A 56,409-nucleotide genomic window follows, 5' to 3' on the forward strand; every position below is an offset into this window, starting at 1 on the left:
CTTCCTCATGGATCACGCCGGTCTGCCGCTGAAAACCGTGCTGGAGCAACTTGACCTTCTGGGCGAAGAGGTCGTGCCGGTGCTCCGCCGCGAGTTTGCCAAAAATCGACCGGCCACCGTGCCTTCCGGGCCCACCCACGCCTCATTGTCGGCCGCCGCAGCGGCTGTGCCCATCGGAATGACGGATGCTGCCACGCCGGTTGCCAGCTAGGCCGTCGGCCTGATGGGCGCTTTCTAACAGGTCTGTTAGAGTTGGCGGGGTTGATTGTGAGATCAACCCGTCCAACTCGCCTGTCATACGGGCACGCGAGCCTTCGTCGCCAGCATGGCGAGAAGCAAACTTAAAGGAGAAAACCCCCACATGGAGGGTCCAGAAATCACGTTCGCCGAAACCGTTATCGATAACGGCAAGTACGGCAAGCGCACCATCCGTTTTGAAACCGGGCGTCTCGCCCAGCAGGCGCAGGGTTCTGCCGCCGCCTACATTGACGAAGAGACGATGCTGCTCTCCGCCACGAGCGTCAGCAAGCAGCCGAAGGACAACTTCGACTTCTTCCCGCTCACCATCGACGTTGAAGAGCGCATGTATGCAGCCGGCCGCATCCCGGGCAGCTTCTTCCGCCGCGAAGGTCGTCCCTCGACCGACGCCATCCTCACCTGCCGTCTGATCGACCGGCCGCTGCGCCCGTCGTTCGTCGATGGTCTCCGCAACGAGATCCAGGTTGTCATCACCGTTCTGGCCATCGAGCCCGACGAACTGTACGACGTGCTCGCGATCAATGCGGCCTCCATGTCGACGCAGCTCGCCGGACTGCCGTTCTCCGGACCGATCGGTGGCGTTCGCGTCGCCCTCATCCCGGACGAGAACGGTGGCGGCCAGTGGGTTGCCTTCCCGAAGCACTCGCAGCTTGATGACGCCGTGTTCAGCATGGTCGTCGCCGGCCGTGTCGTCACGGACGCCAACGGTGTGCAGGACGTCGCGATCATGATGATCGAGGCCGAAGCGACCGACGCAGCCTGGAACCTGATCAAGGGCGGCGCCATCGCGCCGAACGAAGCCGTCGTTGCCCAGGGCATCGAGGCTTCCAAGCCCTTCATTAAGCAGCTTGTCTTCGCGCAGCAGCAGGTAGCGGATGCCGCCGCCAAGCCGACCGCCGACTTCGCACTCTTCCCGCCGTACCAGCCGGCCACCTACGACGCGGTCGCCGCGCTGGCCTACGACCAGCTCAAGACGGTCTACACGATCGCCGACAAGGTCGAGCGTCAGAACGCTGACGACGCGCTCAAGGCATCCGTCAAGATCGCCATCGCGGCCAAGGTTGAAGCCGGCGAGCTCGACGCGAGCGCCAACAACCAGGTCAACGCGGCGTACAAGTCGGTCACCAAGCTCGTCGTTCGCTCACGCGTGCTCAACGAGGGCATCCGTATCGACGGTCGTGGACTTGCGGACATCCGTCCGCTCGATGCCGAGGTTGCGGTCATCCCGCGCGTGCATGGTTCGGCCATCTTCCAGCGCGGTGAAACCCAGATCCTGGGCGTGACCACGCTGAACATGCTGAAGCTCGAGCAGTCGATCGACTCGCTGAACCCGGTCACCAAAAAGCGTTATATGCACAACTACAACTTCCCGCCCTACTCGACCGGTGAAACCGGCCGGGTCGGAACGCCGAAGCGTCGCGAGATCGGCCACGGAGCGCTCGCTGAGCGTGCCCTGGTTCCCGTGCTGCCCACGCGTGAGGAGTTCCCGTACGCTATCCGTCAGGTCTCCGAGGCGCTCAGCTCCAACGGTTCCACCTCGATGGGTTCCGTCTGCGCTTCGACCCTGTCGCTGCTGAACGCCGGAGTGCCGCTGCGCGCCCCGGTCGCCGGTATCGCCATGGGCCTGATCAGCGACACCGTTGATGGTCAGACCCGTTACGCGGCGCTGACCGACATCCTCGGTGCCGAAGATGCCCTCGGCGACATGGACTTCAAGGTTGCCGGCACGAGCGAATTCATCACCGCGATCCAGCTGGACACCAAGCTCGACGGTATTCCCGCCTCGGTCCTGGCCGGCGCGCTGAACCAGGCGAAGGATGCCCGCGCCACGATCCTCTCCGTGTTGAACGCGGCGATCGACGCTCCCGACGAGATGGCGCCCACCGCGCCGCGCGTCATCAGCGTGCAGATCCCGGTCGACAAGATCGGCGAGCTGATCGGCCCGAAGGGCAAGACGATCAACTCGATCCAGGACACCACCGGTGCCGACATCTCGATCGAGGAAGACGGCACCGTGTACATCGGAGCCGTCGACGGGCCGTCAGCCGAGGCCGCTCGCGCCCAGGTCAACGCCATCGCGAACCCGACCAACCCCGAGGTTGGCGAGCAGTTCCTCGGAACCGTCGTCAAGATCGCCGCGTTCGGTGCCTTCGTTTCGCTGCTCCCGGGCAAGGATGGTCTGCTGCACATCTCCGAGGTGCGTAAACTTGCTGGTGGCAAGCGCGTCGAGAACGTCGAAGACGTGCTCGGCGTCGGCCAGAAGGTTCTCGTGGAAATCACGAAGATCGATGACCGTGGCAAGCTCTCGCTCGCTCCGGTGCTCGATGAGGCTGCTGACACCGAAGGTCGCGCTGCGGCTTCCGACAGCGCAGACGCTTCGATCGAGGCGTAAGACTAAACCTTGCCCCAATAGATCTCCCGATCACCTCTCGCCAGGTCGGTCGGGTAGACGGAAGGCCCGCACTGCTTGCAGTGCGGGCCTTTTCGCGTTTCTGACGCGAAAGAAGGCCCGCGCACGCCTTGTTGAGGCCCCGCACCGGGTCTACGTTCGTGGCATGACAAATCAACGATTGGCTTCACGGTTTTTGCCTCGCCTCGGCGCTGTCGCCCTGGTCACTGTTGCCCTGCTGGCCGGCGCGGTGAGCGCCCCGGCGCTCGCGCAGACCTCTCCGTCCGTCAAAGCCTCCGCAACCAGCTACGTCGCTCTCGGCGACTCGTTCACCTCGGGTCAGGGTGCCCCGCCCTACGTGCTGGACGGCACCGCGTGCCTGCGTTCCAAGCGCGCCAGCTACCCGATCTTCGCGGACCTGGTCAGTCCGTTCAAACTCGTGTCGAACAAAGCCTGTTCCGGAGCCAGCACAGTGGATGTTCCCGCTCAGCTTCTCGGGGTCAGCCAGAGTACCGCTCTGGTCACGCTGACCGTCGGCGGCATCGATGCCGGCTCCACCATCGTTTTGGCGGCGTGTGCGCCCGACCCGGCCGGCCCGGTCTGCCTCGACGCCATCCAAGACAGCGTGGCTCAGCTGAGCGTTCTGGCCCCCAAGCTCGTGGGCACCTACGGTCTAGTGGCGGCGACGTTGCCGCAGGCGAAGATCGCGGTGCTCAGTTATCCGCGCCAGTTCAAGCCGGGATTCTCCCCGCTGGGCGACGTGCTCAATGGTGCCACTGACGCACTGAACACTGTTATCGCGGGATCCGTGGCGGCGATGGCGACGCCACGCATCCACTTTGTCGATGCCGCGCAGGAATTCGCTGCACACGGCATCGGGTCGCGCGTTCCATACTTCGCATTTGATGCGCTGAACCCGTTCGCGCCGGCCAACTTTCACCCGAACGCGCTTGGCAATAGCCTCGGTTACACTCGTGCCCTCGTGAATGACGGGGTGCTGCGCCTCCGCTAACGGCGATTCAGCGTACGTATTCAGCGTACGTATTCAGCGATACGCATTCAGCGGCAGCCATCTAATTGAAAGAATCATTAGGTAGCGATATACTGAACCTGTGTTGTCTTCTGGTTTGCCCGCCGCCCAATTGAAGTCCGACCTGTTCAAGGCGCTCGGGCATCCGTTGCGGGTGCAGGTTTTGGAACAGCTCGTCGCCGGTGAACGCTCGGTGGGGTCACTCGCCGAAGCACTCGGCTGCGAGCTGTCCAACCTGTCGCAGCAGCTCGGTGTGCTGCGGCGGGCGGGGGTCGTGGTGACCCGGCGCGAGGGCAACTCCATCTTCTATGCGCTGCGCGACCAGGGCGCGGTGGAGCTGCTGGCCGCGGCCAAGCGCATGGTGCTGGCCAGCCTCACCGACTCGCACGCACTGCTGCGCCACCTCGAGCAGGACTAACACCCGCGCGACGCGGCCTACAGGTCGTTGCCGGCGTAGGAGAGGTTGAAGCTCTTATTGGTGAGCGGAAAGTCGGGAACGATCGTTTCCGACAGGGCCTGCGGCACGGCGGGCCAGTTCAGGAACGACGGGTCGACGATCTTGACCCGGGCGAGCGTGCCGTCGGCGGCGAGCTCGACTCGGTGGGTTGCCGTACCCCGCCAGGCCTCGACCAGGGCCAGCCCGGTTCCGGCCGCGGTCGGGTTGACGCTGTACGCGGTCCCCGTGTGCCCCTGCAGTCGTTTCAGCAAGTCGAGCACGATGGCCGTCGACACCTTGACCTCCCGAGCGCGCACGGTGTAGCGAGCGAGCACGTCGCCGCCGTCCTCGGTCACGATGTGAAAGACCTCGCCGAGATTGACGAACGGATGCTCAAGGCGAGCGTCGGTCTCGATTCCGGAGGCGCGGGCGACGTAGCCGAGCGTGCCAAGCGTGGTCGCATGGGCCCGGGACAGGCGGGCCGTGCCGGTGAAGCGGCCGCGCACGATGGCGTGGCCGAGCGTGATCTCGGCCAGTTCGGCCATGGCGGCGGCAATGCGCGCCAGATCGTCGGCGTTCGGCAGGGCGGTGACCCTGGTACCACCGATGGTGAGAGCGCCGCGGAGCAGACGGTGCCCGGTGACCGATTTGTTGATGCGCATGAGCTGCTCACGCAGGCCCTGAGCGTGCGCGTCGATGATGCCGAAGCCGACATCGTTGGCGAGTGAGCCCAGGTCAGTGACGTGGTTGTACAGCCGCTCCAGTTCCAGGAGCAAGGCCCGCAACAGCCGGTCGGGTTCGGAGACCGGGGTGCCGGTGGCCTGCTCGACGGCCATGACGAAGGCGAGGGAGTGGCCGACGGCCGTGTCCCCGCTGATTTGCTCGGCGAGCAGCACGCCCTCAGCCGCGTTCTTGCCCTCGAAGACCTTCTCGACGCCGCGGTGCAGGTACCACTGGCGCGCTTCCATGCGCACGATCGTCTCGCCGACGACCGAGAACCGAAAGTGTCCGGGCTCGATGATCCCGGCGTGAATCGGTCCGACGGCGATCTCATAAACCCCGGGACCTTCGACCGGGACGAACGGGAAGGATTCTACGTCGGGCTCGAACTCGGGTACGACCGAATTGGCCTTGAGCATGGGATACCAGCCGCGCGGCCAGTGGCCGTGGCGCACCAAACGGTGGGGCTGCGGGTGATCCCGCGGCTCGACACCGTACAGATCGCGAATCTCCCGCTCGAAGTTCCCGGCCGAAAACGACAGTTCGGCGAGGCTGGGAATCCAGGCGTCCGTGCGTGGCACGCTCACTGACAGATCAGCGCGCAGGGAAGGGTCTGCTCCGACAAAGGAATACACGATGCGAAACTGGTCGCTGTCTTCGTGGCACGCGATCAGGGCCAGACGACTGCCGGCATCCAACAGGGCACCGGCTGTCGTCGCCAGCCTCGAACGGTCGAGGTGCCGCAGCTCGGCACCGTCGCCGGCGGCCAGGCCGCGTTCGGTGGAGCGGCCGGAAGCCAACTCATCGGCGGCGTGGTCTTCAGGCGTCATATCATTGGCTCGTCGGTCATCGCGCATCACTTGGTGCCTCCCAGAACGGCTGTGGCTTGCAGCAACAGAGTGCCGACCGGCTCGGCCACGAAGGCGATCGTCGCTGTGGTCGCCAGGGCCAGGATGATGGGCAAAATTGGACCGTGGGTGGAATAGTCCGGCGTGAACGCCTGGGGGCTCGGGGGCACGGTGGCCGTGGGAGCGCCGATGGTCATCTGCACGGTCAGCCGGGTGAAGGCGGCGAAGATGACGAGCAGCAGCAGGAGGGCCGCGCCGACGACTCCGCCGAGTCCCACCGACCAGCCGGCCATGATGATGCCGACCTCGGAGAAGAAGATGCTGAACGGGGGAAAGCCAACGATCGCCGCCATGGCCATCAGCCAGGGGATGGCGAGCCCGGGTCGTCGCACCAGCAGAGCCCGCACATCGGCGATCACCGGGGTGCCCTCGATCTTCAGGATGCGTCCGGAGATGACGAACAGGGTCGCCTTGATCAAGCCGTGGCCGAGAATGTAGAGCAACACCGACGGGAGGGCAGCCGGGCCGATGGCGACACCGATCGCCATGAGCCCCATGTGTTCGATGCTGGAGTAGGCGAGCATCCGCTTGTAATCGCGTTGCCGAATGAGCAGGGATGCGGCAACGAGCAGGGACAGCAGCCCGCCGATGCAAAGCATGGTGCGCAGAAACTCCGGACCGATCACGAGGTTGGTGATCGACTGGATGCGCAGGATGGCGTAGAGGGCGACCGAGAGCAGTACGCCGGACATGAGGCCGGAAACGGGCGCCGGGGCCTGGCTGTGGGCATCCGGCAGCCAACTGTGCATCGGGGCCAGGCCGGACTTGGTCGCGAATCCGAGCACGGCGAGGGCGCCGCCGGCGGTGATGAGTGCTGGGTCGAGGCCGAGGTCGGCCTGGCTCAGTAGACGCCAGGACAGGGTGGGGGTGTCGGTGCCGACCGAAGCGGCGTAGATGAGCACGATGCCGAGCAGCGCGATCGCGACACCGACCGAGCCGAGGATGACGTATTTCCAGGCGGCTTCGAGCGACCGCCGGGTGCGGTGGTGGCCGACCAGAAAGGCGGTGGCGATGGTCGTGGCTTCGACGGCCGCCCACATCAGGCCGATGCTGTCGGCGAGCACGGCGAGGGACATAGCGGCCAGGAACAGGGCGATAAGCGCTTCGTAGCCGGCGGCATCCCGGGTGCGGCTCGACGCCGCGCTACTGAGACCACCCCAGGTGGAGACGAGTCCGACCGCTCCGACGACACTGAGCATATAGGCCGAGAGAGCATCGGCGCGCAGCATGCCGCCGCCGGCGGAGGGCACATCGCCGCCCAGCACGGCACCGATCAGGAACAGGCCGGAAACCAGCACGGCGCTCGATGCGGCGACACCGACGAAACGGCGGAGCGAAGACCCGCGCAGCAGCAGGCTGAGACCGGCGAAGACGAGTGGGCCGACGAGGGGCATCCACAGAATAACTGACATCAATCGTGCAACTCTCTGAGCTGATCGACGGCGGTGCCGCCGAACTTGGTGCGCATGCGGCCGGCAAAAACATGCAGAATGAGCACGACCAGCAGCACGTCGAGGGAGACCGCGAACTCGAGCAGAATCGGTACGCCGCCGCTGGTCAAAAACGCGATGGTGGCAATTCCGTTGTCGAGCAGTAGAAAGCCGATCAGCTGCGAGCGGGCGCGACGCCGACTGATCAGCAGCAGGAAGCCGATCAGGACCATGGCCAGCCCGATCGGGGCAGCATGGCCTGTCGTGGTGTCGCCGAGCCCGAAGATCCGGCTGACGACGACGTAGCTGAGAATCGTCAGGAGCGTGACGGCCAGCAGAGCGGCGGTCGGATTGAGCCGGGGTGACTCCTGAATCTGCTTGATCGACGCCTTGGACTGGTGCGCGAGCACCCAGGGCAGTCCGATGCCCTTGACCGAGAGGATGAGCAGCGACACGAGCACGAGTTCGGACTCACCCTCGGCGATGCCGATCACCGCAACGAGCGCGGCGAGGGCGACGCCCTGCAGCGCGAGCAGACGGATGGACGCGAGCAGCGAGTGTCGCCAGACCATGAGCGCGCTGGTCAGCAGCAGGGCTCCGGTACAGAGACCGATCAGTTGCGGAAAGAAGGTTTCAAACACGACGGATGCTCCTCAGGCGACCAGATAGGAGGCGGTGACGGCCAGGAAGGCGAGGGCGAACGAGCCCGCGAGCAGCTCGGGCACCTGGAACAGGCGTACCTTGGCGAGAAAGATCTCGCCGACGCTGAGCAGCACCCCCAGCACCAGCACCTTCACGGCGATCGAGACGACGCCAATCACGAGGCCCAGGGCGCTGAAATCAGTGACGATGCCCCATGGCACGATCAGGTTGCTGACCAGGCCGAGCAGGGCAGCCAGCTTCAGCCAGGAGCCGACTTCGAGCCAGGCGAGGTCACGTCCGCTCGCTTCGAGCGTCATCGCCTCGTGCAGCATGGTCACCTCAAGGTGAGTGCCAGGGTTATCGATGGGCAGTCGGGCGGTCTCGGCCATAATGGCGATCGACAGCGCGACGAGGGCCAGCACGCTGACCGGCGAGATGATCAGCTCGGGGGAGAGCAGCCGGGTTTCAACGATGACCGACAGGGTGCTGGTTCCGGCCGGAATTGAGAACGCGTAGACCGAGAGCAGCAGGGTCGGCTCAACCAGCGCGGCAACCGTCATGTGTCGGCTGGACCCCATGCCGCCGAAGGCGGTACCGCCGTCGAGGCCGACCAGGGCGAGGGCTACGACGCCGATCAGCATGATGGAGACAATGACGAACAGGTCGCTGGGAATCAGCGCGAACGGAATCGTGCCGACCAGCGGCAGCAGCACGCAGAGCAGCAGGCTCGACACGACCAGGGCGACCGGACCGACTCGCAGCATCCAGCTGCTGTCGGTGCCGCGCACCGGGTTCTTCGCGAGGAGCTTGCGCAGGTCGCGCCAGGGCTGCCAGATTCCGGCGCCGGCGCGGCCCTCGATGGTGGCTCGCACCTGCCGGATCACACCCATCAGCAGCGGGGCGAGGAACACGAACAAGACAACCTGCACGAGGGCGATGATGATGGCGCTGACGTCCGTGGCATTCGCGTCGTAATTGTTCATAGGGAGACCACAATCAGCACGATCAGCAGCGCCACAAAGGAATAGGAGAGGTAGCGGTGGATGCTGCCGTTGGCGACGTGCCGCACGACCACGCCGTAGCGCTGGAACAGGTTGAGCACCGGACGGTACAGCCGGGTCTCGATCACATCGGAGACGCTCTGTTCCACCCGCACGCGTTCCACCAGATAGCGGGACTCGGCCACGTGGGTGACCTGCACGTCACGGGAGGGCTTGAGCACGTCGTCGAAGACGCGAACCAGCGGCTCCGCATACGACGTCGCGGTGTACTGCATGCGTGGCCGGGCTCGAGATCCGCCGCCACCCCAGGGCAGGTCGACGGTACGGTGCGGATGCCGGCGGGCCGAGACGATGATCGCGACGATCACCGGGATGGCGACGAGGGCCGACAGGACGACGAGCATGATCGGGTCGAGCACAGCGCCGATGCCCGGCAGCGATACCCCGCCGAGTCCGACGGACCGCACAGCGGCCGTCGGGTCCGAACTGACCGTGGTCGCCACGAGGGCGGCGATCGGTCCCGGCAGCAAGCCGAGAGCGAGTACGGCCAGGGCGCCGAGGGCGAGTGAAATGCGCATCAGCGCCGGCACTTCCCGGGCATCCGCTGCGGCGGTGCTTCGTGGCCGGGCCAGGAAGGCGATGCCGTAGGCCTTGACGAAGGTGAGCAGGGCCAGCCCCGCGGTCAGGGCGATCACGGCGACGGCGAGCGGCATAGCGACGGATGCCGCGACCGAGACGACCGCCCCATCGAGACGACCGCCGTGAATGAGGGACTGCAGCAGCATCCACTCGGCGACGAAACCGCTCGTGATCGGGATGGCGGCCGCGCCGAGGCTGGCGATGCCGAACGCGGCGGCAGTGACGGGCATACGGGCGCCGAGGCCGCCGAGCCGGTCGAGGTTGCGTTCGCCGGTGGCGTGGATAATGGCGCCAGCACCGAGGAACAGCGTGGACTTGAATGCGGCGTGGCTGACGGCGAGCAGCAGGGCGGCGACGAGCGCGGCATCCGCTGCCGCTTGCGCGTCGTAGCCGCGCAGCAGCATGCTCGCGCCGAGGCCGAGAAAGACCAGACCCATGTTCTCGGTGGTCGAGTACGCCAGCAAAACCTTGAGGTCACTTGACACGGAGGCCTGCAGAATGCCGTACAAAGCGGATGCGCCACCGACCAGCATGATCGCAATGCCCCACCAGGCCGGACCGTCGGGCAGCAGACGCACGCAGACCAGCAGGCCGCCGTAGACGCCGATCTTGACCATAGCGCCGCTCATCGCAGCCGAGACGTGGCTCGGGGCTTCGGGCAGTACCCGGGGTACCCAGACGTGCAGCGGAACGAGTTCGGCCTTGCCGCCAAAACCGAGCAGGAACAGTACAAAGGCGACGTTCGCGGCCCAGCCGCCGGGTTCGATCGCCTGCAGGCTGGCGAAGCTGGTGCCGCCCGAAGCTGCGGCGAGCACGGCGAATCCGGCGAGGATGAAGAAGAAGCTCAACTGCGACATGGCTGAGTACCAGATGCCGGCCGAGGCGACCGAGGCGCGGCTGGCGTGATCGGCCAGCAGGAGAACGGTGGAGCCGAGGGTCATGACCTCCCAGGCCAGCAGGAACGACACCGAGTCGGTCGCCGCGGGAACGAGCTGCATGCCCACGAGGAACACCGGCATGGCGACCCAGGCGGTGCGGCTCGCGTCGGGTCCGCTGGTCGAGCTCATCGAGTAGAGCGAGACGAGTATGCCGACGCCCGACACGATGAGCATGAACAGACCGCCGAGACGGTCGGGGGCCAGCAGCAGTGGGTCCATCGGCAGAGCCAGGGGAATGAGCAGGCCGCCGGTCGAGCCGAGCATCGCGGCGAGGCCGGTGACGAAACCGGTCACGGCGATCAGGGTGCAGAGGATGCCGCCGGCCCGCGACCGCAGGGACGGTGCGGCCAGCAGGGCGGTCACCACGGCCAGCGCGCCGAGGCCCAGTTGCAGCAGGATCCCGGCTCCGGTACCCGTTTGCATGAGCAGGCCCGTTCCGGTCTCGGTGTGCAGCAGGAGCCCGGCTCCGCTACCCGTCATCGGCCGGTCATCCGGCGCAGGGCCTGCACGATCTCGGTCGGTTCCGGCGGACTGCCGGGTACCTCGATATCGACGTGCACGAAATCAGAAACGGGCCCCATAATGCCATAGCCGTCGCGGAAGGCGCCACCGTGGATGGCGCAGTCGCCGACCACGATCACAAACCGGGGGGTGGGGGTGGCCTCGATGGTGCGGCGCAACGGCTCGGCCATATTGCGGGTCACGCTGCCGACGATGAGCAGCACGTCGGCATGCCGCGGCGAGGGCACCAGACGGACGCCGTAGCGTTCCACGTCGTAGACCGGGCCGAAGGCTGCAGAAACTTCCAGGGCACAGTCATTGCAGCCGCCGGCGTTGATATAGCGCACCTGTACGCTTCCGCCGAAGACTTCAGCTCCGGGAAACAGGGGCGGGGCGGTCGGCGCCGGTTCGGCGATACGTCCGCCGTGGCGAATGAGGGTGGCCAATCGAAGGAAGCTCATCGGAGCCCCTGGTCTGCATGCATATTCACGAAGCTGGAGCCTTCTGTGGGGAACGCGAAAGTCGAAGGTGCTGGGCAGGCGACGGATTCTGCGGTGCGTCTGGTTGGACGCAAGACTACCAGCGCGAGAAACTTCATTACTTCTTTATATAACTATATGAAGAATTTAGCAAATAGATCGAATCGTGCTTAGGCGTGCCGGTCGAGCAGCGGGGTGAGGCGATACGGGATGACCTCGCCCATCGCGAGCGAGGTTTCGGTGCGCTCGACCCCATCACAGGCGAGGATCGTGCCGTCGATCCGAAACAGATCAGCGGCATCCGTGCAGACCACGCGCACGAGCAGATCGGCCTGCCCGCTCATGCCGTGCGCCTGCACGATTTCGGGAATTTTGGCGAGATCGATCACGATTTGAGCGAGGCGCTTCTGCTGCACATGCACCTCGATGAACGCGGTCAGCGGGTAGCCCAGAGCGGCCGGATTGATGCGGCGGTCAAAGCCGAGAAAGGCGCCCGAATCTTCCAATCGTTTCATGCGGGCCTGCACGGTGTTGCGCGACAGCCCCAGGGTCTCGGCGAGGGCGACGAAGGTGCTGCGCGGGTCGGCCGAGAGGGCTTGCAGGAGCTGTGTGTCGGTCTTGTCAAGGCTGTACATAGTGCAAAACTTTAACACGGTCTGACGAGTCTGAATAGGGCACTTTGCTCACTTTTTTCGTCAGCGGTTGTGCTCCCTGCGGGGTCGACATAGGCTCACGTCAACTTTAGCAATGACGCTCGGAGCGAACCATGATTGATTTCTCCCCTCAGCTGGTGCAACTTCTCTCGCTTGACGGCGAGCGGATGCCCCGGCCCGACTTCGACCCGTGGGTCGACGATCTCAACGGTCCGGCACTGCTGGCCCTGTACCGCGACATGGTCGTAGTGCGCCGCATCGACACCGAGGCGACCGCCCTGCAACGCCAGGGCGAACTCGGACTGTGGCCGCCGCTGCTCGGCCAGGAAGCCGCGCAGGTCGGGTCCGCTCGCGCCCTACGCAGCGACGACTTCATCTTTCCGAGCTACCGGGAGAACGCCGTCGCCTACTGTCGCGGCGTCAACCTGACCGACATCGTCAAGGTCTGGCGCGGCAACGCCCAGTCCGGCTGGGATCCCTACACGGTCAATATGGCCACGCCGAACATCATCATCGGCGCGCAGACCCTGCACGCCACCGGGTGGGCGCTCGGCGCCCAGCGCGACGAAGTCGACTCGGTCGCCATCACCTACTTCGGCGACGGCGCCACCAGCCAGGGCGACGTCAACGAGGCCATGGTTTTCGCCGCAAGCTTTCAGGCCCCGGTGGTTTTCTTCTGCCAGAACAATCAGTGGGCCATCTCCGAACCGGTCGGGCTGCAAGCACACCGCAACATCGCCGATCGGGCACCGGGCTTCGGCATCCCGAGCCTGCGCATCGACGGCAACGACGTGATCGCGGTGATGGCGGCGACCAGGATCGCCCTCGACCGGGCCCGCACCGGCGGCGGCCCCACCTTCATCGAAGCGGTCACCTACCGCATGGGACCGCACACCACAGCGGATGACCCCACCCGCTACCGCGACCCGGCCGAACTCGCCGAATGGAAGACCCGCGATCCGCTGCTGCGGCTGCACCGGCTGCTGGAGCGGCTTGACGTGATCACCCCAGAGGTCGAAGCCGAGACCCAGGCCATCGCCGACCAGGTGGCTGCCGAACTACGCGCCGGCTGCATCGGCCTGGCCGACCCACAACCGCTGAGCGTGTTCGACCACGTGTACACCACCCCTAACGCGACCCTCGAGCGCCAGCGCACCGACTATGCCGGCTACCTCACGAGCTTCGGCACACCTGGAGAAGGACGATGACCATGACCACCCTGATGACCCCCGCCAGCTTGCCCGGCCTTGATGCCCCGAAACCGGTCCCACTGACCGAGACCAAGACCCTCACCATGGGGAAGGCAATCAATGAGGGCCTGCGCCAGGCCATGCTCGACGACCCCAAGGTGGTGCTCCTCGGCGAGGACATCGGGGCCCTCGGCGGTGTCTTTCGGGTCACCAGCGATCTGCTCGCCCAGTTCGGCGCTCGCCGGGTTATTGACACACCCCTGGCCGAATCCGCGATTATCGGCACCGCGGTCGGACTGGCTTACCGCGGCTACCGTCCGGTCTGTGAGATTCAGTTTGACGGTTTCATCTTTCCCGGCTTCGACCAGATCGTCAGCCAGGTCGCCAAGTTCCACTACCGCACTCAGGGGGCCGTGCGCATGCCCATCACCATTCGGGTGCCGTTCGGCGGCGGCATCGGCGCGGCCGAACACCACTCCGAATCACCGGAGGCCTACTTCACCCACACCTCCGGCCTGCGGGTGATCGCCGTCTCCAACGCTCAGGATGCCTACAGCCTCATTCGGCAGGCCATCGCGAGCGACGACCCGGTGCTCTATTTCGAGCCCAAGCGTCGCTACCACGTCAAGGGTGAGGTCGTTCCCGAGCTCGGCGCCCCGATGGAGCAGGCCGTCATCGTCACTCCGGGAACGGATGTCACGCTTCTCACCTATGGCGCGCTGGTGTCGACCGCGAAGGATGCGGCGCTCGCTGCGGCCGACGAGGGCGTGTCGATCGAGGTCATCGACCTGCGGTCGCTGTCCCCGGTGGATTACATGGTGGTGGAGGCATCCGTTCGCAAGACCGGGCGCTTGGTCGTGACCCACGAGGCGGCCCAGTCGGGTGGACTCGGCGGCGAGATCATCGCGACCGTCACTGAACGCTGCTTCAGCTATCTGGAATCCGCCCCGGTGCGGGTGACCGGCTTCGACGTGCCGTATCCGCCGGCCAAGCTCGAAAGTCACCACCTGCCCGACCTAGACCGCATTCTCGACGGCGTCGACCGGGCGATGGGGCGACGATGATCAAGGTCTTCAAGCTGCCCGACCTCGGTGAGGGGCTCACCGAATCAGAGATCGTCGCCTGGCTCGTGGCGCCGGGCGATGCGGTCACGCTCAACCAGCACATCGCCGACGTCGAAACGGCCAAGGCCGTGGTCGAACTGCCGAGCCCGTTCGCCGGTGTGGTGAGCGAGCTGCACCGTCCGGCCGGTGTGGTCGTGCACGTCGGCGAGCCGATCGTCAGCTTCGACGTGGGTGGCGACGCCGATACCCCCGATACCCCCGATACCGGTGTAACGGATGCTGCGGCCCCCGCCCAAGCCGAGAAGCGCGAGGCCAACCTGGTCGGCTACGGACCTGCCGTCGAGAGCGGCGGGCACCCGCAGCGCCGGGCCCGGCCGGGTGACGGCGTGACGGTCTCAGCCGGCGGGCCCGCCGTTGCTGAGGCTGATGGTTCCGCTGGCGGTCAGGCCGCTGGCAACACGGCAGTGCCGGCTGCGTCCGTCGGTCGGGCAGCCCCCGGAACGTCTGCCGTCACCGACCGGGCAGCGGCAGCCCCGGGAACGCCTGCCGTCTCCGACCAGCCTGCCGCAGCATCCGTTGCAGACCGGCCGCGCTCGACCCCGCCGGTGCGCGCCCTGGCCCGCGATCTCGGTATCGACCTCACCACGGTCACCGGGACCGGGCGCGACGGCCTGATCACCAGAGATGACGTGCGCGCCCACATCACCGAGTCGGTGCCAACGACCGGTCTGCCCGTATCGACGCCCGACGGATCCGGGTCAGGAGTGTTCGAGCGTGAGACCCGCGCGCCGATCAAGAGCCTGCGCAAGCTCACGGCCAAGGCCATGGTGCAGAGCGCATTCACGGCACCGCACGTGACCGAATTCCTCACCATCGACGTCACGCCGACCGTGGAACTGCTCGATTCCCTGCGCGCTGACCGGGCCTTTGCCGATGCCGGCATTGGAATCCTGACCGTGGTGGCCAAAGCACTCTGCCTCGCCGTTGGCCGCACGCCCGCGGTGAACACCCGGTGGGATGAATCGGCCGGCGAAATCGTTCAGTTCCACTACGTGAACCTCGGCATCGCCGCGGCCACCCCGCGTGGACTGATGGTGCCGAACATCGTCGACGCCGACCGGCTCGACCTGCGCGGCCTCGCCGCGGCGCTCGCCGAGCTGACGACGGCGGCCCGGGCTGGCACGACCGCCCCGGCGGCACTGTCCGGCGGCACGATCACGATCACGAACATTGGGGTGTTCGGCATCGATGCCGGAACGCCCATTTTGAACCCGGGGGAGGCGGCGATCCTCGCGATGGGCGCCATTCGCTCGCGGCCCTGGGAGTATCGCGGTCAGATTGCGTTGCGCAAGGTGCTCACGCTCAGCCTGTCGTTCGATCACCGTCTGGTCGATGGCGAGCAGGGCTCCCGCTTTCTCGCCGACATCGGCACCATCCTCGCCGACCCCGCTCGGGTTCTGACCATGGTCTAGCCCCCTCACAGCACGGCGGAGGTGCGGTGGCGCTGACAGGCGCCCTGGTCCGTTGATCCAGGTCTTGCACCAGCAGCGTCAACCGCTCTAATTCGCATGGATTTCACGTGCGCCAGGGCGGTTCGGGGCTGGGAGTGTTGGCCCGGTGGCTTTGTCCGGGGCGCCACGTCTGAGACGGGTCCCAGAGCAGGGGGCCGCGTACTTGAGGCCGACCGTCTTTCATGCGAATTTTCCATCCACTGGTATCAATCGTATGGTGATGGAACCAACACAGGAGACACCCGTTGTCGACGTTGGTCGGTCCGCCCGTTCCGGCCGGGAGTACGTGGTGGATTTCGGTCCAGCGGGCGGGGATGGTGCAGCCGGGGATGATGCAGCCTCCGTCGCGGGCGGCGATGGCGGCGCGTTGTTTGGGGGTGAAGCAGCGGACTTTGTCGCCGAGGTAGAGGATGTCGCCGTTGTCGCCGAAGGTGATTTTTTGGGCGCCGCCGGAGCAGATGGTCTCTTTTACCCGGCGCAGGCTGACGGGGGCTTCGACGCCGTGGATCCAGCCGACGCCGCGGCCTGAGTTGAGGTCGGTGGCGTTGACGTGGATCATGACGGTGGGGGCGGCGCCGCCCATGGTCGGGGTTTTGGGGTCGCGCGCGGCAGCTTGGAAGACGTCGCGGAGGATGTCGGCACGTTTCTCGCCCGCGGTGCGGCGGTCCCCATCGAAGCGGGTGTCGCCACTGTACTGTTCAGAGCTGTACTGTTCAGAGCTGTACTGTTCGGCGCTGAGGCGTTTGGTGTTTCCGGCTGACTCATCAATACCTTCTTGTGTGGCGCCGTCGGTGCTGCCGTCAAGGGATTCAGTGGGCACGAACATCGGGGTGCGCGACCGGGCGGACAGGTAGGTGTCGAAGAGGGTGTCCATGATGCCGCGCAGTTCGGGGGTGACGTCGGCCCGCAGCGGGTAGAGCCCGTTGCGCAGCAGCCCGAACGTCAACGTGCTGTTGGCCTCGGTCACGTCGTCGTTCGGGGCGGTGCCGTCGGGGTCGAGGCGGGCCTGCCATTCCATTGCCTGCGCGCGCAGCACGTCGGGGGCGAAGCGGATGCCCGCGCCGGGCAGTCCGGCCGTCTCCGGGGTGATGGCACCAATGGCGGTGGCGACGAGGGCGCGTTCAACTCGGTCGAGGTCGCCCGGCAGGACTTTCCCCTGGAGGGCGGTGAGGGTGCTGGCGATGATCTCGGCTGATTCCACCCCGAGTTCGCCGCTGGTCAGGCCGTCGGCGATGACTGGGTACCGGGCGGGGATGGGCAGGCCGAGTGGGGTGCGTTCCACCGCGGTCTCACCGAGCTTGAGGCGCCGTTTGGCCTCGCGGCCGGAGATGCCGGCGAGCTGAGTGATGAACTCGACCCGGTTGCGGCATCCGTTCTGGTAGGCCAACGAGCCGTTGCCGAGGTCAGTTTCGGCGCGCACACCGATGTCGGTGGTAGCGCGTAGCCTGGCCCCATCGACCTTGCGGCCCAGCCCTTCCAACGCCGCGAGAACGGCAACAGCTTCGGCATCGTCGAGGTGACCAAACCGCACGCCATCGATCACAGAAGCTAGCAACGCACCGGCCTGGGCAATGACCGAAACCCGGGAACCCTCTGGTACGGAGCCGGCTGCGGCGGGCGGGGCAGTGAGGGTCATGGCGTCGATGCCTCCTTCACCCACAATTATAGCCGAAATCAACCCTTAAGGCGAGCAAATCTCAGCAATTTGTTGACGTGAGATCAGAAATTAATTCGCATTCGAGAGCAGTTGAATTGTTACTTCGGCCGTCCTGGAGCAACCGTTGCCCCGTTCTCGCGATCTCAGGCAGACACACAACGCCGTAGTACCCGCCCAGGGCCGTGACGGCCTACTGCCGACCCTCCGTCATGGCTTCGATTGCCGGGTCAGTGCGGGGTAGGCGGATCACCATCAAAGCTTGCGCAATCGGGTTTCAGTCGACGCGGGCAGTTGACCCGGGTGCGGCGGCGGAGGACAGTTGAGGCATGAACGCTCACGGTGCACTCCTCGCCCCCTTCGCGACGAAGAAGCAATTGACGGGCACCGCTTTTGTGCACCTCGACGGATTCCTGCACGCCGCTTTCCGCACCAAGGACTTCGCCTCCGCCCTGGAACTGGTCAACCGGGTCGGCGACGTGGCCGAGTCGATGAACCACCACCCCGACGTGCGCCTCGGCTACGGCAGCGTCTCACTCACCCTGACCTCGCACGATGCCGGGGGAGTCACCGCGCGTGACCTAGAGCTCGCCGTGCGAGTTCAGCAGATCGCCGATACCCTCGGTGCCACTGCCCACGACCAGCAGCCGACCCGCTACGACATCGCGATCGACTGCACCGACGCGGATGCCGTGCGCCCATTCTGGCGGGTCGGCCTCGGCTATAACGAAGTCGCCGGCGACGACGGCATCGAACTCGTCGACCCGCGCGGCCTCGCCCCGAAGGTCTGGTTTCAGCACATGGAAATCGCCCGCACCGCCCGCAACCGCATCCACCTCGACGTCTACGTTCCGAGCGACGATGCCGAAGACCGGGTCGCGGCCGTACTGGAAGTCGGCGGCGTGCTGCTCGCCGACGAACACGCGCCCGACTGGTGGGTACTCGCCGATGTCGAAGGCAACGAGCTCTGCGTCTGCACCGCCGCCTTCTGACGCCGCTTTCCGGCTGGTCTTGAGGTGTGGACTGCGTTCTGGTTCCGTAGGGCGCGACCGCCACGGGTCGCGATTCCGACCGCAGCCCGATCCGTACGTCATTAACGAGGAATACTGCGCTCGGGATCGCTAGGCGCTCGGCAGGCCCAGAGCCGCGAGCGCCATCTCCTCGAGCAGGGCGCGCACGGCGGGCTGCGCCGAGGTGCGGGCGCTGTGTGGTGTTGAGTTCAGGAGCCCGAAGGTCGCATGGGCCCGAATACGGAGCAGGGCTTCGTCACCCGAGGGGTGCACGCGCTTCAGTACCTCCACCCAGAGTTCCACATACTCGCGCTGCAGCAGCCGCACCCGGTGGCGGTCGGCCTCGGCGAGGCTGTCCAGGTCGCGGTCCTGCACCCGGATTACATCGGGGTTGGTCAGGGCGAAGTGCACGTGAAAGCGCACCAGCTCGCGCAGGGCGGCCGCGGCATCCGTTGTTTCGGAAACGACCGCATGGCCGCCGGCCACGAGATCCTGGCTCACGTCGATGAGCAGCGCAGCGAGCACGGCCTGCTTGCCACTGAAGTGCCGGTAGACGGCGGGCCCGCTCACTCCGGCGGCAGCGCCGAGGTCTTCGATCGAGACCCCGTTGAATCCGGACTGGGAGAAGAGCGTGGCCGCGGCGCTGAGCAGGGCCGAACGACGGTCGGCTTTGGCCTGGCGGCGCGGCGTCGTTTCTATCGGGGCGCTCATGCGAACCTTTCAACTAGACATTTCAGTTAATCATGACTAACCTGAATTTCAGTTAGTAACTACTAACTGTAGTTGATGCCGGGTGTTCCGGCCTCGCCAACGGGAAGCCGTCGATGAAGACACTTGCGAGTCAGCTCGACTCCTCTGCTCAAGCCTTTGTCACCAATGACGCCGCCCAGCGGCAGCTCGTGACCGACCTGAAACAGCGCCTCGCCACTGCCGCGCTCGGCGGGCCGGAGAAGTCCCGGCAGCGTCACCTCGCCCGCGGCAAGCTGTTGCCGCGCGAGCGCATCGACCAACTGCTCGACGAGGGCAGCCCGTTTCTCGAGATCGCGCCGCTCGCCGCGACCGGCCTGTACAACGACGACAGCCCCGGCGCTGGCGTCATCGCCGGCATCGGGCTCGTGCACGGCCGCTACGTGCTCGTGATCTCCAACGACGCCACGGTCAAGGGCGGCACCTACTACCCGATGACGGTGAAGAAGCACCTGCGGGCCCAGGAAATCGCCCTCGAGAACCGACTGCCCTGCATCTACCTCGTCGACTCCGGCGGCGCTTTTCTGCCGATGCAAGACGAGGTCTTCCCCGACCGCGACCACTTCGGCCGCATCTTCTACAACCAGGCACGGATGTCCGCGGCCAAGATCCCGCAGATTGCCGCGGTCATGGGATCCTGCACCGCCGGAGGGGCCTACGTTCCGGCGATGAGCGACGAGACCGTGATCGTGCGCAATCAAGGGACCATCTTCCTGGGCGGCCCGCCGCTCGTGAAGGCCGCGATCGGCGAGATCGTCACAGCGGAGGAGCTCGGCGGTGGCGACCTACATGCCCGCGTCTCCGGCGTCACCGACCACCTCGCCGAAAACGACGAGCACGCCCTGCAGATCGTGCGCGACATCGTCTCCACCCTGCCGCGCGTTCAGGCCCCGGCGTGGCAGGTACTGCCCACCATCGACCCGGTCGCCGACGAGAGCGAACTCTACGGAGCCGTCCCGGTCGACGTGCAGGGCCAGTACGACGTGCACGAAGTCATCGCGCGCCTCGTCGATGGCAGCGAATTCCACGAATTCAAACGCGAGTACGCCACCACGCTGGTGACCGGGTTTGCGCACATCCACGGCCACCCGGTGGGCATCGTCGCCAACAACGGCATCCTGTTCGCCGACTCCGCGCTCAAGGGCGCCCACTTCATCGAGCTGTGCGACCAGCGCGGCATACCGCTGCTCTTTCTGCAGAACATCTCCGGGTTCATGGTCGGCAAGGACGCCGAGGCCGGCGGTATCGCCAAGCACGGCGCCAAAATGGTCACCGCCGTCGCCACCACCCGGGTGCCCAAGCTCACCGTCGTCATCGGTGGCTCCTTCGGCGCCGGCAACTATTCCATGTGTGGCCGGGCCTACTCGCCGCGCTTCCTCTGGATGTGGCCGGGCAGCCGCATCTCCGTGATGGGCGGCCCGCAGGCCTCCGCCGTGCTCGCGACCGTGAAGCGGGAGCAGATCGAGGGCGGCGGCGATGAGTGGTCGGCCGAGGCCGAGTCCGCGTTCAAAGCCCCGATCCTGGAAAAATATGAAACCCAGGGCAGCCCGTACTATTCCACCGCCCGGCTCTGGGACGACGGCGTCATCGACCCCGCCGACACCCGCACGGTGCTCGGGCTTGCCCTGGCCGTCTGCGCTACCGCGCCGCTCGGCGAGTCCGCCTTCGGCCTCTTCCGAATGTGAGTGAGCCCATGACCTTTGACACCGTGCTGGTCGCCAATCGCGGGGAGATCGCGTGCCGCATCATCCGCACGCTGCGGGAGCGGGGCATCCGCTCAATCGCCGTCTTTAGCGACGCCGACCGCACCGCGCGACACGTATTCCAAGCGGATGCCGCGGTGCGCCTCGGCGGCGCCGCCCCGGCCGACAGCTACCTCAACTTCGAGGCCGTGCTGGCCGCTGCGGCGCGAACCGGAGCGCAGGCCATCCACCCCGGCTACGGATTTCTCAGCGAGAATCAGGCCTTCGCCCAGGCCTGCGCCGACGCCGGCATCGTCTTCATCGGGCCGAGCGTGCACGCGCTGAACGTGATGGGCGACAAGATCCGCTCGAAGAACCACGTGGCCGGCTACGGAGTGCCGATTATCCCCGGGGTCGCTCAGCCGGGCCTCAGCAACGAGCAGTTGATCCAGGCGGCCGTCGATGTGGGTTATCCGATGCTCATCAAGCCCTCCGCCGGCGGCGGAGGCAAGGGAATGCACGTGGTGGAACGCGCTGAGGACCTGCCCGCCACCCTCGAGACGGCCCGCCGCGTGGCGCTGAGCGCCTTCGGCGACGACACCCTGCTGCTCGAACGGCTCGTGTCGACCCCGCGGCACATCGAGGTGCAGGTGCTCGCCGACAACCACGGCGCCGTCATCCACCTCGGCGAGCGTGAGTGCTCGCTGCAGCGGAGGCATCAAAAGGTCATCGAGGAGGCACCCTCGCCCCTGCTCGACGCGGCCACCCGGGCGCGCATCGGCGAGGCAGCCTGCGCCGCCGCCCGCAGCGTGGGCTACAGCGGCGCCGGAACTGTGGAATTTCTGGTCTCCGCGACCGCGCCCGACGAATTCTTCTTCATGGAGATGAACACCCGCCTACAGGTGGAACACCCGGTCACCGAGCTGGTCACCGGCCTTGACCTGGTCGACTGGCAGCTGCGCATTGCCGCGGGGGAGCCGCTCACGGTCACCCAGAGCGACATATGCCTCACGGGGCATGCGATCGAGGCCCGGGTCTACGCCGAGAATCCCGGGCGCGGCTTTCTGCCGACCGTCGGCACGGTGCTGCAGCTGCACGAGGCGACCGGAGAGGGAGTTCGGGTCGACAGTTCGTTGATGCCGGGCCTGACCATCGCCTCGCACTACGACCCGATGCTCGCCAAGGTGATCGCCTGGGCTCCCACCCGACTGGAGGCGTTGAACCGACTCGACCGGGCGCTCGCCGACACCGTGGTGCTCGGCGTACAGACCAACACCGAGTACCTGCGGCTGCTCTTAGCGGATGCCGACGTGCGCGCCGGCCGCCTCGACACCGGCCTGATCGAACGCAAGCTTCCGGGCCTCACGTTTCAGGGAGCCGACGAGCACGTACTCGCCGCCGTGGCATTGTTCCTGCACGGGCGCGCCTTCACCGGGTCGGAATTGGCCGCGTCTGGTCTGGCCGGGTCTAGTCTGGCCGGCGTAAACGGCGTGTGGACGCGGCCGAGCGGGTGGCGCGCGGGTTCGCCACGACCGGTGCGCTACTCGCTGGGCGTGAGCGCGACCGAATCCATTGACGTGCGGGTGGTGGGGGAGCCGGGGATGGCATCCGTTTCTATCGGTGACGGCCCGGCCGTCGAAGCCGGACTCTTGCGCGTCGGAGACGGCGCGTGCAGCGTCGACTACGGCGGCGAGACCCGGGTGTATGCCATCGAACAGTCCGGGGCCAGCGTGTATATCGGCGCCGACGGCTTCTCGCTCGAACTACGCCACCGCTCCCGGGCCGAGCAGCTCGCGGAACACCTCGCCAGCCGTGACCGGGTGCCTGGTGCGGTCAGCCCAGACGTGCGCTCGCCGATGCCCGGCACCGTCATTGCGGTGCACGCCGCCACCGGTGACACTGTCACAGCGGGGCAGACCATCCTCGTGGTCGAGGCCATGAAGATGGAACACAAACTGGTGGCCGCCACGGCGGGCTGCGTCACCGTGAACCTCAAGACCGGCGACCTCGTGGCCCTCGACCAGATCGTCGCCACCGTCACACCAGAAACCAGCACTACCCCCGGAACCAGCGCAGACAAGGAAGACTCAGAATGAGCTACGAACTCACCCCCGAATACCAGGCGCTCAGCGACACCGTTCGCGATTTCGCCGACACCGTGGTCGCGCCCGCCGCCTACGAATACGACACCAAGCGCAGCCTGCCCTATGGCATCATCGCCCAGATGGGGGAGCTAGGCCTCTTCGGTCTTCCGTTCCCGACGGAGTACGGCGGCCAGGGCAGCGATTACTTCGCGCTCTGCCTCGCCGTCGAACAGCTTGCCCGCGCCGACCAGAGCATCGCTGTCACCCTCGAAGCCGGGGTCGGCCTCGGCATCATGCCGGTGTACCGCAGCGGCACCGAGGCACAGAAAGAGGAGTGGGTTCCGCGCCTCGCGAGTGGCTCGGCGCTCGCCGCCTTCGGCCTCACCGAAGCGGATGCCGGATCGGACGCCGCGGGCACCAAGACCACCGCCGCATTGGACGGCGGCGAATGGATCATCAACGGCACGAAGCAGTTCATCACCAACTCCGGCTCGGACATCACCCGGCTCGTCACGGTGACCGCCGTCACGGGGGAGTCCACCCGCGCGGACGGTTCGATCAAGAAGGAACTCACCGCCATCCTGGTGCCGACGCCGACCCCCGGTTTCACCGCGCTGCCGCCGTACGACAAGGTGGGCTGGCACACGTCGGACACGCATCCGCTCGTGTTCGACAATGTGCGGGTGCCGGAAGCCAACCTGCTCGGGGAGCGCGGCCGTGGTTTCGCGAACTTCGTGCAGACCCTCGACGAGGGTCGCGTCGCTTTCGCCGCACTGTGCACCGGCGCCGCCCAGGGCTGCCTGGAGGAATCGATCCGCTACGCCAACAGCCGCAACGTGTTCGGCCGCTCGATCGGCTCCAACCAGCACATCGCCTTCAAGATCGCCAGGATGCAGGCGCGCGTGCACACCGCGCGCCTCGCCTACTACGACGCGGCGCTGAAAATGATCAACGGCAAGCCGTTCAAGATGGAGGCTTCGATCGCCAAGATGGTCGGCAGCGAAGCGGCCATGGACAACGCCCGCGATGCCACCCAGATCTTCGGCGGATACGGATTCATGAACGAAAACCCGGTCGCCCGGCACTATCGTGATTCCAAGGTGCTCGAGCTCGGCGAGGGCACCACCGAGGTGCAGCTCATGGTCATTTCGCGGGCCCTGGGTTTCGCCGGCTGACCTGACGAAATTGGAGAAGCGGATGCCCGATTCCAGTACGAAGGAACTGCAGCCGGAGGAGCGCCACCCGGTTCAGCAGCGCGGCCTGTACTTCGAGGAGTTCGACCTGAAGGCGCTCTACCAGCATCGCCCCGGCCGCACCGTGACCGAGGCCGACAACGTGCTGTTCACGACGATGACCATGAACACCCAGTCCCTGCACCTCGACGCGGCCTGGTCGGCAACGCAGCCGTTCGGTGAACGTTTGGTCAATTCCATGTTCACCCTCTCGACCATGGTGGGCAGTTCAGTCGCCCAGTTGACCCAGGGCACGATCGTGGCGAACCTGGGTTTTTCGGCCGTGACGTTTCCGCATCCGCTGCACCACGGCGATACCCTTTATTCGGAGACCATCGTGACCGACAAACGGCTGTCGAAGAGCCGGCCGGGGCAGGGCATCATCACGCTCGAACACACCGGACGCAACCAGAACGGCGTCATCGTCGGCACGGCCGTGCGCACCGTGCTGGTCTGGTGTCGGGGGGCAGCAGAATGAGCGGCCCGTTCGATGGGGGCCCATTCGACGGGGGCCCGCTCGATTCCGACCCGTTTGATGAGTATCCGTCCGGCCCCGACCCCTTCGACGAGAGCCCGTCCGGGCTGAGCCCGTTCAACCCGGCGCCGTTCACTCTCGGTCCGGCGCTGCTGTTCTGCCCCGCGGATCGGCCCGAACGCTACGCGAAGGCCGTTGAGCGCGCCGACGCGGTCATTCTCGACCTCGAAGACGCCGTTGCGCCGGCCGCCCGGGCCGATGCGCGTCGGGCGCTGATTGAGCATCCGCTCGACCCGATGCGCACGATCGTGCGCATCAATCCGGCCGACACTGCCGACTTCGCGCTTGACCTGGCCGCGCTGGAGCGCACGGAGTACCGCGATGTGATGCTCGCCAAGACGGTCAGTTTCGGCCAGGTCGAGATGCTCGATGACTTCCGAGTGATCGCGCTCTGCGAGACCGCCGCCGGTGTCATCTCCGCGCCCGAGATTGCCGCGGCACGAAATGTCGTCGCGCTCATGTGGGGTGCCGAAGACCTGGTCGCGTCACTCGGTGGCAGCTCCAGCCGGTTCGCCGACGGCCGCTACCGCGACGTCGCTCGCCAGGCCCGCTCCCAGGTGTTGTTGGCCGCCCGAGCCCACGACAAGGCCGCGATCGACACCGTGCACCTCGACATCACCGACACGGCCGGGCTCAGCGACGAGGCTGCGGATGCCGTCGCGAGCGGCTTCACCGCCACCGCTTGCATCCACCCCAGCCAGGTCGAGGTCATTCGGTCGGCGTACCAGCCGACCACCGCCGAGGTCGACTACGCTCTCGGGCTGCTCGAGGCCGCCGCCAGTGCGCGCGGCGTCTTCCAGCACGAGGGCCGCATGATCGACGGCCCGGTGCTGCGTCACGCCGAGGCCGTGCTGCGCCGAGCCGCCCGCTGAAATCTCCGGGCCCACCTTAGAGTCCTGGGCCCATGATCTAGCATGGGCCCACTTTCCGGGCCCGGGCCCGGGAAGTAGAGACGCGAGGGGCTAGGCGGCTTTGGCGGCCAGAACCTTTTCGATCGCGTCGACGATCTCGGTAGACTCCGGTTCCACCGAGGAGGCGAAGCGGTCCACGATCTCACCGGTCGGTGTCACCAGAAACTTCTCGAAGTTCCACTTGATCAGACCGGGGAACAGGCCCTGCTTGAACTTCGTCAGCTCCGCGTAGAGCGGATGCTGGTGCTTTCCGCGCACATCGACCTTGGCCGTCATCGGGAAAGTCACGCCGTAGGTCATGCCGCAGAACTCGGCGATGTCCTCCTCGGTGCCGGGTTCCTGGCCCATGAACTGGTTGCTGGGCAGGCCGAGTACCACTAACCCGTCGTCGGCGTAGCGCCGGTACAGCGCTTCCAGACCGGCATACTGCGGGGTGAACCCACACTTCGAGGCCACGTTGACGACAAGAACCGTCTTGCCGGCGTAAGCGCCGAAGGTGGTTTCTGTTCCGTCGATGAGGGTGAGGGGGATGTCGTACAGCGCAGAAGAAGTCATTACAGAATTTTATCGACTTTAGTCTCCATGCTGGCTGCACGGTACCTGTATAGCTGCAGGCCATCCTGTAACTGCATGGCGCCTGTGTAGATCGTGCATTTCCCCCAAATGGGTGGCACGCTGCGGTATTCTTAGATCAGCTCAGAAATCATGGCGGTCCATTAGAGGATCCGGGTTTCTGCAGCCCGCGCGGCGCAGCGCATTTTTCCCGCCGACCGGGCCATCACCCCAGTTTCACTCGAACCAGCTCCTCGCAGACACGCCTGTGCGTTTTGCGAGGACTCTCGAACGTGACTGGGTGCTCTGTCTGACTGTCGGCATCCGCTTTCACTCAATTGCACCAGGAGCACCATGAATTCCTACGTATCGAAGTCCACGACACGCACGACCACCGCCAACGAGTACGTCACCCACGACGTTCGCCGAGCGATCACCGCCACCGGCTACGTCAGCGGCACCGCGCGGCACCTTGAGGCCGGCGGATACGTGTCGGCGCAGGCCGCGCCGTGTAGTCGTTAACCCGACCGACCGCCAAGGTCGATGACACGAATCAGGGGACTCCGCCGAGCGCGGGGCCCCTTTTTCGTGCCCGAAACTCCGATCGTGGATGCGTCGGTAGACTAAGGAGGTATCTGGCCGGTATTTTGCTTGCCCGCCAGACACGACACGAAGTACGCGTATGCGCGCTGAGGCCCCCTGAGTATTGCTCGTCGGTCTTTCGCATGCCCGATCTCGGTCCCCACACACCTGGACATGCAGTACCGCAGACAACGAAATGAGATTCATGAATAACCACTACCTCGACCTGAGCACTCCGCCGGCACTGCCGGCCCGCGGCATGCGCATCATCCCGCTCGGAGGCCTCGGCGAGATCGGCCGCAACATGACCGTCTTCGAGCACAAGGGAAAGCTGCTCATCATCGACTGCGGCGTTCTCTTCCCCGAGGACAACCAGCCGGGCATCAACGTGATCCTGCCTGACTTCACGGCCATCCGCGACCGCCTGCAGGACATCGAGGCCATCGTGCTCACCCACGGTCACGAAGACCACATCGGCGCCGTGCCCTACCTGCTCAAGGAGCGCGGCGACATTCCCGTCGTCGGGTCCAAGCTCACCCTGGCCTTCCTCGCTGCGAAGCTGCAGGAGCACCGCCTCAGCCAGAACTTCATTGAGGTGAAGGAGGGCGAGCGTCGCACGATCGGTCAGTTCGACCTCGAATTCATCGCCGTCAACCACTCCATCCCCGATGGGCTGGCCATCGCCATCCGCACCGAGGCCGGCCTCGTGCTCGCCACCGGTGACTTCAAGATGGACCAGTTCCCCCTCGACAAACGCCTCACCGACCTCGGCGCCTTCGCCCGCCTGGCCGAAGAGGGCGTTGACCTGTTCATGACGGACTCGACCAACGCCGAGGTTCCCGGCTTCACCACCGCCGAGAAGGACATCGGACCGGCCATCGACACCGTGTTCCGTACCTCCCCACGCCGCATTATCGTGTCGAGCTTCGCGAGCCACGTGCACCGCATCCAGCAGGTCATCGACGCTGCCGTCAAGCACAACCGCAAGGTGGCCTTCGTCGGCCGCTCCATGGTGCGCAATATGGGAATCGCGAGCGAACTCGGCTACCTCAACGTTCCCAAGGGCTTGATCGTCGACATGAAGGCGCTCGAGCGCATGAAGGACGACAAGGTCGTTCTGATCTGCACCGGTTCGCAGGGCGAGCCGATGGCCGCCCTCTCCCGCATGGCCAACCGTGAACACGTCATCAAGATCGGCGAGGGCGACACCGTGCTGCTGGCGAGCTCGCTGATCCCCGGCAACGAGAACTCCATCTACCGCGTCATCAACGGCCTGATCCGCTGGGGCGCCAACGTCGTGCACAAGGGCAACGCCAAGGTGCACGTCTCCGGCCACGCCAGTGCGGGCGAGCTCGTCTACTGCTACAACATCGTCAAGCCGGTCAACGTCATGCCGATCCACGGTGAATGGCGTCACCTCACGGCCAACGCCGAACTCGCCATCCAGACCGGCGTCCCCTCGGAGAACGTCATCGTCGTCGAAGACGGCGTCGTTGTCGACCTCATCGACGGCCACGCCAAGGTCACCGGCCGCGTTGTCGCCGACTACGTCTTCGTTGACGGCATGACCGTCGGCGGGGCAGCATCCGCTGCGATGGAAGATCGTCGTAAGCTCGCCGAGGACGGCACCATCACCATTCTCGGAATCCTCAACGCCAAGACCGGCACGCTCTCCGAGCCCGTCGAGTTCCTGGCGCGCGGATTCGTGCACGACGACGAGTGGGTCAAGGGCGCCACCAAGGTCATCGATGAGGCCATGAAGGCCGCGAACCGCATCAAGATCGTGGACGGCGCCGAGCTCGAGGATCTGTTCACGCAGTCCGTGAGCCGCTGGATGAACCGCAAGTACCGTCGCAGCCCCGTCATCACCTCCGTGGTCGTCGACGCGTAACCGCTGCATCACCTAGCTGCTACAGCACGAGAAAGGCCGCATCCTCCACGAGGATGCGGCCTTTCTGGTTAGTGAAACACGCTACATAAAGTCGTCGGCCGTCGCGTTCGCGATGTCGATCAGCACAAGCTTCGGGTTCTCCTTGGCAATAGCCTGCAACCGCCACGGCGTGCTGAACAGGGCGAGCAGCGTGCCGTCGGAGCGGGTGAACACCTCCACCTGGCGGGTTCCGGCGAGCACGAGCGCGCTCTCCTTGTCGGTCTTGCGGGCCACCTGGTAGGGCAGCGCTTCCATGCGGATGTCGGCGTGAAAGTCGTGCACCATGCGGTCTTCGACGACCTCGAACTGCATCGGTCCGACGGCGCCGAGCACCGGGGCCTGCTCGCCGCGCACCTCTGAGCGCATCACCTGGATGACGCCCTCATGGTCGAGCTGGTCGATGCCGCGGCGAAACTGCTTGTGCTTGCTGCTGTCTACCGGGCGAATGGCGCGAAAGTGTTCGGGCGAGAACAACGGTAACGGCGGAAACTCCACCCGCTCGTCTTCGAAGATCGAGTCGCCCACCCGCAGCGCCGACGCGTTCACGAGTCCGACGATGTCGCCGGGCCAGGCCCGGTCGGTGACGGTACGTTCCTTGCCGAACAATTGCTGGGCATACTTCGTGGCAAAGGGCCGGCCGGTCGCGGCGTGGGTGACGATCATGCCGCGGCGAAATTCGCCGGAGCAGACGCGCACGAAGGCCACGTGGTCGCGGTGCGCCGAGTTCATGCCGGACTGCACCTTGAACACAAACCCCGAGAACGGCGAGGTGACCTTGCGCGGGTTGCCATCGATATCGATGCGGGCTTCGGCCGGCGGCGCGAACTCGACCAGGGTGTCGAGCAGCTGCTGCACCCCGAAGTTCGCCACGGCCGCGCAGAATAGCACCGGGGTGGTCTGGCCGTCGAGAAACAGCTCGGAGTCGTGATTCTGCGACTCAGCGTCGAGAAGCTCAGATTCTTCGACAGCGGATGCCCAGGCCGGGCCCTCTTCTCTGGCCGCGTCAGCCGCATCCAGCCGCACCGATTCGGCCACGGTCGCGCCACCAGCCGTGCGGGTGTAACGCAGAAAATCACCGGAACGGCGATCGAGCACACCGCGCAGGTCGCCGGCCTCGCCGACCGGCCAATTCAACGGCGTCGGCAGCAGACCGGTACGGGTCTGAATCTCATCCATCAGGGCCAGGGGGGTGTCGCCCGGCCGGTCCCACTTATTGATGACGGTGATGACGGGAAGCCCGCGCTGCTTGCAGACCGCGAACAGCTTCATGGTCTGCGGCTCGAGACCCTTGGCGGCGTCGACGAGCATCACCGCGGCATCCACTGCCGAGAGCACCCGAAAGGTGTCCTCGGAAAAGTCGGCGTGGCCGGGGGTATCGACGAGGTTGATCACGGCGTCGTGGTACTCGAACTGAATCGCGGCGCTCGTGACCGAGATGCCGCGGGCCTTTTCCATCTCCATCCAGTCGGAGACGGTACCGCTGCGGCCGGCCTTGCCGTGCGTGGCGCCGGCGGAAGTGATGGCGCGGGCGTGCAGCAGCAGTGCTTCGGTCAGCGTGGACTTTCCAGCGTCCGGGTGGGAGATCACGGCGAAGGTGCGGCGCCTGCGAGCCTCACGGGGAACCTGAGGGTTGGGCACGGAGACGTCGGTGGTCATGGCTGCTTTCCTGCGGCTGATTCGGGCAGGATACCTCGCCAGAAGATCGAATAGTCGATTCGATAACCGGCGGCCCAGGGCGGATGTGCACCTGCACATTCAGCCCAATTTTCGCGCAACGGCCAGTCTAACAAATCATGCGCGTACCGACTGTCGACCAACGCAGTCTGGCCCCGCCTCGAGGGTCAGCAGCACCAATTCGCCCCGTTCCGACGCACGTTTTGGTAACGGTTTAGCGTGCCGTCGGGAAATGTCGGTGGCCTCGCCTAAAGTCGGGCCAATAGCAAGCTTCACGCATCAAAAATCCGGCAGAAACGACTGGCCCGGCGAACACCCCGCGGGAGGAGAATCACGATGACCAGACAAACGGTCTCATCCTCCCTCGACGCGATGTCGATCGACCGTTCCGGGCTGGCCGAGTTGACCGTTGGTGCGCCTGTGGTCCGGCGCCAGATTCCGGGGACTGAGTTGTTCGTGCATCCGTTAGCTCTGGGCTGCAACGCCTTCGGCTGGACGGCTAACGGTGAAACCTCAACCGCGATTCTCGACGTTCACCGCGATCTGGGCGGAAATTTTCTGGACACGGCCGACAGCTTCGCCGCCGGTCGCAGCGAGGTGATCATCGGTGGGTGGCTGCGCTCGCGTCGAGCGCGCGCCGAGACCATCGTGGCCACCAAGATCGGACACAACCTCGACAACCCCGGGTTGAGCCAGCGCAGCATCGTCGGCGCCGTCGAGGCCAGCCTGGCTCGGCTCGGCACCGACTATCTCGACCTGCTTTACTTTCACTTCGACGACAAGTCCGTCGCCCTCGAAGAGAGCCTGGTTGCCGTTGACACGCTCGTACGCGCAGGCAAGGTGCGCCACCTGGCAGCCTCCAATTTCTCGGCTGAGCGCCTGATGCAGGCCCGGGTGCTCTCGGCATTAGGCCTGCCCAAGTTTGTCGCCGTCGAAACGCCGTACAACCTCGTGCACCGTACCGAACTGGAACCGAGTATCGCGGTTGCGGCCGGTGCACAGAATCTCGGTCTCATGCCGGGCTTCGCTCTGGCCCACGGTTTTCTGGCCGGTGCCTATCGCACCAAAGCGGATGCCGCCGGCACCGCCCGCGGTCAGCTCGCGCGGGTTTATGTCAACCGGCGGTCCCTGCGCGTGCTCGCCGTGGTCGATCGCATCGCCGCCGCCCACAGCGTCCCGCCCGCGACGATCGCATTGGCGTGGCTCCTGGCCCGGCCGGATGTGGTCGCACCGATCGCTGGGGCCGGGCAACCTGACCACGTGGCGTCGCTACTCGCGGCGGCGAGCATCCGTCTCGGCCGTACCGATCTGGCCGACCTGGATCGGGTGTCGACCGTCTGATTGCTAGTTGCTCGACTCGTCGAGGACGCGCTGCACGGCACGAATCAGCGCGGTGTGGGCGCCGATCGGGTCGCCGAGGTTGGCGCCGGCGAAGGCACCGTCCCTGGCCAGAAAGAAGTCGTCCGACGCGTCACCGGGCCGGGCATGACCCATGCCGCGGAACAGGTCTTCGACGCTGCGGCCGTACCAATCGCGGTGAGCGGCGACAGCCTGACGTACCGGGTGCGTCGGGTCGGTGAACTGCGCTGCCGCGTTGATGAACGGGCAACCGTGGAATCCCTCGCGGATCACCTGAGCTGAAATTTCGGCTACTACACCGCGCAGGCGTTGCTCGGGGGTGTCGAAGCGTAGCTCCAGCTCGGCGAGAAGCTCCCGAGCGCGTCGGTCCCGACCCTGCAGGTAGACCACGATGAGGGCGTCCTTGGAACGGTAGTACTTATAGAAGGTGGCTTTGGTGACCTTGGACTCGCTGATGATTCGGTCCACACCCACGGTGTGCACGCCCTCGGTGTAGAACAGACGGTCGGCGGTGGCGAGAATGCGCACCTTGGCGTGTGTCGCCGGCCGAACGGCCTCATCTGTCAGCGTCGTCATTCGGGCTCCTCTGTCGGGGGGGGCCGTTGGGGCCCAGATCAGCGCAAAACCGCGGCTTTGGGCAGGTCAGCACCCAGACTGTAACACACACTAGACAGACCAGTCTGTCGGATCTGACGGCTCGGTGCGATTTGGCCAAACTGGGGGTATCGAACGGTACTGGTGTTCAGCGGAACACTACCGGTACCAGCGTTGTGGCGACTCCTCCTTGCGGGTACGCCAGCGCGAACGGAGCGGTCAAGTAAGGTTGTGGGTGATATGAACGGTGCAGTCGACTTTCCCCTAGACCAGGCCGAACTCTCGTTTCGGGCCGCCGGTGATGCCCTCGTGCGGCGGACCGTTCTGCCGAGCGGGGTGCGTATTCTCAGCGAGCAGGTACCCGGTGCCCGCAGTCTCACCATCGGTTATTGGGTTGCCGTCGGTTCGCGCGATGAGCAGCTGGGCCATTTCGGTTCCACCCACTTTCTCGAGCACCTGCTGTTCAAGGGCACGCCCACCCGGTCAGCGCTCGACATTGCCATCTCCTTTGACGCGGTCGGCGGTGAGCACAACGCCATGACCGCCAAGGAATACACCTGCTACTACGCCAAGGTGCAGGACCGCGACCTCGGCATGGCCATCGACGTGCTCACCGACATGCTGACCTCGTCCAAACTGGATGCCGGTGAGTTCGAAACCGAGCGCGGCGTCATTCTCGAAGAACTCGCCATGGCCGATGATGACCCGGCCGACGTCGCCAGCGAGCGATTCTTTGAAGCCGTGCTGGGGAAGCATCCGCTCGGTCGCCCGATCGGCGGCAGCGCCGACGACATTCGCGGCGCCACCAGGTCGGCCGTCTGGGAGCACTACCAGGCCAACTATCGGCCGCAGGACCTCGTCGTCACCGTCGCCGGCGCTGTTGACCACGACGTGCTCGTCGCCGCCGTCACCCGGGCCCTCGAACTGGCCGGCTGGGACCTCAACGTCGCGCAGACCCCGGTAAGCCGTCGCGGCGGTGTCGCAGCCGATATTCAGCAGGGGCAGGCGCTCACCATCGTCAAACGGCCACTGGAACAGGCCAATCTGTTGCTCGGAATGCCCGGGCTGCTCGCCACCGACGACCGCCGCGTCACCATGAGTGTGCTCACCTCGATTTTCGGTGGCGGCATGTCGAGCCGGCTGTTCCAGGAGGTGCGCGAGAAGCGCGGCCTGGCCTACTCGGTCTACTCCTTCGCTCCCGGTTACTCCGACGCCGGGCTGTTCGGCATGTACGCCGGATGCACACCGGCCAAGGCCGGCCAGGTCGCCGAGCTCATGCTCAGCGAACTGCACCGCCTCGCCGATTCCGGCGTGACCACCGACGAGATGAAGCGGGCGTCGGGGCAGCTGAGCGGAGCATCCGCTCTCGCGCTGGAAGACTCGGACACGCGGATGTCCCGGCTGGGTCGTTCCGAGATCACCCTCGGTGAGTTCGCCGATCTCGATGAGGCCCTGCGCCGCCTTGCGCTCGTCACCGCGGCCGACGTGCAGGAGCTCGCCGCCGAGCTCGTGAGCGGGCCCGTGTCGATCTCCGCCGTTGGCGCGCTTGACGATGACGCCTTCGCGGCGATCCTCCCCGGCTGAGCCGGCCGCAAAGCTTCTGCAGTATCCGCACCCGCGGACTCCTTGAAATTCGAAATGGACAATGATGCCCCAGTACATCTACCTGGTACGCCACGGCGAGCAGCAGGATGCCGAACACGGCCTGCATGACGGTCCACTGTCGCCGCGTGGCAAACGTCAGGCGTTACTGATCGCCGACCGGCTGAGCGGCGTTCCCTTCACCGGCGCGTGGCATTCACCGCTGCAGCGGGCGACCGAAACCGCCGAAATCATGGCCGAACGGTTGCCGTCGGTGCAGAGCGAATCGTCTGCGTTGCTGTTCGACTGCATTCCCTCTGGCCGGGCGGCCGAAACACCCCAGGCCTACGACCCCTTCTTCGGCTCGGTCACAGACGACGAAATCGCTGCCGGACGCGCCCAGATGGAAGACGCGGTCGCCGAATTTCTGCAGCCACGTCGCAGCCAGCGGCACGACCTGCTGATCACCCACAATTTCGTGATCGCCTGGTTTGTGCGTGAGGTGCTCGGAGCTCCCGACTGGCGCTGGGTCGGCATCAACCAGGCCAATTGCGGATTGACCGTGCTGCAGCAGAAACCCGGCCGTCCCTGGACGCTGGTCACCCACAACGACCTCGGCCACCTGCCGGTCGAGCTGCGCACCGGACTGCCCGAACCGCTGATGTTCTAATCGACCGGGCGTTGCTGACAGAGATCAATTGGTAGATTGGTTCCATGACAACACGGGTGGCCATTATCGGCGCAACGGGCAAGATGGGCCGCCTGGTCTCCGACCTGATCGACCGAACTGAGGGCTACGAGGTCGTCGCCCGGCTTGATTCCCGCAGCGAGCTGAGCGAGATGCTCGGCGCCGAGATCGCCGTTGACCTGACCCGTCCCGACGTCAGCCGCACCGTCGTCGACTTCGCCACCGAGCACGGTCTGCGGGTGCTCGTGGGCACTTCGGGCTGGAGCCAGGAGGGCATCGACGCACTCGGCCACCGCCTCGAGGGCCGCGACGATACCGGTGTCATCATCATTCCCAACTTCTCGATCGGATCGGTGCTCGCCACGGCGTTCTCCGCCCTGGCCGCCCGATTCTACGACTCCATCGAGATCGTCGAGGCGCACCAGCCCGGCAAGGTCGATTCGCCGTCGGGCACCGCTGTGCGCACCGCCGAACTGATCGGTCGCGCCCGCGCCGAACTGGGCCCGGTGTCTGCTCCGCACACCGACCAGCGGGCCCGCGGGCAGCAGGTCTCGAGTGTGCCCGTGCACAGCCTGCGCCTGGCCGGACTGCTCGCCCGGCAGGACGTGATTCTGGGCGGGACCGGTGAAACGCTCACGATCAGCCACAACACCCTGTCGCCGAGCGCCTACGAGAGCGGCATCCTGCTGGCCCTCGCCGCGGCACGCACCGCCACCGGGGTGACCGTGGGCCTGGACCAGATCGTCGACCTTGGATTCGGTTCGGACACCGCGGGAGCAAACAAATGAAGGGCAAAATCGCCGTCATCGTCATGGCGGTACTCCTGGTTTTCTACCTACTGCTTGCCGGAGTGCGCGCCATTGCGTTCATCCAGAGTGGGGAACCGGTCGGGATAGCGATCGGCGTGGCGCTGCTCGTCTTGCCGCTGATCGGATTCTGGGCGCTCGCGCGGGAGATCACCTTCGGCATCCGTTCGGAGCGGCTGGTTCGTCAGCTCGACGAACTCGGGGGGTTTCCGTCGAACGAGCTGCCGGTGCGTCCGAGCGGTCGTCCCTATCGGGACGCTGCTGACGCTCAGTTTCCGGCGGCTCAGGCCGAGGTTGAGGCGGAACCCGAGAATTGGCAGTCCTGGCTACGTCTCGGCCTGGCCTACGACGCCTCCGGCGACCGCAAACGTGCGCGCGGCGCGATCCGCACGGCGATCACCCTCGAGCGCACGCGCTAGAGCCAGCGCCGCTACGGCTGGCGCAGCATCCAGGCGATCGCGGTGGCCGGCGTACGCTGAGCGAACTCGAATCCGTCGTCGAGCAGCTTCTGGGCGCTCACCTGCTGGTCGGCGAGCAGCAGTTGGCGGGCGGCATCCTGTAACAGAAAAGTTAGTATCGGTTTCGGTACCGGCAGCCGGAACGGCCGGTGCAGCGCGGCGGCGAGTGTGCTGAGAATGTCGTTGGCCGTCGCGGGGGTCGGCCCGACCAGGTTCACCGGGCCGGACAGGGTCGAGGTCAACAGATGCACGATCGCCGCGGCCTCGTCGTGCAGGCTGATCCAGGCCCAGTGCTGCATTCCGCTGCCGAGCGGCCCGGCCAGGCCTAGTTTGGCCAGCGGTAGCACGGGTTTGAGCGCACCGCCCTTGGCTAAAACCAGACCGGTCCGCAGGGTGACGACGCGGGTCGATTCGGGTGCGAGTTGCGCCTCGGCTTCCCAGCGCGCGACCACCTCGGCGAGAAAATCGGTGCCGACAGCGGATGTCTCGCTCAGTACTTCCCCCGGCCGATTCCCATAGATCCCCACCGCAGAGCCGTTCAGCAGAACGGTCGGCGGGTTCGTTGACCGAAGCAGCGCGTCGGTCAACGTGCGCGTGGCGTGCAGACGGGATTGCAGGATTTCCTGGCGGTACCCGCTTGTCCACGGCAGCCGCGCCAGCGACGCGCCGGACAGGTTGACGACGGCGTCGATGTCGTCGAGCACGCTCGGATCCAAAACCAACGTGGCCGGGTCCCAACGAATCTCGTTGGGACCGAGGGCCTCGCGTCGTACCAGCCGCACCGGGATGTGGCCGGCAGTTTCGACCTGGCGGCTAAGCTCCCTGCCGATGAGACCGGATGCGCCGGCAATCAGAACGCGCATGGCCTGGGCCTAGGCCAGCTCTGCTTCAATGGTGATCGGAATGCCGGCGAGCGCCTTCGAGATCGGGCAGTTCTCCTTGGCATCCTGTGCAAACGTTTCGAACTCGGCCTCGGTCAGACCGGGAATCTTCGCGCTGACCAGCAGGTGGCTGCCGATGACGCCGGTTCCGGCCGCAAAGGTGACGGCGGCGGTGGTCTGGATGCTCTCGGGGGTATGACCAGCCGAGCCGAGGGCGTTGGCGAGGGCCATGGAGAAGCACGCTGCGTGAGCGGCGCCGAGCAATTCCTCCGGGTTGGTGGTGTTCGATACCCCTTCGGCGCGAGCCTTCCAGTTCACCGAGAATTCCGCGGTATGTGAGGAATCGAGCGTGACGGTTCCGGAACCGGTGGGAAGATCGCCGGTCCAGACGGTGGTTGCTTCACTCGTGAGTGTCGTGGGCATGGTGTTACCTCCAGGTGATTGAATTCCACCCTATCCGTCAGACCTGCCCGGCGAACCTGTCCCGTCTGGGAACTTCCTGAGAGCCAGCCCGACACGACCCCGGCCCAGTTTCCCGGCTGGGCCTGGAACACCTTCAGGCGCCTCGAACCCGTGCACCCCGGTTCAGCAAGCCGAATCGTACGAGCAGCAAGTAGATCTGGCAGCCGAGGCAGTAATCGAACACAGCGTTGAGAAAGGCCGCGACGAAGGCTGCCGCCGCGGCGATGCCGACCGCGCCGGGCACTCCGGCCAGCCCGAGAGCCACGCCGACAAGCGTGACCGCGAGGCCGACGCCCTGGGCAAAGGTCGGTGGAGCGGCATCCTCGAGTTCGGCCGGGGGAGCAAGGCGGGGTCGTACGAATTTCTTGAACAGCACGCCATAGGGATGCCGTCCGGCTCCGGCCGCAGCGCCCCACGCGAATAGTCCGGTCAGCGCCGACAGCAGGATCAACGCGGCAACGGATGCCCCGGTCAGCGACAAGAAGATCACGGCGAGCAGTAACACGGCGGTGATCGCCGCACCGAACCTGGGCCCGCGCGGATCGATCCGGGGGCGCGCCCTGGGTGGCGTCGTGATCGGCGAATCAGCGGTTGACATAGGAACTCCGAAGGGTTGTGGACCGACCCGAATCGGGCTCGAAATTGTCCAGGGCAGCGGCGATGGCAGCGCGGTTCGGCGCGCCACCCACTCGTGCGCGCACCCGTCCTGCTCCATCGAGAATCAGGGTCGTCGGTGTTTGCAAAATGGAGTACCGGTTCGCTAAATCCGCGCGATGGGTCAGGTCCACGTCGACGTGCACGACGCCGGGGCGGGAATCCGCCACGGCACCAAGTAGTCGGCGGGTGCCCGGGCAGCGGGCGCACAACTCGGTCGAAAACTGCAACAGGGTCGCCGCGGCGCCGAACGGGGTCGCAGCCGCGACATCCGCTGGCCTGATGATCTGGCCGGAAATCTGGGTGACGCGACCCTGTCTGGCCCGCCAGAACAGGCCGAGCACGGTCGTGCCGGCCAGCAGTGCCAACAGCAGGCCGATAGCTTCGAGGGGATTCATGGTTGCAACGCTACGCGGGCGTACTGTGAATCTCGCACTGTGACGAGAGATTACGCCGGCTCACGGTGTGGCCCGGCCCCTACCTGCGGTGGATGCGACTAACCTGATTCAGTGTCTGATACCGCCGAACAAGAGCCCCGCCCGGAAATCGAATTTAGATCGGAAATGACCGTCGAACTCGTGCGCGCGAGTGCCCACGACTCCGATGTGCTGTTTGCCGCCCGGGTATCGACCCTGGGGGAGCAGACCCTGGAACAGAGTCAGCTCGAGGGGTCCGAGAGCGAGGCCGACGAGAAACGCGACCGCGGCCTAATCAATTACCTCATGCGCGACCGCCACGGCTCGCCGTTCGAACACAACTCGATGACGTTTTACGTGCGCGCGCCCATCTTCGTGTTCCGCGAGTTCATGCGGCACCGCATTGCCTCCTACAACGAAGAATCGGGCCGCTACCGGGAGCTGGGCCCGGTGTTCTACGTACCCTCCAACGAGCGCAACCTCGTACAAGTCGGCAAGGCCGGCGCGTATGACTTTCTGCCCGGAACCGCCGAGCAGACCGCGTTGGTGCAGCAGCAGACCCGTGCCGCCGCGATTCACGCCTACGAGGCCTACCAGCGGATGCTCGTAGCCGGCGTCGCCCGCGAGGTCGCCCGCATCGTGCTGCCGCTGAACATCTATTCCTCGATGTACGTGACACTTAACGCTCGTTCGCTGATGAACTTTCTCAGCCTGCGCACCAAGCGGGAGGGGAGTCAGTTCCCGTCCTTCCCGCAGCGTGAGATCGAGATGTGTGCCGAGCAGATGGAGACGCACTTCGAGAAACTGATGCCGCTGACCCATGCATCCTTCAATCAGAACGGTCGCGTTTCGCCGTAACGAGATTTCGTTGAGAAGTGCCCGGTTCACACGGGCACTTTTTGGGCTCTCGCCGGGCGGAGGGCGTGGAGACGATAGCCTGTAGCTCGTGTCTACCTCTACGAATCCCTTTGGCCAGGTGCTGGTCGCACTGGTCACCCCGTTTACCTTTGATGGCGAAGTGGACTGGGCCGGGGTGGAGAAGCACATCGACGACGTCATCAACGCCGGGGCCGATGGCATCGTCGTCACGGGCACGACCGGTGAGACCAGCACGCTGACCGACCCGGAGAAGATCCGCCTGGTCGAGGTCGGCAAGTCGGTCGCCAACGGCCGCGCCAAGATCATCACCGGCGGTGGCTCAAATGAGACCGCTCACGCAATGCAGCTGGCCCGGCAGAGTGAAAAAGCCGGTGCGGACGGCAATATGATCGTCACGCCGTACTACAACAAGCCGACCCAGGCCGGTATTCTCACCCACTTCCGCATGATCGCGGATGCCACCGATCTTCCGGTCATTCTGTACGACATTCCGGGGCGCACCGGCGTCGCGATCGCCTACGAGACCATCCTGCGCGCGGCCAAGCACCCCAATATTCTGGCTATCAAAGATGCCAAGGGCGACTTCGCCCAGGTCAGTCGGGTGCTCAACCAGACCGACCTGATGTACTTCTCCGGCGACGACCCCAACGTTCTGGCACACCTGTCGATCGGCGCGACCGGCCTGATCGGCGTGACCGGCAATATCACGGCCACCCCGTACCGGCACATGGTCGACGCGGTCAATCGTGGCGACCTCAAGGTCGCGACCGCCGCCCATCAGCAGCTCGAACCACTCGTGCGCGCCGTGATGACACACGTTCCCGGCACCGTGGCGGTGAAGTACATTTTGCACGGCCTCGGGCGCATCGGCAGCCCGCGGGTGCGCCTGCCCCTGGTCGGCCCGGAGGACTCCGAAGCCGCTCAGATCGAGGACGAACTCTCGCTCGTGCAGGACATCCCCGGCGTGGACTTCTCTAACTTCCGTCCGGACCGCAACGCTGCGGCCGGCGGATCGCTCCCCAAGGTCGCCGGCACCACGCGCTAAAGCGTTGATTGTGCTCGCGGCACTCGTTGGCGTTCGCGGCACCCGTCCGTAGGGTCGCCGCGAACTGCAACAGGTGCCGCGCGCCCGGCAAACCCAGCGCGCGATGCACCTTGCCACAAAACGCTAGGCTCAGGCCATCGAGCTTGACCAGGTCCGGTCGGCCGGGTGGGGAGTCTCGTGAATATTGCACGCAAATGGGTTTTTCCCATACTTCGTCTGATCGTGATTGCGGCCATCGCCGTGGCCTTGGTCAAAATTGCCTTCTACCCAGACGCCGCCGCCGACAGCAACCCGGCCGAGCCCACCGGCGTCATCGTCGAGCCCCAAATTCCGGTGGTTCTCGGAACGATCAGCAACGACGTGACCCTGCCCGGCACGGTCAGTGCCGACCCGGCCGTGGCCATCAAAGCGACCGCCGTCGGAACGGTCGACGAGATCTTCATCGCGGCCGGACAAGCCGTGAACAAAGACGACAAGATCTACGACATCCGGGTTGAGACGATCAAAGACGCGGTCGAAACAACGGATGCCGACGGCAACGTGACCATCACCCAGCCGAAACCAGTGGTCACCTTCGCCAAGGTGTTCGCGCCGATTGCCGGCATTCTCAGCTCGCTCACCGTGATTCCCGGTCAGAGCGTGGCCGTCGGCGACGCCACCGGGCAGGTTGCACCGCCCACCTTCTCGGTGAGCGGCGCACTCAGCCCCGAGCAGCAGTATCGGCTGCTGAGCAAGCCGACCGAGGCATCCGTTGCGATCACGCAGGGGCCGGCACCGTTCACCTGTACCGGCCTGACCATCACCATCCCGCTGGCCGGGGAATCGGCCGGTGGCGACGGCTCGGCGGGCGGCCAGGCGGGCACGAGTGGCACGACCGTGACCTGCGCGATTCCGGCCGACGTGACGGTGTTCTCTGGCCTCGCGGCTCAGATCACGATCGCGGCCGGCCTCGCCGAAAACGTGCTGGTCGTACCGACGACCGCTGTCGAAGGCTCGGCCGAGACCGGTGTCGTTTGGTTTGTGTTGGCCGACGGCGGTACCGAGGAACGCCCGGTCACGCTCGGCATGACCGACGGCATCAACGTGCAGGTCGTTGACGGACTCGTCGAGGGCGATGTGATCAATCAATTCGTGCCGGGTGCCCCCGTGGCACCGGGAGCCGACGGCTGCGATACCCAACCCGATGGCAGCCAAGTCTGCTACATGCCGAGCATCTCGAGTTTCGGGACCTCCAAATGACCCTGCTGCACCTCGAGGGCGTGACTCGTACCGTGCAGCTCATCGATGCGCCGCCGCTGACGATTCTCTCCGGTATCGACCTCGACGTCGACGTGGGCGACCGCGTGTCGATCGTCGGCCGTTCGGGTTCGGGCAAAACCACCCTGCTCAACCTGCTCGGGCTGCTCGACAACCCCACGAGCGGCACCATGCTGTTCGAAGACCAACCGGTAAGGTCGCTGTCCTCCGGCGCCAGGGACCGGCTGCGCGGCCGCGAAGTTGGCTTCATCTTTCAACAGTTCAACCTGCTGCAGGGACGCACCGCCCTCGAAAACGTCATGACTCCGCTGCTCTACGCGGAGGGCCGCCAGTTCTGGCAGCGCACCCGAATCGCCACCGAGATGCTCGAACGCGTCGGGCTCGGCGACCGGCTCGGTTCACTGCCCGACAAGTTGAGTGGCGGTGAGCAGCAGCGGGTGGCGATCGCCCGCTCGCTCGTGCGCGGCCCACGGCTGATTCTCGCCGACGAACCCACCGGCGCTCTCGACCTCGAGACCGGCGAAACGGTGATGGACCTGATCGACGAGGTCGCCACCGAATCCGGCGCAGCCCTCGTCACCATCACGCACGATCCCGCCATCGCCGCCCGAGCCAGCCGACACCTGCGCCTCGACCACGGCGTGCTGCAGGCCACCAGCACGGTGCCGGCATGAAGCGCGCCGTCAGCAATCTGGTAGGCGCGGTGATCGAGGCCTGGCAGGAACTGCGCATCCACAAGACCCGCGTCATGCTGTCGTTGATCGGCGTCGCCGTCGCCGTCTGCGCCATCACCACCGTGGTCGGGCTTGGCGCGGTCGCCCAACAGGCGACCGTCGAATCGAGCGAACGCTCGGGTGGGCGCGCCGCGAGCCTCTTTCTGTCGGCATCGATGAACGACGGCACAACTCCGCCGGGAATGCCCGAAATCTGGCGCACAGCGCTTGAACGTTACCAAATCGACTACGCCAGCCGGGTCGTGAACGCCAGCCAGAACGTGCAATTCGCCGACGGAGCCGTACCGGTGCAGACCCTCGGCATCGACCCGCCCTACGGCACCATGCACCGCATCACCCTCGAAGAGGGCGCCTGGTTTACCGAGGACGACCAGGCCAGGCTCGCCCCTGCCGTGCTGGTCAATTCCATCTTTTACAACCGTCTCGGTAGACCAGACCTGCGCACGCACCCGACCGCGACCCTGATCGGTGAACGCACCACGACGGCCGTCGTCACCGGCGTCTACCCCTCACTCTCGTGGGAGACCGAACCGGCCATGTACATGCTCGCCGACGCACTCACCGCCATTACGCCCGTCGTCAGCGACCCGAACCTCCAACAATTCGGACCGCCGTCCTATGAGCTGTGGGTACCCGTTGACGTCTCCGAGCCACTGATCACCGCGCTGCAACGCGACGTACAGGGCGCGCTCGGCGCCGACGCCTTCGTGCAGGTGAACCGGCAGGACTTCGCGGCCTTCCAGGACGGCGACCCCTACCTCTCGCTCAAACTCACCGTCGGCGCGATCGCCGGGCTGGTGCTACTGCTCGGCGCGCTCGGCCTGGTCAATATCGCCCTGGTCACCCTCAAGCAGCGCATCCGGGAGATCGGCATCCGGCGCAGCTTCGGCGCCACGGCCGGGCGGGTGTTCTTCGCCGTGATGATGGAAAGCGTCGTCGCGACCGTCGTCGCCGGAATCGTCGGCGTGATCGGCGCCGTCCTCATCGTCAAGAGTCCTTTTGTCGAGGATTTCATCAGCCAGGGCCAGGTCACCGACTTCCCGCCGTTCCCGGTTGAGGCAGCCATCCTCGGCCTGGTCTGCGCCACCGTCGTCGGCGCCCTCGCCGGGCTGATCCCCGCGCTCGTCGCGGTGCGCGTCAAGGTGATCGACGCCATCCGCTATTAGCAGCAAAACGGATGCCGCGGCGAGGCTTTGGCGGACCAGTCACGCGGGCCGTAGGCGTGGGGCCGAGGGAATGTCACCGGTGCTTGGTAGCGTTATTTCATGGCTACGAGCACTAAGTCGACCGGGCGTGCCCGCACCCCCGCAGCGAAGGGCGCTCCGGCGCGCAAACCCGCAACGCGGGGAGCCGGCGGCACGGCCGCGCAGAAGACCGTCAAATTCACCGCCGTCGAGGTGAAACCAAGCCTCGGAGCCCGCGCCTGGATGGGCCTGGCCCACCTGACCGGCGGCGCAGCGCGTGCCCTCGGCCCCGAAAAACTCTCCAAAGACGAACGCCGTGACGGTCTGCCGTTCTTTCTCGTTCTGCTCGCCATCTCCGGCGCCATCGTCGAATGGTTCCTGATCAATAACGTCGTCGCTCAGCGGCTCGACGCGTACACCTTCGGCGGATTGTTCGGCCGGGTCGCCTTCGCCCTCCCGGTCATCCTTCTACTGTTCTCCGTCTGGCTGTTTCGCAAACCGAGTTCGGTGCACGACAACGGTCGCATCGGCATCGGGCTGAGCCTGCTGCTCGTCACCATCTCCGGGCTCTGCCATATCTTCGGCGTGCAACCCGAGCCGCAAGACGGCATGCCGGCCCTCGCCCTGGCCGGCGGCGTGATCGGCTGGATGATTGCCGCCCCGCTCATTCTCCTGACCACGTCCATCGGCGCGACCATCGTCGTCATCCTGCTGTTGCTGCTGAGCCTGTTCATCATCACCAAGACGCCGCCGAATCGCATCGGTCAGCGCTCCCGCGAGCTCTACGACTGGCTCTTCGGCGCGCAACTGACCGACGACGAAGAACGCGCGGCCGCCAGCAAGGTCGCCAAATCGGGCAAGACCGTTCAGGTCGAACTCGACGGCGTCGACGAAGACGGCCCGGAAGGCGCGCTGCCCTGGTGGCGCCGCAACAACAGCAAGCGGGAGGAAGACCCCGACTTCGGCAGTGCGCTCTCGACCGAAAAACGAGGTGCCGACGCCAAGGCGGCGGACACCGCCGACCCGATGAGCGTGCTGCTCGGCGGCAACCAGTCCCGCGGCGGTTTTGACAGCGCGATCGAACCCGAAGTCACCGACCACACCGCCCCGCCGGAACGCGACCATTACGGCACCGAGGTGCTCGAAGACCTGCGGAAGGCCGAGCTCGCCGTCAAACGGTTCACCGGAGAGGTCGACCTCGGCGCGGGTCCGTCCACCGGCCTGCACTCTGACGACCCGGCCGGCCACACCGAGGTCCTTCCCGGCTTCGATGACGTCTTCCCCGAACTGAGTCAGGCAGTGGATGCCGACGGCGCGACTCTGCCGCCTCTCGCCTCCACAGATCCCCACCCGGCCATTCCGTATCTCGTGCCGGCAGCATCCACTCTCACCGCCGGCCCGCCGGCCAAAGCCCGCTCGGCCGCCAACGACGACGTGGTCAAGTCGATCACCGAAGTACTGCGTCAGTTCCAGGTCGACGCGAAGGTCACCGGGTTTTCGCGTGGCCCCACGGTCACACAGTACGAGATCGAACTCGGCCCGGGTGTCAAGGTCGAGCGGGTGACCGCCTTGAGCAAGAACCTCTCCTACGCGGTCGCCTCGAACGAGGTGCGCATTCTCTCGCCGATTCCCGGCAAGAGCGCCATCGGCATCGAGATTCCCAACACCGACCGTGAAATCGTCACCCTCGGCGACGTGCTGCGCTCGAATACCGCCACCAACGCCACGCACCCGATGACCATCGGCGTCGGTAAAGACGTCGGCGGTGGCTTCGTCATCGCCAACCTCGCGAAAATGCCCCACCTGCTCGTGGCCGGTTCCACCGGTTCGGGAAAGTCGAGCTTCGTCAACTCCATGATCACAAGCCTGCTGATGCGGGCCAAGCCGAGCGACGTGCGCATGGTGCTGATCGACCCGAAACGGGTCGAGCTCGCTGCCTACGCCGGCGTGCCCCACCTGATCACGCCCATCATCACGAACCCGAAGAAAGCGGCCGAAGCGCTGCAATGGGTCGTGAAAGAGATGGACATGCGTTACGACGACCTCGCCAGCTTTGGCTTTCGCCACATCGACGACTTTAACAAGGCCGTCAATAACGAGGAGATCGTGCTGCCGGTCGGCAGTGAACGCAAGCTCAAGCCGTACCCGTACCTGCTGGTCGTCGTCGATGAGCTGGCCGACCTCATGATGGTCGCCCCGCGCGACGTCGAAGACTCGATCGTGCGTATCACCCAGCTCGCCCGCGCTTCCGGTATCCACCTCGTGCTCGCCACGCAGCGTCCAAGCGTCGACGTCGTCACCGGGCTGATCAAGGCCAACGTGCCCTCCCGGCTCGCCTTCGCCGTGACGAGCGTCACCGACTCCCGAGTCATCCTCGACCAGCCGGGCGCCGATAAGCTCATCGGTCAGGGGGACGCGCTGTTCCTGCCAATGGGCGCGTCCAAGGCCGTGCGCGTGCAGGGCGCCTGGGTGACCGAAGACGAGATCGAAAAGGTCGTCAAGCACGTCACCATGCAGGCCAGGCCCGACTATCGGCCCGATGTCTCCATGGTCGCCCCGCGTAAAGAGATCGACTCCGACATCGGCGACGACCTCGAAGTGCTGCTCGCCGCCGCAGAACTCGTCGTCTCCACCCAGTTCGGGTCCACGTCCATGCTGCAGCGCAAACTGCGGGTCGGCTTCGCCAAGGCCGGCCGCCTGATGGACCTGCTCGAGTCCCGCGAAATCGTCGGCCCCTCCGAGGGCTCCAAGGCCCGCGACGTGCTCGTCAACGCCGAACAGTTGCCGAGCGTGCTCGCCCGCCTGCGCGGCTCCGACGACGAACAGCACGCCCTCAAGGCTCAATCCGACGATTCCCGTGCAGCCGCGGCACCCGACCCGCGCTACGCCGACGACCCGGTGGAGAAAATGTCGCAGGGGTATCCTGAGGTCGACGGCACCGAGGACGACGAGGATGCCTGGAAACTAACGGGCAGGGACTGAACCATGGCATCACCGCAAGCATCCGTCGCCCGCCCGAGCAACTGGAACCTGCCCAACCTGATCACGGTCGTACGCATCCTGCTCGCCCCCGTCTTCATTTGGATGCTGTTGGCCGACAACGGCGCCCACGACGCACTGCGCTGGGCCGCCGCCGTGCTGTTCATCATCGCGATCGCCACCGATGGAATCGACGGCATGATCGCCCGCCGCCACAACCTCGTCACCGACCTCGGCAAGATCCTCGACCCGATCGCCGACAAGATCCTCACCGGCGGCGCACTGGTCTGCCTCTCCATCCTCGACGAGTTGCCCTGGTGGGTGACCATCGTCATCCTGGTGCGCGAAATCGGCATCACCGTGTTCCGATTCGTCATGCTACGCGACCGGGTCATCCCGGCCAGCCGCGGCGGCAAGCTCAAAACCATTGCCCAGTCCGTGGCTATCTCGCTAGCGCTACTCCCGTTCCAGCTGGTCTTCGGCGACTGGGTGGACTGGGTCAACACGGCCACCATGACCATTGCTCTCGTACTGACCGTGGCATCCGGGCTCGACTACCTGCTGTCGGCCTGGCGCCTGCGCAAGCACGACGATGCCTGATCCGGCCGACTCGATCGACTTCCCCGACGTCACCCTTCGCGCCCGCACCGCTTCAGGCGATCTGCAAGCGGATGCAACGGCCGATTTGATCGCGCAACTCGCCATTCGGCACCTCACCATTGCGGTCGCCGAGTCACTGACCGGCGGGCTGCTCGTGGCCGAACTCGTACGCATTCCTGGGGCATCCGTTGTGGTGCGCGGGGGAGTCGTCGCCTATGACTCGGACCTCAAACGGAGCCTGCTTCAGGTCGACAGCAGCGTGCTCAACGTTCATGGCCCCGTGCACGCCGACGTCGCCAAGCAGATGGCCGTCGGTGTACGCACACTGCTCGCCGTCAATGATGTGCGCGCCGACGTCGGAGTCTCCACGACGGGCGTGGCCGGACCGGGCCCCGATGGTGGCCACCCGGCCGGAACCGTCTACATCGGGCTCTCCAAAGGCACCGGATCCTGGGCGGTGCCCCTGCAACTCGATGGAGACCGAGCCGAAATTCGCACCGAAACGGTGCGCCAGGCCATCCTTGCTGTGCGTGCGCTGATAGCGCGCGCTGACGCGGAATAGTTCTTCTTACGGGCTGGTTACATCGAAGGAATACACAAGCAAAGTCCAACGTCTTTCGGTTAGTGTCAGCTTGTCAGAGGAATGACGTAGTGTAGGCACCAACTGGAACTCCAATAGTTTGGGCTCGAGTTATTAAGGTATAGAAGGAGGTTCCGATGATTCTTGTTCGTCAGGAAATCGGCGATGTGCTCAGGGACTTCCGCCTGCAAAAGGGGCGTACCCTGCGTCAGGTCGCAAGCAAAGCCAGCGTCGCGCTCGGTTACCTCAGCGAGGTAGAACGTGGACAGAAAGAAGCCTCCTCGGAGATTCTCGCGTCCGTGGCCGATGCACTGGAAACCCCGATTTCGGTCATCATGCGTGAAGTTGGTGACCGTCTCGCCGTCATCGAGGGAATGGATCAGTTCCCCGACACGGTGCCCGACGACCTCGTCACCACGTTCGATTCTGGGCTGATGTCGTTAGACAGCGGCGCGCGCTAGTCGCCCCACCGATTCAAAACAATAAGGCCACCGTCGACACCTTGTGTCGGCGGTGGTTGTCTTTCAGGAGTGTGTGTGTGTTCAGATTCGGGTGGAGGCGGCGCCGTGCGATTGAGTGAATTTCGCACCGCGCTGAAGGAAGAATTCGGCGACGGTTACGGCCGAGTGCTCACCCGTGACCTCGTTCTCACCCCGCTCGGCGGACGCACGGCCGATCAGGCACTCGCAGCCGGCGTCCCGGCCCGTGACGTGTGGCTGGCGCTGTGCGCCGCGGTCGACGTGCCGCGCAGTCGTTGGTACGGCGCCGGCATCCCTGCCCCTCGCCTGTAACAGACTGGACTTCACCTTCGGCCTCTGATTCGACACGCCGTGCACAATATCCGGGAATGCTCGAATACCTGTTCGGCTTTGATAGGCTCCTCACCAGCAGACTTTCTGACAGGTTCTCCACTGGTCGATCGTGCTCCCGGCCAATGTCGGAGGTGCGGCGTACAGTCGAATTTGTCAGAGAAAGTCGGCGATTGCCTTGTCGAAACGGGCATCGGGGTCCTCTCGATGACCGGGCCGACAGCCTATAGGCGCCACCAGGCACGTCCCGAAGCTCCGTTCAAAGCGAGCGACCGTGCAGAACCCAGGAGATGAAGACCATGGCATCACAAGCGAACCGCGAGAAGGCCCTCGAAACCGCCCTCGCGCAAATCGATCGTCAGTTTGGCAAGGGCTCGGTCATGCGCCTCGGCAGCGACGAGCGTGCCCCCGTTGAAACCATTTCGACTGGGTCGATCGCGCTAGACGTCGCGCTCGGCGTTGGCGGACTGCCGCGTGGCCGCATCGTGGAGATCTACGGTCCGGAATCCTCGGGTAAGACCACGCTCACCCTGCACGCCATCGCGAATGCGCAGAAGAACGGTGGCATCGCCGCGTTCATCGACGCGGAGCACGCCCTCGATCCGGAATACGCCAAGAAGCTCGGCGTCGACATCGATGCTCTGCTGGTCTCGCAGCCCGACACGGGCGAGCAAGCCCTCGAAATTGCTGACATGCTCGTGCGAAGTGGGTCCATCGACCTCATCGTTGTCGACTCGGTTGCTGCCCTCGTGCCGCGTGCTGAGATCGAGGGCGAGATGGGTGATTCCCACGTGGGCCTCCAGGCCCGACTCATGTCGCAGGCGCTCCGCAAGCTCACCGGTGGTTTGAGCCAGACCAACACCACCATGATCTTCATTAACCAGCTGCGCGAAAAGATCGGCGTCTTCTTCGGTAGCCCCGAGACCACGTCGGGCGGTAAGGCACTCAAGTTCTACGCGTCGGTGCGCCTCGACATTCGCCGCATTGAAACCCTCAAAGACGGAACCGAAGCCATCGGTAACCGCACCCGGGTCAAGGTCGTCAAGAACAAGATGGCACCGCCCTTCAAGCAGGCTGAGTTCGACATCATCTATGGCATCGGAATCTCGCGCGAGGGCAGCCTGATCGACTTCGGAGTCGACCAGGGCATCGTCAAGAAGTCCGGTGCCTGGTACACCTACGACGGCGACCAGCTCGGCCAGGGTAAAGAGAACTCGCGCAACTTCCTGCTCAAGCACCCCGAGATGGCCAACGAGATCGAGAGCAAGATTCTGATCAAGCTCGGCATCGGCCCGGAGGGCATCGCGGCCAAGGCCGCCGAGAAGGCCGCTGCGGCGATTGTCGCCGAGGCCGAAGCGAAGGCTAAGGCAGAAGCGGATGCCGCGGCGGTACTCGATGGTGGTCCGGTCGCCATCAAGGCACCGGCAGCGCGCAAGAGCGCCTAACCGAGACCACCGCACGACAACGAAAGGCAGGTCACGGGAATGGTTCACTTCGAACCCAAGAATGACGCAGCACCACAAGCAGACGCCGGCTTGGCTCCCGTGACCTACCTGCCCGGTGCGGCCCCGGGAATGAAGCGCCGGTCGCCGTTGCAGGCAGCGGCCGGCGAACCCGACGCTGCTGAGACCGACACTGAGACCGACGCCGTCGAAGTCGACGCCGAGACCGATGCAGACGCCGACGCGCTCGATCAGCGTGAGCGGGCCGAGAAGGTGCTGTTGCACCGGTTGCGTGGCCGTTCCCTGTCCACCGTCGAGGCCCTGCTTGTCTTGAACGGCACCGGGGTAGACTCCGGCGAGGCGAGTGAGATCATCGAGAAGTTCATTCAGCTGCAGTACCTCGATGAGGCCAAGCTCGCCGACCAGATCATTCACAGCCACAACGTGCGCAAGGGTCTCGGTCGCACCGGTGTTGAGGCTGAAATGCGTCGGCGCAAGCTCGATCCGAGCGTCATGATGGACAAGCTCGAAGAGCTTCCCGACGACGAAGCTGAACGCGCCATCGACCTGGCCACCAAACGCATGGGTCAGATGGAACGTTTCGACGACCAGACCATCGACCGCCGACTCACCGGTTTTCTCATGCGCAAGGGCTATAGCTCGGCCGCCGTACGATTGGCGGTCAAAGCCGCAATGGACAGCCGCGGTGGCGGCTCGCGTGTGCGCTTCCGCTAATGCTGCCGCCCGTTATTCCTGACCGCGCGTCGCACACGGCTCGCACACCGAATTGCTCGCGTAAACTATACCCACTATGAGTATCGTCGCCCCCGCACTTGCCCGCCGAACCGTGATCACCCCCTCGGTAGCCGCGATCGACGCCTCGGGGCGTGCGCGCACCTATGAGGTGCGCACCTTCGGCTGTCAGATGAACGTGCACGACTCCGAACGCTTGAGCGGCTCTCTCGAAGCCGCCGGCTACGTCTCGGCGAACGGCGGCGAGGCCGACATCGTCGTGATCAACACCTGCGCCGTGCGAGAGAACGCCGACAATAAGCTCTACGGTAACCTCGGCTACCTCGCCTCGGTCAAGCGCAAGCATGAGGGCATGCAAATTGCCGTCGGCGGGTGCCTCGCGCAAAAGGACAAGAACACCATCCTCGAGAAGGCGCCCTGGGTGGACGTCGTCTTCGGAACGCACAACATGGGCTCTCTTCCGAGCTTGCTCGAGCGGGCCCGCCATAACGGTGAGGCGCAGCTCGAGATTCTCGAGTCGCTCGAAACCTTCCCGTCCACCCTGCCGACCAAACGTGACTCCAGCTACAGCGGCTGGGTCTCCATTTCGGTTGGCTGCAACAACACCTGCACTTTCTGCATCGTGCCTGCCCTGCGCGGCAAAGAAAAAGATCGCCGTCCGGGCGAGATCCTCGCCGAGATTCAGGCCCTCGTCGACGACGGCGCCATCGAGGTCACCCTGCTCGGGCAGAACGTCAACTCCTACGGCGTTGAATTCGGCGACCGCCTCGCATTCGGTAAGCTGCTGCGCGCGGCCGGCAAGATCGACGGGCTGGAGCGCATCCGCTTCACCAGCCCGCATCCAGCCGCGTTCACCGATGATGTCATCGACGCCATGGCGGAGACGCCCTCTGTTATGCCCCAGCTGCACATGCCCCTGCAGTCCGGGTCCGACCGCATCCTCAAGTCAATGCGCCGCTCCTACCGTTCGGCGAAGTTCCTCGGCATCCTCGACCGCGTGCGTGCACAGATGCCACACGCCGCCATCAGCACCGACATCATCGTTGGCTTTCCCGGCGAAACGGAGGAAGACTTTCAAGAGACCCTACGGGTCGTTGAACAGGCTCGCTTTGCCACTGCGTTCACCTTTCAGTACTCGATTCGTCCGGGTACCCCGGCCGCGACGATGGCCGACCAAGTTCCCAAGGCCATCGTGCAAGACCGCTACGAGCGTCTCGCCGCCCTGCAGGAACGTATCTCCCTCGAAGAAAACCAGGCCGTGATCGGTCGCGAGGTTGAACTGCTCGTCGCCAACGGCGGTCGCAAGGACAGCGACACCCACCGCCTGAGTGGGCGCGCCCCCGACAGCCGGCTCGTGCACTTCGACGTGCCGGCCGGTTCGCCACGGCCGCGTCCCGGCGACGTGGTTACGGTCGTTGTCACCCAGGCCGCACCGTTCCACCTGATCGCTGACTCGACCACCGAAGCGCCCCTGCGCATCCGTTCCACCCGTGCCGGCGATGCCTGGGACCGCCTTGAAGCCGAATCCTGCGGCGTTCCGTCACACGGTGGAGCAGCTGGCGGTGCAGGTCCGGTCTCGCTTGGCCTGCCGACCATCGGTCTGCGAGTCGAGAGCGGCTCGAGCACCATCCCCATCTACAACGTGAACGACGACGAGCGTTAGGAACGGTGTCGCCTGAGAAACCGGTGCCAGCCGAACCATTGGGGTCAGCTGCCTCGCCGGTGCTGATCGCGATCGTCGGATCGACCGGCACCGGTAAGTCGGAGTTGTCCCTTGATCTGGCCGAACGGCTGATCGCGCGCGGCCAGCCGGCCGAAATCGTCAACGCCGATGCCATGCAGCTCTATCGCGGCATGGATATCGGCACGGCAAAACTCACTCTCGCGGAACGCCGCGGAATTCCGCACCACCTGCTCGATGTGCTTGAGGTGACCGCCGAGGCCACCGTGAGCAATTACCAAACGGATGCCCGTGCAGCGATCACCGAGATCATCGCGCGTGGCGCGGTGCCGATCCTGGTCGGCGGCTCGGGATTGTATGTCTCCTCGGTCGTGTTCGACTTTCGGTTTCCCGGCACTGATCCGGAGCTGCGCGCCCGGCTCGAAGCGGAGTTGATCGACATTGGACCCGGCCTGATGTACGCCCGGCTGCAGGCCGTCGACCCGCAGGCTGCACAGAGCATCGGCCCGAGCAACGGCCGCCGCTTGGTGCGGGCCCTAGAAATCGTTGAGCTGACCGGTGCCCCACACCTGGCCGCCCTGCCGGACGAGCCAGTCTACTGGCGCCCCAGCGTCTTGCTCGGCCTCCGCACCCCGCGTGAACAACTGACCCCTCGGCTCGACGCCCGAGTAGAGCGGATGTGGGCAGCCGGCATCGTCGACGAAGCACGCGGGCTGCTCGCGGGCGGCATCGAAGACGGCGTGACGGCGAGCCGCGCGATCGGCTACGCCCAGGCCCTCGGCCAGGTGCACGGAACGCTCGGCCAGGCCAAGGCGATCGAGGCAACCCAGCAACTCACCCGCCGCTATGCCCGCCGCCAGGTGAGCTGGTTCAAGCGGTATGCCCACACGCACTGGATCGAATCCGACGCGGCCGACCGGGTCGATGACGCGCTCGCTCACGTCGACCGCGCCGTGACCGCAGAGTACCCAGCGACCGCCCCGTAAACTGGCAGCATGGGCATCACTCTGAACTTCACCAAGGGCCACGGCACGGGGAACGACTTCGTGCTGTTCGCTGATCCAGACGGAAAACTGGAACTGACCCCGGCACAGATTCGTGCCGTGTGCGACCGCAAGTTCGGAGTCGGTGCCGACGGCATTATCCGCGCCGTGCGCAGCCAGAACCTGCCCGACGGTGCTGCCGCCCTCGCCGAAGACGACGCGGCCGAGTGGTTCATGGACTACTGGAATGCCGACGGCACCGTCTCGGAAATGTGCGGAAACGGCATCCGTGTCTACGCCAAATTCCTGATCGAAAACAACCTTGCCGAGCTGTTACCCGGTGACACCCTCATTATCGGCACCCGCGGCGGCGTGCGCGACGTGCAGCGCAACGCCTCCGGTTTTCAGGTCGACCTCGGTCGGTGGAAGCTCGACGGCACCGAGCCGCTCGTGCGCACCAAGAACCTGCCCGTGGCCCGTCCGGGCCTCGGTATCAACGTCGGCAACCCGCACACGGTTGTCGCACTCGCCGACGACGACGAGCTGGATGCCGCTGACCTTACCTTCATTCCGCAGCTCGATCCGGAACCAGTCGGCGGCGTCAACATCGAATTTGTGGTGCCGAACGACCCGCTCGTCGTCAACGGCGTTGGGCGGTTCCGCATGCGCGTGCACGAGCGTGGCAGCGGGGAGACGCTGTCGTGCGGCACCGGAGCGGTCGCGGCGGCCCTGGCTACCCGGCACTGGGCCGGGGAAGCGGCACCGCACCAGTGGCGGGTCGAGGTTCCCGGCGGCGTGCTCGGGGTGCGGATGTTCCCGGCCGAGGACGGCGAGCACGTGTCGCTGTCCGGGCCGGCGGAGCTGGTCTTTGACGGGGTTCTGAACCTGGGCTAGTTCGGTTTCGGGTGGGGCCGTGGCGACAGGGTCACCCGCTCCTCGCTCAAACATTCGGGCCTTTCGGGAGGCCCCCGCGAAAAGCGTGCGGAAACCTCCCGAAAGGCCCGAAAACTCGCAACCCCGCGGGAAACCCCGCCTCCACGGCTGGTTCGGAGTTTGTTGGAGTAACCCGACGCTAGTTGCGGTGCACCTGGAGCACTCGGAAGCCCTTGCTGATGGCCTCGCGGGTGGTCTCAAAGGTGTCGGGGAGTTCGGCAGCGAGCCAACGCTGGAGTGAGTCAGAGCCGAGGTTTCGCTGGATGACGAGCCAGGCATCCGCTTCGGATTCGAGGCGGGGCAGCCAGGTTTGCATGAGGCCGTGCAGCTCGTCCTTGCCGACACGGATGGGCGGATTCGACCAAATGGTGCGAAAGCTGATGTCTGCGGGCACATCGGCGGCGAGCACGGCCTTGACGTTGGTCAGGCCGAGGGTCGCGGCGTTGGTGCGCACGAGATCGAGTGCGCGTTCGTTCACGTCCACGGCCCACACGGTGGCCTCGGGGGAGGCCAGGGCGAGGTGCAGCGCGATCGGACCCCAGCCGCAGCCGAGGTCGAGAAAATGACCGGTCAGGGGCGGCTCGGGGGCGTATTTCAGCAGTACCTCGGTGCCGGTGTCGATGTGGGCGGGGCTGAACACCGAGTTGGCAGTCGTGAGTTCATGATCCTGCCCGTGCAACTGCACTGTGATCTGTCGGGTTTTCAGTACGGTGCCGGGCGCCGGAGAAAAATAGTGGTCGGACGACATAGGAGGAACCTTTCAACTTCGTTGAACTAAGGTTAATGGGATGAATGATCCAACGGCGCCCCGCGGCAACGACGCAGTAGAAAACGAGCCCGTAGAACCGGCACTTGACGCCGATGATGTCGTGGCGCGCGTGTTGGCCAGCGCCGACAGTAAGGCTGCCGGCTATTCCCTGTTCCGCAGCGGATCGGCTCAGGCCCTGCAAGCGCAGGCCTCCGGTGAATATGACGGCAGCGACCACGACGGTGACCAGTCCGAACGTGCCGACCGCAACGCCCTGCGTCGCGTCGGCGGTCTCTCCACCGAGCTTGAAGACGTCACCGAGGTGGAATACCGCCAGCTGCGCCTCGAAAACGTGGTCCTGGTGGGCGTCTACACGCACGGTACCGTCGACGACGCCGAAAACTCTATGCGGGAACTGGCTGCCCTGGCTGAGACCGCCGGCGCAACCGTGCTTGACGGTTTGCTACAGCGTCGGGCCACCCCCGACCCCAGCACCTACCTGGGCAAGGGCAAGGCCCAGGAAGTCGCCGACATAGTCAAGGCGCTCGGCGCCGACACCGTCATCGCCGACACCGAACTCGCTCCCAGCCAGCGGCGTGCCCTCGAAGACGTGGTCAAGGTCAAGGTCATCGACCGCACCGCCGTGATCCTCGACATTTTCAGCCAGCATGCCAAAAGCCGGGAGGGCAAAGCGCAGGTCGAACTGGCTCAGATGGCCTACATGCTGCCGCGCCTGCGTGGCTGGGGTGACTCGATGTCTCGCCAGGCCGGTGGCCAGGTCGGTGGCACCGGGGCCGGAATGGGCTCGCGTGGTCCCGGTGAGACCAAGATCGAACTCGACCGTCGCCGCATTCACACCCGGATGTCCAAGCTGCGCAAGCAGATGGTTGAGATGAAACCCGCCCGCGAGGCCAAACGCGCCAACCGCAAGCGCAACTCCGTTCCCTCGGTCGCAATCGTCGGTTACACGAACGCTGGCAAGTCCAGCTTGCTGAACCGCATCACCAAGGCCGGAGTGCTCGTCGAGAACTCCCTCTTCGCGACCCTCGATGCCACCGTGCGAAAGTCGACGACCGCCGACGGCCGCCTGTACACCCTCACCGACACGGTCGGCTTCGTGCGCAACCTGCCGCACCAACTGGTTGAGGCGTTTCGTTCGACCCTGGAAGAAGTCGCCGATGCCGACGTCATCGTGCACGTGGTGGACGGCTCCCACCCCGACCCGGTCGCGCAACTGGCGACCGTGCGCGATGTTATCTCCGAGGTCGGCGCCCGCGACATACCCGAACTGGTCGTCTTCAATAAGAGCGACCTGATCAGCGACGATGACCGGCTTGTGCTGCGCGGCCTCGAGCCGAAGGCGACATTCGTCTCGGCCCGAACCGGTGAGGGTATCGAAACCGTGCTTACCGCGGTGGCGCTGTTGCTGCCGACACCGCAGATCGAACTCGACCTGCTCATTCCCTACGATCGAGGCGACCTCATCGCCGTGCTGCACGATCAGGGCCGCATCGAGGCGAC

At 65.5% G+C, this 56,409-nt stretch carries 53 protein-coding genes (2 of these 53 only partly in view); 36 read left to right on the forward strand and 17 right to left on the reverse strand.

Translation table 11 applies throughout. From position 1 onward, the window contains the following. From E3T46_RS10070 to E3T46_RS10085, 4 genes are all read left to right on the forward strand, one after another. Positions 1–211, forward strand: the 3' end of a protein-coding gene (locus tag E3T46_RS10070; protein WP_134578455.1) for an LLM class flavin-dependent oxidoreductase. It extends 908 nt beyond the left edge of the window; 211 of the gene's 1,119 nt are visible here — the last part of the coding sequence; the start codon falls outside the window, past its left edge; it ends in the stop codon at positions 209–211. A gap of 150 nt (positions 212–361) precedes the next feature. Further along, the gene (locus E3T46_RS10075; RefSeq protein ID WP_134578456.1) at positions 362–2,650 is read left to right on the forward strand and encodes a polyribonucleotide nucleotidyltransferase; all 2,289 of its coding nucleotides are present in this window, start codon (positions 362–364) and stop codon (positions 2,648–2,650) included. Between the two features lie 163 nt (positions 2,651–2,813). Next, complete coding sequence (locus E3T46_RS10080; protein WP_134444399.1) at positions 2,814–3,659, forward strand: SGNH/GDSL hydrolase family protein; 846 nt, start codon at positions 2,814–2,816, stop codon at positions 3,657–3,659. Between the two features lie 100 nt (positions 3,660–3,759). After that, the gene (locus E3T46_RS10085) at positions 3,760–4,095 is read left to right on the forward strand and encodes a metalloregulator ArsR/SmtB family transcription factor (protein WP_198419179.1); all 336 of its coding nucleotides are present in this window, start codon (positions 3,760–3,762) and stop codon (positions 4,093–4,095) included. A 17-nt stretch (positions 4,096–4,112) separates the two neighbouring features. On the opposite strand, the gene E3T46_RS10090 is transcribed toward E3T46_RS10085, so the two are convergent. The 7 genes from E3T46_RS10090 to E3T46_RS10120 all read right to left on the reverse strand — a co-directional run bounded on the left by E3T46_RS10090 (position 4,113) and on the right by E3T46_RS10120 (position 12,006). After that, positions 4,113–5,663: an NADH-quinone oxidoreductase subunit C gene (locus E3T46_RS10090; protein ID WP_134578458.1), complete on the reverse strand. Its 1,551-nt coding sequence runs from the start codon at positions 5,661–5,663 to the stop codon at positions 4,113–4,115. A gap of 26 nt (positions 5,664–5,689) precedes the next feature. Next, positions 5,690–7,153 carry a proton-conducting transporter membrane subunit gene (locus tag E3T46_RS10095; protein ID WP_134578459.1) on the reverse strand — a complete coding sequence of 488 codons (1,464 nt, stop codon included), beginning with the start codon at positions 7,151–7,153 and terminating at the stop codon, positions 5,690–5,692. After that, positions 7,153–7,812: a hypothetical protein gene (locus E3T46_RS10100; protein WP_092449961.1), complete on the reverse strand. Its 660-nt coding sequence runs from the start codon at positions 7,810–7,812 to the stop codon at positions 7,153–7,155. The genes E3T46_RS10095 and E3T46_RS10100 overlap by 1 nt, the downstream gene beginning before the upstream one ends. 12 nt (positions 7,813–7,824) lie before the next feature. After that, on the reverse strand, positions 7,825–8,796 hold the full coding sequence (locus tag E3T46_RS10105; RefSeq protein ID WP_134578460.1) for an NADH-quinone oxidoreductase subunit H: 972 nt from the start codon (positions 8,794–8,796) through the stop codon (positions 7,825–7,827). Continuing rightward, on the reverse strand, positions 8,793–10,871 hold the full coding sequence (locus tag E3T46_RS10110; RefSeq protein WP_198419181.1) for a proton-conducting transporter membrane subunit: 2,079 nt from the start codon (positions 10,869–10,871) through the stop codon (positions 8,793–8,795). Before E3T46_RS10110 ends, E3T46_RS10105 begins: the two co-directional genes overlap by 4 nt. After that, entirely contained in the window at positions 10,868–11,353 is a 486-nt protein-coding gene (locus E3T46_RS10115) for an oxidoreductase (RefSeq protein ID WP_092449957.1), read from the reverse strand. Before E3T46_RS10115 ends, E3T46_RS10110 begins: the two co-directional genes overlap by 4 nt. Positions 11,354–11,541: 188 nt before the next feature. Continuing rightward, positions 11,542–12,006 (reverse strand): Lrp/AsnC family transcriptional regulator, encoded by a 465-nt coding sequence (locus E3T46_RS10120; protein WP_134578461.1) that lies wholly within the window; start codon positions 12,004–12,006, stop codon positions 11,542–11,544. A 131-nt stretch (positions 12,007–12,137) separates the two neighbouring features. Here E3T46_RS10120 and pdhA point away from each other — a divergent pair, with 131 nt between their 5' ends. The 3 genes from pdhA (at position 12,138) to E3T46_RS10135 (ending at position 15,750) form a co-directional block, all read left to right on the forward strand. Then, on the forward strand, positions 12,138–13,232 hold the full coding sequence (pdhA, locus tag E3T46_RS10125; protein WP_134578462.1) for a pyruvate dehydrogenase (acetyl-transferring) E1 component subunit alpha: 1,095 nt from the start codon (positions 12,138–12,140) through the stop codon (positions 13,230–13,232). 86 nt (positions 13,233–13,318) lie between these two features. After that, positions 13,319–14,278, forward strand: a complete 960-nt coding sequence (locus tag E3T46_RS10130; protein WP_241980616.1) for an alpha-ketoacid dehydrogenase subunit beta — start codon at positions 13,319–13,321, stop codon at positions 14,276–14,278. Then, positions 14,275–15,750, forward strand: a complete 1,476-nt coding sequence (locus E3T46_RS10135; protein WP_134578464.1) for a dihydrolipoamide acetyltransferase family protein — start codon at positions 14,275–14,277, stop codon at positions 15,748–15,750. The genes E3T46_RS10130 and E3T46_RS10135 overlap by 4 nt, the downstream gene beginning before the upstream one ends. 103 nt (positions 15,751–15,853) lie before the next feature. On the opposite strand, the gene E3T46_RS10140 is transcribed toward E3T46_RS10135, so the two are convergent. Next, positions 15,854–17,425: an HNH endonuclease signature motif containing protein gene (locus E3T46_RS10140; protein WP_134578465.1), complete on the reverse strand. Its 1,572-nt coding sequence runs from the start codon at positions 17,423–17,425 to the stop codon at positions 15,854–15,856. Positions 17,426–17,772: 347 nt separating this feature from the next. Between E3T46_RS10140 and E3T46_RS10145 the strand changes: the two genes are divergently transcribed. Beyond that, a complete protein-coding gene (locus E3T46_RS10145) occupies positions 17,773–18,435 on the forward strand; it encodes a VOC family protein (protein WP_134578466.1) in 663 nt (220 codons plus the stop codon). Positions 18,436–18,564: 129 nt separating this feature from the next. Here E3T46_RS10145 and E3T46_RS10150 read toward each other — a convergent pair whose 3' ends face one another. After that, entirely contained in the window at positions 18,565–19,164 is a 600-nt protein-coding gene (locus E3T46_RS10150; RefSeq protein WP_134578467.1) for a TetR/AcrR family transcriptional regulator, read from the reverse strand. 113 nt (positions 19,165–19,277) lie between these two features. Here E3T46_RS10150 and E3T46_RS10155 point away from each other — a divergent pair, with 113 nt between their 5' ends. The 5 genes from E3T46_RS10155 to E3T46_RS10175 are packed head-to-tail and all read left to right on the forward strand — an operon-like array spanning position 19,278 to position 25,605. After that, positions 19,278–20,885 (forward strand): carboxyl transferase domain-containing protein, encoded by a 1,608-nt coding sequence (locus E3T46_RS10155; protein WP_134578468.1) that lies wholly within the window; start codon positions 19,278–19,280, stop codon positions 20,883–20,885. 8 nt (positions 20,886–20,893) lie between these two features. Further along, on the forward strand, positions 20,894–22,978 hold the full coding sequence (locus E3T46_RS10160) for a biotin carboxylase N-terminal domain-containing protein (RefSeq protein WP_134578469.1): 2,085 nt from the start codon (positions 20,894–20,896) through the stop codon (positions 22,976–22,978). Continuing rightward, positions 22,975–24,141 (forward strand): acyl-CoA dehydrogenase family protein, encoded by a 1,167-nt coding sequence (locus E3T46_RS10165; protein ID WP_134578470.1) that lies wholly within the window; start codon positions 22,975–22,977, stop codon positions 24,139–24,141. Before E3T46_RS10160 ends, E3T46_RS10165 begins: the two co-directional genes overlap by 4 nt. A gap of 22 nt (positions 24,142–24,163) precedes the next feature. Then, positions 24,164–24,676 carry a MaoC family dehydratase gene (locus tag E3T46_RS10170; RefSeq protein ID WP_134578471.1) on the forward strand — a complete coding sequence of 171 codons (513 nt, stop codon included), beginning with the start codon at positions 24,164–24,166 and terminating at the stop codon, positions 24,674–24,676. Then, positions 24,673–25,605, forward strand: coding sequence for a CoA ester lyase (locus E3T46_RS10175; protein WP_134578472.1), 933 nt, complete (start codon positions 24,673–24,675; stop codon positions 25,603–25,605). The genes E3T46_RS10170 and E3T46_RS10175 overlap by 4 nt, the downstream gene beginning before the upstream one ends. Before the next feature lie 90 nt (positions 25,606–25,695). On the opposite strand, the gene E3T46_RS10180 is transcribed toward E3T46_RS10175, so the two are convergent. After that, positions 25,696–26,199 (reverse strand): glutathione peroxidase, encoded by a 504-nt coding sequence (locus E3T46_RS10180; protein WP_134578473.1) that lies wholly within the window; start codon positions 26,197–26,199, stop codon positions 25,696–25,698. Positions 26,200–26,550: 351 nt separating this feature from the next. Here E3T46_RS10180 and E3T46_RS17925 point away from each other — a divergent pair, with 351 nt between their 5' ends. Next, the gene (locus E3T46_RS17925) at positions 26,551–26,718 is read left to right on the forward strand and encodes a hypothetical protein (RefSeq protein ID WP_166790237.1); all 168 of its coding nucleotides are present in this window, start codon (positions 26,551–26,553) and stop codon (positions 26,716–26,718) included. Between the two features lie 265 nt (positions 26,719–26,983). Next, on the forward strand, positions 26,984–28,669 hold the full coding sequence (locus E3T46_RS10185; RefSeq protein WP_134578474.1) for a ribonuclease J: 1,686 nt from the start codon (positions 26,984–26,986) through the stop codon (positions 28,667–28,669). Positions 28,670–28,750: 81 nt separating this feature from the next. Here the strand turns inward: E3T46_RS10185 and E3T46_RS10190 are convergent, their stop codons facing one another. Beyond that, the gene (locus tag E3T46_RS10190; RefSeq protein WP_134578475.1) at positions 28,751–30,364 is read right to left on the reverse strand and encodes a peptide chain release factor 3; all 1,614 of its coding nucleotides are present in this window, start codon (positions 30,362–30,364) and stop codon (positions 28,751–28,753) included. A gap of 354 nt (positions 30,365–30,718) precedes the next feature. On the opposite strand from E3T46_RS10190, the gene E3T46_RS10195 reads away from it, so the two are divergent. Then, positions 30,719–31,723 carry an aldo/keto reductase gene (locus tag E3T46_RS10195; RefSeq protein WP_241977648.1) on the forward strand — a complete coding sequence of 335 codons (1,005 nt, stop codon included), beginning with the start codon at positions 30,719–30,721 and terminating at the stop codon, positions 31,721–31,723. Positions 31,724–31,726: 3 nt separating this feature from the next. On the opposite strand, the gene E3T46_RS10200 is transcribed toward E3T46_RS10195, so the two are convergent. Further along, positions 31,727–32,317, reverse strand: coding sequence for a TetR/AcrR family transcriptional regulator (locus E3T46_RS10200; RefSeq protein ID WP_134578476.1), 591 nt, complete (start codon positions 32,315–32,317; stop codon positions 31,727–31,729). A gap of 258 nt (positions 32,318–32,575) precedes the next feature. On the opposite strand from E3T46_RS10200, the gene E3T46_RS10205 reads away from it, so the two are divergent. From E3T46_RS10205 to E3T46_RS10220, 4 genes are all read left to right on the forward strand, one after another. Continuing rightward, positions 32,576–33,919, forward strand: coding sequence for a pitrilysin family protein (locus E3T46_RS10205; protein WP_134578477.1), 1,344 nt, complete (start codon positions 32,576–32,578; stop codon positions 33,917–33,919). A 64-nt stretch (positions 33,920–33,983) separates the two neighbouring features. Next, complete coding sequence (locus E3T46_RS10210; protein WP_134578520.1) at positions 33,984–34,586, forward strand: histidine phosphatase family protein; 603 nt, start codon at positions 33,984–33,986, stop codon at positions 34,584–34,586. Positions 34,587–34,630: 44 nt separating this feature from the next. After that, complete coding sequence (dapB, locus tag E3T46_RS10215; RefSeq protein ID WP_134578478.1) at positions 34,631–35,392, forward strand: 4-hydroxy-tetrahydrodipicolinate reductase; 762 nt, start codon at positions 34,631–34,633, stop codon at positions 35,390–35,392. Next, positions 35,389–35,829 carry a hypothetical protein gene (locus E3T46_RS10220; RefSeq protein WP_134444427.1) on the forward strand — a complete coding sequence of 147 codons (441 nt, stop codon included), beginning with the start codon at positions 35,389–35,391 and terminating at the stop codon, positions 35,827–35,829. Before dapB ends, E3T46_RS10220 begins: the two co-directional genes overlap by 4 nt. An 11-nt stretch (positions 35,830–35,840) precedes the next feature. On the opposite strand, the gene E3T46_RS10225 is transcribed toward E3T46_RS10220, so the two are convergent. The 4 genes from E3T46_RS10225 to E3T46_RS10240 form a co-directional block, all read right to left on the reverse strand. Further along, complete coding sequence (locus E3T46_RS10225; protein WP_134578479.1) at positions 35,841–36,731, reverse strand: TIGR01777 family oxidoreductase; 891 nt, start codon at positions 36,729–36,731, stop codon at positions 35,841–35,843. 9 nt (positions 36,732–36,740) lie between these two features. Beyond that, a complete protein-coding gene (locus tag E3T46_RS10230) occupies positions 36,741–37,172 on the reverse strand; it encodes an OsmC family peroxiredoxin (RefSeq protein ID WP_134444431.1) in 432 nt (143 codons plus the stop codon). Positions 37,173–37,305: 133 nt separating this feature from the next. Beyond that, positions 37,306–37,809: a DUF4395 domain-containing protein gene (locus E3T46_RS10235; protein ID WP_134578480.1), complete on the reverse strand. Its 504-nt coding sequence runs from the start codon at positions 37,807–37,809 to the stop codon at positions 37,306–37,308. Further along, the gene (locus E3T46_RS10240; RefSeq protein WP_134444435.1) at positions 37,796–38,263 is read right to left on the reverse strand and encodes a thioredoxin family protein; all 468 of its coding nucleotides are present in this window, start codon (positions 38,261–38,263) and stop codon (positions 37,796–37,798) included. Before E3T46_RS10240 ends, E3T46_RS10235 begins: the two co-directional genes overlap by 14 nt. A 165-nt stretch (positions 38,264–38,428) precedes the next feature. Here E3T46_RS10240 and thyX point away from each other — a divergent pair, with 165 nt between their 5' ends. From thyX to dapF, 15 genes are all read left to right on the forward strand, one after another. Beyond that, positions 38,429–39,139 carry an FAD-dependent thymidylate synthase gene (gene thyX / locus E3T46_RS10245; RefSeq protein WP_134578481.1) on the forward strand — a complete coding sequence of 237 codons (711 nt, stop codon included), beginning with the start codon at positions 38,429–38,431 and terminating at the stop codon, positions 39,137–39,139. A gap of 88 nt (positions 39,140–39,227) precedes the next feature. Continuing rightward, a complete protein-coding gene (dapA, locus tag E3T46_RS10250) occupies positions 39,228–40,205 on the forward strand; it encodes a 4-hydroxy-tetrahydrodipicolinate synthase (protein WP_134467651.1) in 978 nt (325 codons plus the stop codon). Positions 40,206–40,382: 177 nt separating this feature from the next. Continuing rightward, positions 40,383–41,444 (forward strand): hypothetical protein, encoded by a 1,062-nt coding sequence (locus E3T46_RS10255; RefSeq protein WP_174845393.1) that lies wholly within the window; start codon positions 40,383–40,385, stop codon positions 41,442–41,444. Next, a complete protein-coding gene (locus tag E3T46_RS10260; RefSeq protein ID WP_134578482.1) occupies positions 41,441–42,136 on the forward strand; it encodes an ABC transporter ATP-binding protein in 696 nt (231 codons plus the stop codon). Before E3T46_RS10255 ends, E3T46_RS10260 begins: the two co-directional genes overlap by 4 nt. Further along, a complete protein-coding gene (locus E3T46_RS10265) occupies positions 42,133–43,362 on the forward strand; it encodes an ABC transporter permease (RefSeq protein ID WP_134578483.1) in 1,230 nt (409 codons plus the stop codon). The genes E3T46_RS10260 and E3T46_RS10265 overlap by 4 nt, the downstream gene beginning before the upstream one ends. Positions 43,363–43,461: 99 nt before the next feature. Then, positions 43,462–46,362 (forward strand): DNA translocase FtsK, encoded by a 2,901-nt coding sequence (locus tag E3T46_RS10270; protein ID WP_134578484.1) that lies wholly within the window; start codon positions 43,462–43,464, stop codon positions 46,360–46,362. 3 nt (positions 46,363–46,365) lie between these two features. After that, the gene (pgsA, locus tag E3T46_RS10275) at positions 46,366–46,959 is read left to right on the forward strand and encodes a CDP-diacylglycerol--glycerol-3-phosphate 3-phosphatidyltransferase (RefSeq protein ID WP_134578485.1); all 594 of its coding nucleotides are present in this window, start codon (positions 46,366–46,368) and stop codon (positions 46,957–46,959) included. Further along, positions 46,952–47,521, forward strand: a complete 570-nt coding sequence (locus tag E3T46_RS10280) for a CinA family protein (protein WP_134578486.1) — start codon at positions 46,952–46,954, stop codon at positions 47,519–47,521. Before pgsA ends, E3T46_RS10280 begins: the two co-directional genes overlap by 8 nt. A gap of 155 nt (positions 47,522–47,676) precedes the next feature. Continuing rightward, on the forward strand, positions 47,677–48,000 hold the full coding sequence (locus E3T46_RS10285; protein WP_092449897.1) for a helix-turn-helix transcriptional regulator: 324 nt from the start codon (positions 47,677–47,679) through the stop codon (positions 47,998–48,000). Between the two features lie 105 nt (positions 48,001–48,105). Then, on the forward strand, positions 48,106–48,330 hold the full coding sequence (locus E3T46_RS10290; RefSeq protein ID WP_092449895.1) for a DUF3046 domain-containing protein: 225 nt from the start codon (positions 48,106–48,108) through the stop codon (positions 48,328–48,330). A gap of 317 nt (positions 48,331–48,647) precedes the next feature. Then, positions 48,648–49,793 carry a recombinase RecA gene (recA, locus tag E3T46_RS10295; RefSeq protein ID WP_134444448.1) on the forward strand — a complete coding sequence of 382 codons (1,146 nt, stop codon included), beginning with the start codon at positions 48,648–48,650 and terminating at the stop codon, positions 49,791–49,793. A gap of 39 nt (positions 49,794–49,832) precedes the next feature. Further along, a complete protein-coding gene (locus E3T46_RS10300; RefSeq protein WP_134578487.1) occupies positions 49,833–50,525 on the forward strand; it encodes a regulatory protein RecX in 693 nt (230 codons plus the stop codon). A 76-nt stretch (positions 50,526–50,601) separates the two neighbouring features. Continuing rightward, positions 50,602–52,206 (forward strand): tRNA (N6-isopentenyl adenosine(37)-C2)-methylthiotransferase MiaB, encoded by a 1,605-nt coding sequence (gene miaB, locus E3T46_RS10305; RefSeq protein ID WP_134444451.1) that lies wholly within the window; start codon positions 50,602–50,604, stop codon positions 52,204–52,206. 38 nt (positions 52,207–52,244) lie between these two features. Then, the gene (miaA, locus tag E3T46_RS10310) at positions 52,245–53,210 is read left to right on the forward strand and encodes a tRNA (adenosine(37)-N6)-dimethylallyltransferase MiaA (protein WP_134578521.1); all 966 of its coding nucleotides are present in this window, start codon (positions 52,245–52,247) and stop codon (positions 53,208–53,210) included. Positions 53,211–53,219: 9 nt separating this feature from the next. Further along, positions 53,220–54,101 carry a diaminopimelate epimerase gene (gene dapF, locus E3T46_RS10315; protein WP_134444453.1) on the forward strand — a complete coding sequence of 294 codons (882 nt, stop codon included), beginning with the start codon at positions 53,220–53,222 and terminating at the stop codon, positions 54,099–54,101. 178 nt (positions 54,102–54,279) lie between these two features. Here dapF and E3T46_RS10320 read toward each other — a convergent pair whose 3' ends face one another. After that, a complete protein-coding gene (locus E3T46_RS10320) occupies positions 54,280–54,888 on the reverse strand; it encodes a methyltransferase (protein ID WP_134578488.1) in 609 nt (202 codons plus the stop codon). A gap of 40 nt (positions 54,889–54,928) precedes the next feature. Here E3T46_RS10320 and hflX point away from each other — a divergent pair, with 40 nt between their 5' ends. Further along, on the forward strand, positions 54,929–56,409 hold the 5' portion of the coding sequence (gene hflX, locus E3T46_RS10325; protein WP_134578489.1) for a GTPase HflX. Its footprint extends 100 nt past the window's final position; only the first 1,481 of its 1,581 coding nucleotides appear in the window; the start codon lies at positions 54,929–54,931; its stop codon lies off the right edge, out of view.

The organism is Cryobacterium sp. Hh11 (assembly GCF_004404045.1).
GTDB classification, from domain to species: domain Bacteria; phylum Actinomycetota; class Actinomycetes; order Actinomycetales; family Microbacteriaceae; genus Cryobacterium; species Cryobacterium levicorallinum.

Excerpts from the sequence above, each read along its gene's own strand:
- thyX (WP_134578481.1), top strand. The coding sequence starts at position 38,429 with ATGACCGTCGAACTCGTGCGCGCGAGTGCCCACGACTCCGATGTGCTG.
- E3T46_RS10225 (WP_134578479.1), bottom strand. The coding sequence starts at position 36,731 with ATGCGCGTTCTGATTGCCGGCGCATCCGGTCTCATCGGCAGGGAGCTT.
- E3T46_RS10095 (WP_134578459.1), bottom strand. The coding sequence starts at position 7,153 with ATGTCAGTTATTCTGTGGATGCCCCTCGTCGGCCCACTCGTCTTCGCC.
- E3T46_RS10285 (WP_092449897.1), top strand. The coding sequence starts at position 47,677 with ATGATTCTTGTTCGTCAGGAAATCGGCGATGTGCTCAGGGACTTCCGC.
- E3T46_RS10165 (WP_134578470.1), top strand. The coding sequence starts at position 22,975 with ATGAGCTACGAACTCACCCCCGAATACCAGGCGCTCAGCGACACCGTT.
- E3T46_RS10190 (WP_134578475.1), bottom strand. The coding sequence starts at position 30,364 with ATGACCACCGACGTCTCCGTGCCCAACCCTCAGGTTCCCCGTGAGGCT.
- recA (WP_134444448.1), top strand. The coding sequence starts at position 48,648 with ATGGCATCACAAGCGAACCGCGAGAAGGCCCTCGAAACCGCCCTCGCG.
- E3T46_RS10210 (WP_134578520.1), top strand. The coding sequence starts at position 33,984 with ATGCCCCAGTACATCTACCTGGTACGCCACGGCGAGCAGCAGGATGCC.
- E3T46_RS10270 (WP_134578484.1), top strand. The coding sequence starts at position 43,462 with ATGGCTACGAGCACTAAGTCGACCGGGCGTGCCCGCACCCCCGCAGCG.
- E3T46_RS10230 (WP_134444431.1), bottom strand. The coding sequence starts at position 37,172 with ATGCCCACGACACTCACGAGTGAAGCAACCACCGTCTGGACCGGCGAT.
- E3T46_RS10130 (WP_241980616.1), top strand. The coding sequence starts at position 13,319 with ATGGGGAAGGCAATCAATGAGGGCCTGCGCCAGGCCATGCTCGACGAC.
- miaB (WP_134444451.1), top strand. The coding sequence starts at position 50,602 with ATGAGTATCGTCGCCCCCGCACTTGCCCGCCGAACCGTGATCACCCCC.
- E3T46_RS10150 (WP_134578467.1), bottom strand. The coding sequence starts at position 19,164 with ATGAGCGCCCCGATAGAAACGACGCCGCGCCGCCAGGCCAAAGCCGAC.
- dapF (WP_134444453.1), top strand. The coding sequence starts at position 53,220 with ATGGGCATCACTCTGAACTTCACCAAGGGCCACGGCACGGGGAACGAC.
- E3T46_RS10080 (WP_134444399.1), top strand. The coding sequence starts at position 2,814 with ATGACAAATCAACGATTGGCTTCACGGTTTTTGCCTCGCCTCGGCGCT.
- E3T46_RS10195 (WP_241977648.1), top strand. The coding sequence starts at position 30,719 with ATGACCAGACAAACGGTCTCATCCTCCCTCGACGCGATGTCGATCGAC.
- E3T46_RS10120 (WP_134578461.1), bottom strand. The coding sequence starts at position 12,006 with ATGTACAGCCTTGACAAGACCGACACACAGCTCCTGCAAGCCCTCTCG.
- E3T46_RS10260 (WP_134578482.1), top strand. The coding sequence starts at position 41,441 with ATGACCCTGCTGCACCTCGAGGGCGTGACTCGTACCGTGCAGCTCATC.
- E3T46_RS10090 (WP_134578458.1), bottom strand. The coding sequence starts at position 5,663 with ATGACGCCTGAAGACCACGCCGCCGATGAGTTGGCTTCCGGCCGCTCC.
- E3T46_RS10140 (WP_134578465.1), bottom strand. The coding sequence starts at position 17,425 with ATGACCCTCACTGCCCCGCCCGCCGCAGCCGGCTCCGTACCAGAGGGT.
- E3T46_RS10180 (WP_134578473.1), bottom strand. The coding sequence starts at position 26,199 with ATGACTTCTTCTGCGCTGTACGACATCCCCCTCACCCTCATCGACGGA.
- E3T46_RS10320 (WP_134578488.1), bottom strand. The coding sequence starts at position 54,888 with ATGTCGTCCGACCACTATTTTTCTCCGGCGCCCGGCACCGTACTGAAA.
- E3T46_RS10110 (WP_198419181.1), bottom strand. The coding sequence starts at position 10,871 with ATGACGGGTAGCGGAGCCGGGCTCCTGCTGCACACCGAGACCGGAACG.
- E3T46_RS10160 (WP_134578469.1), top strand. The coding sequence starts at position 20,894 with ATGACCTTTGACACCGTGCTGGTCGCCAATCGCGGGGAGATCGCGTGC.
- E3T46_RS10300 (WP_134578487.1), top strand. The coding sequence starts at position 49,833 with ATGGTTCACTTCGAACCCAAGAATGACGCAGCACCACAAGCAGACGCC.
- E3T46_RS10115 (WP_092449957.1), bottom strand. The coding sequence starts at position 11,353 with ATGAGCTTCCTTCGATTGGCCACCCTCATTCGCCACGGCGGACGTATC.
- E3T46_RS10220 (WP_134444427.1), top strand. The coding sequence starts at position 35,389 with ATGAAGGGCAAAATCGCCGTCATCGTCATGGCGGTACTCCTGGTTTTC.
- E3T46_RS10075 (WP_134578456.1), top strand. The coding sequence starts at position 362 with ATGGAGGGTCCAGAAATCACGTTCGCCGAAACCGTTATCGATAACGGC.
- E3T46_RS10235 (WP_134578480.1), bottom strand. The coding sequence starts at position 37,809 with ATGTCAACCGCTGATTCGCCGATCACGACGCCACCCAGGGCGCGCCCC.
- E3T46_RS10145 (WP_134578466.1), top strand. The coding sequence starts at position 17,773 with ATGAACGCTCACGGTGCACTCCTCGCCCCCTTCGCGACGAAGAAGCAA.
- dapB (WP_134578478.1), top strand. The coding sequence starts at position 34,631 with ATGACAACACGGGTGGCCATTATCGGCGCAACGGGCAAGATGGGCCGC.
- E3T46_RS10265 (WP_134578483.1), top strand. The coding sequence starts at position 42,133 with ATGAAGCGCGCCGTCAGCAATCTGGTAGGCGCGGTGATCGAGGCCTGG.
- E3T46_RS10200 (WP_134578476.1), bottom strand. The coding sequence starts at position 32,317 with ATGACGACGCTGACAGATGAGGCCGTTCGGCCGGCGACACACGCCAAG.
- E3T46_RS10155 (WP_134578468.1), top strand. The coding sequence starts at position 19,278 with ATGAAGACACTTGCGAGTCAGCTCGACTCCTCTGCTCAAGCCTTTGTC.
- pgsA (WP_134578485.1), top strand. The coding sequence starts at position 46,366 with ATGGCATCACCGCAAGCATCCGTCGCCCGCCCGAGCAACTGGAACCTG.
- E3T46_RS10170 (WP_134578471.1), top strand. The coding sequence starts at position 24,164 with ATGCCCGATTCCAGTACGAAGGAACTGCAGCCGGAGGAGCGCCACCCG.
- E3T46_RS10105 (WP_134578460.1), bottom strand. The coding sequence starts at position 8,796 with ATGAACAATTACGACGCGAATGCCACGGACGTCAGCGCCATCATCATC.
- E3T46_RS10185 (WP_134578474.1), top strand. The coding sequence starts at position 26,984 with ATGAATAACCACTACCTCGACCTGAGCACTCCGCCGGCACTGCCGGCC.
- E3T46_RS10280 (WP_134578486.1), top strand. The coding sequence starts at position 46,952 with ATGCCTGATCCGGCCGACTCGATCGACTTCCCCGACGTCACCCTTCGC.
- E3T46_RS10175 (WP_134578472.1), top strand. The coding sequence starts at position 24,673 with ATGAGCGGCCCGTTCGATGGGGGCCCATTCGACGGGGGCCCGCTCGAT.
- E3T46_RS10240 (WP_134444435.1), bottom strand. The coding sequence starts at position 38,263 with ATGAATCCCCTCGAAGCTATCGGCCTGCTGTTGGCACTGCTGGCCGGC.
- E3T46_RS10135 (WP_134578464.1), top strand. The coding sequence starts at position 14,275 with ATGATCAAGGTCTTCAAGCTGCCCGACCTCGGTGAGGGGCTCACCGAA.
- E3T46_RS10205 (WP_134578477.1), top strand. The coding sequence starts at position 32,576 with ATGAACGGTGCAGTCGACTTTCCCCTAGACCAGGCCGAACTCTCGTTT.
- pdhA (WP_134578462.1), top strand. The coding sequence starts at position 12,138 with ATGATTGATTTCTCCCCTCAGCTGGTGCAACTTCTCTCGCTTGACGGC.
- E3T46_RS17925 (WP_166790237.1), top strand. The coding sequence starts at position 26,551 with ATGAATTCCTACGTATCGAAGTCCACGACACGCACGACCACCGCCAAC.